Here is a 57,671-nt window from a genome sequence, read left to right on the forward strand (position 1 = left end):
GGTGGGATCTGAGCCGGCGAGATCGGCATAGAGATTGGTCTGGGCACGAATGGCACGAATGCCCAGCTCCCAGGTGCCGCCGGTGTGGCCGCAGATAATGGGTACATCGGGGAAACGTTTTGCCAGCGCGACGAGATCGTCCGGGCTCGATTCGCCGGGATAGTTGCCGTTGGTTTTGAACCAGGTGTGCTGGAAGATGACGGCTTTCAGTTCGGCGGCGCGGCGGATGATCGAATCGATGGCGGACACGCTGCATTTTTCCGCCACCCATAGCTTCACACCCACCATCGGACCATTGGCCACGCAGCGTTCCAGTTCGGCAAGACTTTCCGCCGGATATTTGGCGCTGATATAAACAAACCCAAACGCACGATCAGGGAACTTCGCGATGGCACGCAACACTTCATTGTTTTGCTGCACTAGATCGGCGGGGGAGGGGTCCTGTGACCACTTCAGGCCCATGTAAACACACAGCCGTTCGATGCCCATGCGGTCGGCATAAACGACGAGCGCCCTGAGGCGTTCCTCCGGTGTGAGGCCCGGAACCCCGGAAAGGTGACAGTGCAGATCCCAAATGCGCATGTGGAAGAATGAAGCGGAAGCACATCGCCACGGCAATGTTTTCTTTGCGGCCCCGCATAGGCGCTTCATTTTGCACTCATGCCCACCACCAAGCCCACTGATGTCCGTGTCACCGCCGCTGAAATTTTCTTTCTGCCCGTCACGATGCGTGTGCCATTGAAGTTTGGCCCGGAGACCGTGGCAAATGTGGTTTGCCTGCGGGTGCGGGTGACTGTGGAGGACCGGAATGGTAAATCCGCCCAAGGCTGGGGCGAGACACCACTCAGTGTGTCCTGGGTCTGGCCCAGTACTCTGAGTGTGGCGGTGCGTGCGCAACGCATGCAGGATTTTTCCACTCTGCTGGCAAAGCGTTTGGTGGAGAGTGGCTTCAGCGGCCACCCGATGGAGATCGGCCAGGATTTCATGCACGGCCCGCTGGCGGCGACCTTGAAGGAAGCCAATGCGGCTGCAGGTGGCGATGAAATGCCGTACCTCGGTTCGCTCGTAGCCTTCAGCGCCTTCGACATCGCCGTGCATGACGCCTATGGCGTGCTGCACAACCGCGACATCTACTCCACGTACAATGCGGAATTCATGAACCGCGATCTCTCCGCGTTCATCACGCCAGAAGCGGGCAGCGGCATCGATTTCAAGGGACGCTACCCGCAGGATTATCTGGTGATGGATGCGCCGAAGCAACTGCCGGTTTGGCATCTCGTGGGTGGTGTGGACGCGTTGGAGGCGTCGGATTTGAACGGCACCGAGCCGAAAGACGAGCACCCGCTGCTGCTGGCAGACTGGATCAAACGCGACGGCCTGACATGCCTCAAAGTGAAGCTGCGCGGCACGGATGCAGCGTGGGATTTTGAGCGCATGCAGCGCATTGGTCGCATCGGTTTTGCCGGTGGCGTCAAGTGGCTCAGCGCGGACTTTAACTGCACGGTCAAGGAGCCGGGTTATGTGAATGACATCCTCGACCGGTTGCTGCGCGACGAGCCGGAGATTTTTGCCCGTACCTTGTATGTGGAGCAGCCATTTCCGTATGATCTTGAGGCGCATCAAATCGACGTGCGCAGCGTCTCGGCGCGCAAGCCGTTGTTCCTCGACGAGAGCGCGCACGACTGGGAGTTTGTGCGCCTAGGGCGCCGCCTCGGCTGGTCCGGTGTGGCTTTGAAGACCTGCAAAACCCAGACCGGCGCGTTGCTGAGCCTGTGCTGGGCCAAAGCGCATGGCATGCCGCTCATGGTGCAGGATCTGACGAACCCGATGCTCGCGATGATCCCTCACGTCCGCCTCGCCGCGCATGCCGGGACGATCCAGGGTGTGGAGTGCAATGCGATGCAGTTCTATCCCGACGCTTCACTGCCCGAGCAGGAGATTCACCCAGGCTTGTTCCAGCGCCGCAACGGCATCGTGGACCTAAGCACGCTCAGTGGGCCGGGCTTTGGCTATCGCGCGGATGAGGTGAAGCGCAGCCTGTAGCCAAGCTCGCCAGAGCTTGGGAGTCGTTTCGCTACATGCCGGGCTTCCGCGTTCTGGCGAACGCAGCTACTCACGGCAGTTGCTCAATCGCGATCGTACAGCGATATGGGCTGTCGGCGTTGTCGAAAGTGAACGGGGAGCTGGCAGAGATGTGCCGCATGCAGTCCATACTCCAGCATGGCACGAAAGCCGATGTCTGGTGGGGCAATTCGGATGTTGAGATGTTTGGGCGCTGTGGCAGTCTCACGCATGATCGCCGAACAGATTCCTGCTTTGACGGGCCTGAACCTTCAAGAAAAGTGGCAGCTAGCTGTCGAGCTCTGGGATGAGGTGGATGCCCTGCAGGAGCAATTGCCGACGGACGACGCGTTGCTGAAGATCGTGGAGCAGCGGTTTGCCGACTATGAGCGTGATTCCAGCACGTCGATGACTCTGGATGAGTTTAAACTCAAATTCCGGTTGCCGTGAACCGACATGAAATCGTTTTGCTACAGGGCGCGCAGGGGGATTTGCTGAGCATTTACGGCGGATGGAGCGAACGCATTTATCATCGTGTTGACAATGCGCTGGGGATTATACGGGCCTTCCCCGAAGCGGGTCCGGTTCATCATCTGGGGCACATTCGACGGCTGGTGGTCACCAAAACGTGACTGGGCATTTTCTACACGATTATCGGCAGCCGAGTGATGGTGGGAGCGATTCTTGATCTGAGGCAGTCACAGAACATGATCTCCCGCAGGCTGCGTGAGCTTTGAGCCCACATTCACTCCAGTTCCTCAATCGTGATGGTGAAGCGGTGCGGACTGTCGGCGTTGCCGAAGATGATTTTGTTTTCGCCAGTTTTCAGCAGGCTGGTGATGCAGCCTGCGTCCACACTGACGTGCTCGCCATTTACCCATGAGCCGAGTTTGCTGCCGCGGTCACGCAGGACGAAATGACCGTGCTCGAAATCGATCTCGCAATGATTACGCGAGAGCTGATAAGGATGCGGCTCCTCGATGGAAAGATCGTTGCGGGCGAGAGATGACACTGCGGTGTCGAAGTAAGTGCGACCGACACGGAAGGGCAGCTTGGTGATCGTTTTCTCGACCGCTGGATGGTCGAAGCTGGTTTCCTCGTAGTTCGAACGAAGCTTCACCCGGAAGACGGGCTCCTTGTCCGGTTTGGGTTTGGTCACCAGCGGCACAGTGACATTGGTGGTCGTGGTCAGCAGCAGGTCGGTCTTGCGGATGCGCTCAAACAGCGTGGCGAGGTACACATGCAGGCGGTCGGAGCGCTGGATGATCTGCTGTTCAAACTCCGCTTCAGCAATGGTCTCCAGCGCGGTGTTCTCCAAGGCGGTGGCGGTGGCTGAGCGCGGGCGGTCCATGATCATGCCCATCTCTCCGAAAATTTCACCCGGCCCGATCTGGGCGAGTGACTGGACGCCATGGGAGGTGTTGATGGAAATCTCGACCAATCCGCTGACAATGAAGTAAGCCTCCTTGGACTTGTCGTTTTCACGGAATATGACCTGACCTCGTTGAAAATGCTCGGTTGCCATGAGTACGGAGGATATGGGGTGGCCCTGCAAGGTCAAGCCGCAGGTCGGATAGTTTAGAGGCGGCGGATCAGCACACCGCGTATGCGCGACTGCGTGGCAAAGCTGGCGAAGCCGAAGGGGAGGCATTTTTCAATGTCGCCGCTTCGCAGACCGAGCTTGTGACCTTTGATGCTGGTATTGACGAACAGCTTGTCATTGATCCAGGCGCGCAGGTCATCATCGCGCACTTCGACGCGCACCTTGTGCCAGCGGTTGTTTTCAAAGTAGGCGTTGCCACGGGTGTTATTCTCGCCGGCGTCCATGTCATCGATGCTCGAGATACCCACGAGGGTGCCGCCCCAGCCGCCGACGATGAGAGAGACATGGGATTCATTCACCGGGAACGTCACGGTGCCGAAGAAGTCGTTCCCTTCCACGCGCATGGCCTCGTATTCGATGGCATAGCGTGTGAGCGGCAGGGTGGCGGAATTCCATGCATCAAATCGTACGCCGGTCATTGGCTGGCCGGACTGCAAGGTGATCTCGCCGTCTTGGATCAACACTTTGCCTTCTTCGGGCATGCCGGAGGCTTTCCATGCAGGTGCAAACTCGTCTGAGAGCAGTTTCCACTCGCTACGAGGTGCTGGGCCGCAGTGTGTGAGCACAAAAAAGAGGCAGAGCCATGCGGCCCTGCCTCCGAGAGATTGAATACTACTGTTCATCAGTTCTTCACATCGTAGCAGGAGATGAACTCCTGGTCACGCAGGTAAAGCTTGCCGTTGCTGATGACCGGGTGCGTCCAGATCTTGCCCTTGGGATTGCGCTGGGAGGAGGTGGCTTCGAGTTTGAAACTGCTGACCATTTTCCAGCCACTTTTGGAAACTTCTACGAGGGCGATGGTGCCGTCATTTTCCGCCTGGCAGTAGAGCATGCCATCCGCGCTGGTCACGGCGCCTTTGCCGATGCCTTTGTCCTGCCAGACGATCTCGCCAGTTTTGAAGTCCTGGCAGGTCCAGCCGCCTTTGTCGGAGTGGCCGTAAAGTAGTCCGTCGATGAGGATCACGCCGCCGTGGTGATTGACCATGTTGGTGTTGGAATAAACTTCAGTGACGTTGCCACCTTCGATTTTCACCGACTTGCAACCGACACCATAACCGGCGGCCACATACACCTGACCGTCGCTGTAGATGGGCGTAGGAATCACAGCGGTCTTGCCTGGGAATTCGCTTTTCCAGAGCACCTTGCCCGTTTTGGAGACACCCAGGATGCTGTTCATGAGCAGTTGCACGTATTCGCGCTCACCCCCTTGAGTGATGGGGATGACGGAGGAGTATTGGGCATTCTCCGTCACGTCGCTGGTCTGCCATGCGACCTTGCCAGTCTTGGCATCGAGTGCGGCGACAGCGCCCTGGGCACCGCCAGGAGTCACGATGACGAGATCACCATCCACGAGCGGAGATTCGGTGTAGCCCCAGCTCTGAACTTTGCCGCCGAGATCCTTGGTGAGGCTCTTTTTCCAGACTTCCTTGCCCGTCTCAGCATCGGCACAGATGATTTCGCCAGTGCCGCCCGTGGCATAGACCTTGCCATTGGCGACGGTGGGGGTGGCACGAGGTCCATCACCCCAGCCGTTTTTCAAAATCGGGCCGACTGCGGTTTCCCACAGCTTTTTGCCGGTGGTGGTGTCGATGCAGATGAGCTTCTCCTCAGCATCGTACAATCCCATGGTGTAGAGCTTGCCGCCGACAACGGCGAAACCGGAATAGCCGAGCCCGGCATCTTCACTCACCCACACGCGCTTCGGACCGGCAGCGGGCCACTTTTTGAGCAGCCCCGTTTCTTTCGAGACATCGTTACGGTCGGGGCCGCGCCACTGCGGCCAGTCGCCGGGAGCGGCACCGCCTGCGCTGCTGCTGGAGGAGCCGCCGAGGAGAGCCTGATCCGCCTTGCTGAGGGAGGAGACTGCCAGGGTGAGCATGGCGCCGTTTTCACGCTTCAGGGTGACTTTGCCTCCTGCTACACTGACGAGTTCGGCTTTGATTTCGTGGGCACCTGAGGCGTCCTTCCAGATGCGGATTTCAGCGCTGGCCGCGAGGGTCAGGCAAAGTGAAAGCAAAACGGTGGTGGTGATCTTCATGGATTGGTGGGAATGGGCGGCTATCTTCAAACGTGCGATGGGCCTCGGGTTTTAGCACAGACTGCCACTTTAACTGCATTCTATCAGGCAGGGGCTTTTCATCCGCCGATGTCCTTGAGCAGGGACTCGGCGGCAATCCGGGAGGGTTGTGCTTTGAAGCGGTCGTCTTTCAGGGTCTCGCGCAGCAGCTTGCGTGCGGCATCGGCTTTTTCACTGCGGTGGAGCATTTCAGCCCGATACAGCTTCAAGCGAAGCAGCGAGGCCGCATCCTGCGTGGTGGATTCGGCGTGTTCGAGCAGATCGATGGCCTGTGGGAGCTTGGACTGAACGGCGGAGAGCAGAGCGGTGAGTTCGAGCAGGCGTGGGCGATGACGTTTCTCGGCGAATTCGGTGAGTGCGGTCTTGATGTGACTATCAGGCTCGCCCGCCACACGCAGCGCCAAGCCTTGATAGAGCGCATAGTCGCGGTCGGCACCTTCGCCGAGCTTTGCTCCGCTGCCTTTGCCAAACGGGCGGTACAATGGATCGCCCAGAACGACGTTCATCCATGACAGCGCTGGCGTGGCATTCCATGCAGCTTCGCCCACAGTGAAGCCTTCGAGGAGGCGCTTGTTGAAGATGTCGAAGTGCATTGTGAGCGCGAGGTAGGGCTCAAACACATTGCCAAAGGTGACGGCGGCTCCGTGCGAGAGAAGCGGGCCGACCCAGGCCTGCTCATGTGAACGGATGATGCTGGCGCTGAACGAATGCAGATGGCAGGCGATGGCACCACGCTTGAAACGAAACGTGGGTGAAGCCAGAGCTCCGATGATGTGATCGGTGTACCAGCCGAAGTAAAAAATCGTGTCAGGCAGCGGCCATTCATCACGCAGCACGTCTGCGGCGCGGTCGATGAACACGGGAATGCCAGCGCGGCGATAAGATTCGGCGCTGTTCTTGAGCCAGTCCTCTCCTTCCTGATAGGCGCCGGTTTTCTGAGCGAGATCAATGACGGCACGGCCCAGCAGTCCGTTTGACTCGGCATAAATCGCATCGTCGATCATGCGTTTCACCGTGGGGTCATCCGGTCCGTCGAGCCGACCCACGATCAGGAGTCCTGATGATTTTGGGGCATGGGAAAAACGAGTCTGCTGATCGAAGTAGGGATTGCGCAGGCCGCCTGGGATGGGTGGCTTGTCGAGGCCGAGCGCGGTCAGTTCGGAATCGACACTGGCCTCGTCTTCCTGCGATTGCTTTGGATTTTGTGCTGCACGGCGGATTTGGAAAGGGACGCCGCGCATGAGCACCAGTACGCGCACCTTGTGGGACGGGGTCGTGGGGGAGGGGATGCCGTCGCCGGTGAGCGGCTTGTCCGGCATGCGAGCTTCTGCGGTAAACCAATGACGGGCCTCAAAGAGCTGGAGCAGCGGTTTGCGCAGTTGCGTTTCGAATTCAATGCGTGAGATGGAATTTTCTTGCGAGCAGCGCAGTCCGATGACTCGCTCCTTGGGAATGTGGCGCTGTTCGGCGTAGTAGGCGGCGAGTTTCGCTGAGCCGGGGAAATCTGGATTGAAAATGACGGCGGTTTCCGCAGCGGCATCCCATTCGGCGATGAGCTGGGCACGTGCGGAGACCGTGAGAAGAAGGAGGATAAGGAAATGACGAATGAATGACAAATGAGTTATATGCAGGGCTGAGCGCACGGAAACAACGTGCTGCTCGTACTTCGTCATTGGGATTTTATTCGTCATTCCTGCGGATCAAAGTTGTTCAAGGCCACTCCAGTTTGAGGCCGTCGTAGGCGATGTTCACGCCAGGAGGCAGCTTGGGGTCTTCCACAGAGTGCATGATCTCGCACTGGATGTGGGTGAACCAGGTCTGGCGCGGCTGGAGCTCGCGCTGCACGGCCAGGCTTTCTTCAAAACTCATGTGCGTGGGGTGCGGTGTGTGGCGCAGGGCGTCGATGATGAGCGTATCGACTCCTCGAAGCGCTTCGAGAGACTGCGGCAGCAGCGTCTTGCAGTCGGGGATGTAGGCGCAGAGCTTTTTGCCACCGCGATCAAACAGATAGCCGATGGTGTCCACCTTGCCGTGCAGCACGGGCAGTGGGATGATCGTTGTTTCGCCAAGATGAAACGGGCCGTGAACCGGTTTCGGGAAGGGCTTCAAATAGCCGCGATAACGGTTCTCTCCATTGAAGGCGTAGATGAACATGCGCTCCAGCACGGTGAGGCATTCCGGTGTGCCGTAGATTGGCAGGAAGTGATCCGCCTCGGTGGTGAAACGACGCAGATCATCGAAGCCGGTGAGGTGGTCCATGTGCGGATGCGTGAAGATGGCGGAATCCAGGCTGCGGATGTTTTCACGCAGGCACTGCATGCGGAAATCCGGCCCGGTGTCCACCACCCACGCCGCCTCCGGCGTGTGGATGTAAACGGAACTACGCAGCCGCTTGTCCTTGGGGTCGGTGCTGCGGCACACCGCGCAGTCACAGCCAATCACCGGAATGCCGACGGAAGTGCCGGTGCCGAGGAATGTGAGTTGCATGGACATGGGTGGTTATTCGACCTCCTGCACCGGACGATCCACGGAGCCTTTGTTCCAGCGGCCATCAAGCGTGAACGAGAGATGCGGGGTGTAAAGCTGCGGTTCGAGGAGGAAGGAGTCGTGGCCTTTGTCGGAGTGCACGGTGATGTGCATGTTGGAGACCTCGGCTTTTTCGAGGTGGCTGACGAGTTCCGCCTGCTCCTCGGGATAGAAGCAGAAGTCGCTGTCGATGCTGAAGACGAGGTAGTGCTGCCCGGCGGCGGCGCTGCGGGCGAACAGTTCCGCATACGTTTCCACTCCGGCATCCCCGAGCGGGTCGTAGCGCAGCCACATGTCAGCAATGCGCAGGTAGGTGTTGGCATCGAAGCGTTTCACGAATTTTTTGCCCTGATGCAGCATGTAGCTCTCGACGTTGTGCTGGACGCGATACCAGGAAAGCGTGTCGCCGCCGTGCTTCACATCCTTCCGCGCACGGCGCTCGATGGCGTCGAGATGCACAAAGGTCTTGTGGCTGATCATGCGTGCGAGCGCGAGACCATACTCGGGTGCCTTGTCTTCATAAAAATCGCCGCCTTGAAAGTGCGGGTCGTTCTCGATGGCGAGCACCTGCTCGAACAGCGTGAGACGTGTGAGCACCGTGGTGCGGCAGCCGCTGGCGATGGGGACGACGAGTCTGACACGCTCTGGATGCAGGGTGGCGAGATTGATCGCCAGCAGGCCGCCGACGGAGGCACCCATGACGGCGTGGAGGGTTTTGATGCCGAGGCTGTCGAGCAGGGCGAGCTGGGACTTCACGACATCGCTCGTGCGCACTTCGGGAAAGGTGCTGCCGTAGGGTTTGCCGGTGGCGGGATTGATCGAAGCCGGCCCGCTGCTGCCGTAGCAGCCGCCGAGGTAGTTTGCGCAGATGATGAAGTAGCGCTTGGTGTCCAGCGCCTTGTCGGGGCCGATGAACAGATCCCACCAGCCGTTGTGGCAGTCCACCGTCCACCGTTCATCGGTGCCTGGCACCTCGGTGGTGACGCCTGCGGCATGCTGGCTGCCGGAAAGAGCGTGGAACAGCAGGATGGCATTTGATTTGGTGGCATTGAGCTTGCCGTAAGTTTCGTAGGCGACCGTGATTTCAGGTAGCTCGGCACCGGAGGCGAACTTGAAGGGTTCCTTGGCGCTACCGGTGTGGAAAAACTTGGTTTCTTCTGTTTTGACGGCCTTTGACATGAGTCGCGGAAGAAACAGGGTTTTGGGGAGGCGGCAAGGCGGATTGCTTGCTGGCAGTTGTTGGATGCCCGATTGCCGGATGGCTGGATCAATGGTTGGTTGGTGCCCGCCTTGAATGTGCATGGGTACCACCTTTATTGTTGGAAACCCGGCTGCCAGTCATCCCCTATGCTCGATCCGTTTGTCACTCTTGAAGAAGCAGGTTTCTCGCCGCTGCAGAGTGGCGGGGTGGACCGGCTGGCTGGGTGGTCGCCGGAGCTGATTGCGTGCCTGGACTGGGCGCGCATTTCAGAACTGGCACGTGCGCTTGCAGTGGAAGCAGGCTGCGAACTGGCTGGATCACGCATCATGCCGGACGGTGCGGTGCTGTTTGGCATGATTGAGGAGCCCAAGTCGGCGAAAGCGCGGAGGGCGCTTGTGAAAACCGCCTCGTGGAACGAATGGGGGGCGACGCCGGAGACGGTGCAGCGTTTTGCACAGGAGGTGCGCACCGCACGCGACACCCGTGGCATTTTGATTGCGCCTGCGGGTTTCAGCCCGGCTGCGCTCAGCACGGCGCGGGAACTGCGTATCGAAGCGGTGGATGCTGTCGCGCTGGATGCCGCCGTGCGGGGCCTGCCAAGTGCTAAAAGTGATTTTCTCTTCGTCGTCGCCGCCGCAGGAGATTTCGCCACCCCTTCCTGCCCGATCTGCATGAAAAAGCTGCAGCGTATCGAGCAGGAATCACCGGAGCTGCGTTCACGGACGATCGACACGGACGGACTCATCGCTGACTACGTGGTGTGTGACCGTCTCGAAGTGGCCGCAGGCTGTGAGGTGACGTTTTTGCAGGAGGTGAGGGCGCGTTCGATCACCGTCGCAGGCCATGCTTCGGGCGATTTCGTGTGTGAAGGGCCGGTGACCTTGGAAAGGGGCGGCACTCTGTCAGGCACGGTGGCTGCGCGTTCGCTGGAGGTGCGTGATGGTGGCGAACTGCTGGGGCAGTTCCGCATTTTGGAAGGAAAACTGGGCTCTTTTGTGAAGCCTGTGGTGCGCTGGCACTGGCGCTGTGCAGGCGCGGACGGGCAGAGCCAGTGCGCCGGGGTGATTTTCGAGCCACATCAGTGAGCCGCGAGATCGTTCTTGGCACGCAGGGGCTGGCTGTGGCATGTAACGCCCATGTCTCCCAACTCCTCCGGCCCCGGCGCGCTGCTTCGACTGGTGTTTTATGCCGCCGCCATCGTGATGGCGCTGCTGCATGTGTTTGTGACTTTTCGCGGACTGAGCAGTGCTGAAGGCATGAATCAGGCGCAGCTCGCGAGGCAGATCGCCCGGACGGGCTCGTATCAGACGCACGTGATCGAGCCTTACGCCTGGTCGCAGATGGAGTCGGCGCAGAAAGAGCCCACGCCTCTGGCGATGCCGGAGACCGTGCAGCCGCCGCTCCAGCCACTGCTGTGGTCGGTGGCGTTTCGCTTCATGAAGCCCTGGCAGGTTTATGATCCGGTTACTGGCGGGGCGATTTTTATGCTGGACCGCGTGATCGCGTGTTTTGGCGTGACGTGGTATCTGTTGACGATTTTCTTCACGCATGGCGCCGCCCGGAGGTTGTTTGACGAACAAGTCGCAGCCATCGCCGCCATCGCGCTGCTGGTATGCGAGCCGGCATGGGAGCTCATGGTCAGCGGTGCGCCGCGTGCGCTGCTGGTGCTGCTGTTTGCGCTGGCGTTTCGTCTGTATGCGTCGGCGGCGGGACGTGCGGTGGAAAATCGTGGCACGTTTGTGCCGCTTACGCTGCTGGGGATCGTTTGTTCGCTGATGGTGCTCACGCACTGGATGGCGCTGTGGATCGTGCTGGGGGTCATCATCGGCGTTGCGGTGTTTCTGCCACGAGGCAGGGCGGGTTCCTTTGTGTTGGCCTTGTTCCCGGTGCTGACACTGGCCGCATGGGGCTGGTGGAACCTTCAGCTCTGCGGTGATCCGCTCGGTGGCATCAAGGCCTTGTTCCAAGCGCAATCCTCCGCTGTGTCGCATGATCTACTGCTGCGTGACTTCACACCCAGCGTGCCGCTGCTGCAGGTGGATGACCTGCTACGGCGTCTCGGCCTCAGCTGGCAGGGCCAACTGGGGTTGCTCATGGCGCATCTGGGATATGTCGTGCCGGCGCTGCTCTTTTTTCTTGCCCTCATGCACCGCTTTCGCAAGGCTGATGCGGCCTCTGCACGGTGGACGCTGGCGGTTGTTTTCGCCTGTGTGGCCATCGGCATGGGGCTCATCGGTCTGCCCGACAAAGAGAAGGACGACAACGCCCTCTACATCGTGCTTATGCCCGCCATGTGCACCTTCGGTGCGGCGATGCTGGTGGTGATGTGGTCCCGCTTTCAAATGTCCGGCGACCTCATGGCGCGCTGGGGCGCGCCGCTGGTGGCACTGCTCATCACCGCGATGCCGATGGCGGTGAATCTGCCCGTGCTGATGAAGTTTGGTCTTACCATGGGCGGCAAAATTCCGCCTCACTGGCCGCCCTTCCTACCGGAACGCGTTTCCATTTTGCGCCAGCTCATGGAGAGGAATGAGTTCGTCATCTCCGATTCGCCCGCATTCATCTCCTGGTATGGCGATGTGCCCTGTGTGGATCTTTGCACCCAGCGCGGCGACTATGAAGTCATGAAATCAAAAGCCGACGCGCGCGGTGTGAAGCTGGCCGGTTTCGTCATGACGCCTGTCTCCGCCAAAGTCGAACGCATCACCGACATCTATACCGGCCCCTATGCCGAGTGGCGTGATCTCATCGTTCGTGGGCCCATGCTCGCCTTCGACCGCGATTTTTCCCCCAGCCCCGAGTTTCCTTTCAAGAACCTCATACCGCTCGTCGGCCAGACCGTGGGGGACAAGGAACACCTGAGCCTGCCGATGGTGTTTTACACGGACAAAGCGAGGTCGGTGAGGAAGTAGTCGTTAGACACCGAGACAAGCTTTGAAAAAAAGCAACGTGTCCGCAACGTGTGTATTCCAGTATTCCCACGTGTGTCCGCCGGGAAACTCCTCATACACGTGCGGGATGCCCGCAGCTTCCAGATCGCGATGCAGCTTGCGGTTGTGTTCGATCAGGATGTCCTCGGTGCCACAATCAAAGCGCAGATGAGGGAGTCGTGAACACAGTTTCGCACATTCAATCACCGCCAGCGGTTCTGTTTCCGTCAGATCAAACTCTGCCAGTGATTCTTCCACGAAGTCCCGCATCTGTGGCGGCACGTCCGTGATGCTGCTGTGAGCACTGATACCGGCAAATTTTTTCGGGTTTAGCAATCCAAGCCGCAGTGCGCCGTACCCACCCATCGAGAGACCGCCGATGAAACGAGGCGCATCCTTGCAGCGTGGATCAATCTCCGCAGCAGCGTCTGGAACTTCATCCACGATCCAGCTAGCGTAATCGGCATCGCGGTGCCTCACGTAGCCCGAGCCATCGCCCCACAGGCCATCTGAGGGCATCGCCAGCATCATCGGCGGTAGCTTCTCTTCTTTGATCAGCCGGTCCAGGACCTGATGTGCTCCGCCTTTGTACAGCCACGCCCAATGGCTGCCGTAAACGCCGTGCAACAGAATGACGAGCGGCAGTTTCTCCACGGTCACGTCTGGCGGCACGTAGAAGCTGATGTCAGCCCGACGGTGCAGTGCCACTGACTTCACAGTAACGTGATGAATGCCGTTGCCGATGGAAGCTGATTCAAAGGTGCGGAAGCTCATTTCACGCGAGAATGTCCTTGATCAGCTTCGCACCTTCCACGCCGCTGAGTCGTGCATCCAGGCCTTGGAACTTGAAGCTGAACGCATCGTGATTGATGCCGAGCTGATGCAGCATGGTGGCGTGCAGATCGTGAACGGTGGTGACTTTGTCGACGGCAGCATAGCCGAGATCGTCGGTGGCTCCATGGACCATGCCGCCCTGGATGCCTGCACCTGCCAGCCAAACGGACATGGCCTTGTTGTGGTGGTCGCGGCCGCTGCCGCCCTGCGACATCGGGGTGCGGCCAAACTCTCCGGCCCATACGATGAGGGTCTCTTCGAGCATGCCGCGTTGCTTGAGATCGGTGATGAGCGCCATGCACGCGCGGTCAACTTCCTGCGCCTTGAGCGCCACGCCTTCTTTGACGCCGCCATGATGGTCCCAGTCTTTGTGGTAGAGCTGGATGAAGCGCGTGCCGCGCTCGGCGAGGCGGCGTGCGAGCAGGCAGTTGGATGCGAAAGAGCCATCGCCCGGCTGGCAGCCGTATAGCTCCAGGGTTTTCGCGCCTTCTTTGGTCACATCCATCAAATCAGGCACGCTGGCCTGCATTTGGAAGGCCATCTCATATTGAGCGATGCGAGTGGCGATTTCGGGGTCATCCACGAGAGCGTCGTGCTGCTTGTTGATCGCGTTGACTGCCGCAACGTCGCGACCTTGCTGATCACGCGAGATGCCGTTTGGGCTGGTGAGATACAGCACCGGATCGCCCTGCGCACGCAGTTGCACTCCCTGATACTTCGATGGCAAAAAGCCGCTGCTCCACTGCCGTGCGGCGATGGGCTGGTTCTGCCCGCCCTTGCCGAGCGAAGTGAGCACCACGAAGCCCGGGAGATCCGCCGCCTCGGTGCCGAGGCCGTAGGTGATCCACGAGCCCATGCTGGGGCGACCCGCGATCTGTGAACCGGTGTTCATGAACATGTGTGCCGGGTCGTGGTTGATCGCGTCCGTCGTCATCGAGCGGATCAGGCAGATGTCGTCGATCACACTGCCGATCTGCGGAAACAGTGCGCAAATTTCCGTTTGGCTCTTCCCAAATTTAGCAAACGGATGCTGCGGCCCGAAACAGTTCAACGGCTTGCCTTGCAACTGCGCAAGCTGCTGCCCTTTCGTAAACGATTCGGGCATCGGCTTGCCATCCATTTCGGCAAGTTTCGGTTTGGGATCAAACGTCTCCAGATGAGACGGCCCGCCTGCCATGGTGAGCCAGATCACCCGCTTCGCCTTTTGCGGGAGGGGCAGAGTGCCGAGAATGCCACGCACCGGTGCGGCATGGGCTGGTCGCAGCAGAGATGCCAGCGCCACCGCTCCAAGGCCCTGCGAGGCTCTACCGAGAAAGGCGCGACGATGGAGTGGTGACGGCGTGTTCATGATCATTTGGTAACGGGTTTCTTCCCGAGGTTTTTCAATTCCTCTTCCGTCCACATCGCCATGCGTCCTTTGTTTTGCTCGCGCAGGGTGGTGACGGCTTTGATTTCGACAGGTGAGCCGGTGTGTTCCCACTCACGGCGGATGTAGGTCAGCACGCCGGCGATGTCCTCGTCGGTGAGCTGTGGCAGCGGAGGCATGGCGAGGTTGAAACTACGCCCGCTGACTTTCAGCGGACCAGCGAGTCCGTTGAGGACGATGCGGGTGAGGATCTCCGGCTTGCCGAGCACCCATTCGCTGTCCACCAGCGGCGGGGCGAGACCATCGAGGCCGAAGCCATGAGGCTGATGGCAGGCTGCGCAAAGGGTGGCATAGACGGTTTTGCCTTTTTCAAACAAGGCTGTCTGTGATTCGTTCAGGGGAACGATTTTGGGAGGTGCTGGAGCGCCTGGTTTGCCTGGCCATGCGAGACGTGCCGCGACACTTGCAAACAGCTTGGTTCCCGCCTTGTCGCTCATGGCTGACTTGAGCGTTTTCAATGAGGCAGGCTCGGCTTCGAGCCAGAGCAGCTTTGCGGGCGTTTTGGATTTGGGGTCGCCGCCGTTGCTGGCGAGTCCTTTGATCGCTGCGACCTGCATCGCTCCACCTTGGGGCTGAGCGGCGGCGAGTTCGAGCATCTCTTCAAACGGCCCGGCTTTGTTGGCCTGCGCCAGAAGCGAGCCCAAGGCCTCCATGACTGGCATGATCTGCACGCTGTTGTCTTTAGTGAGTTGTCCGGCCATGAGCTTGGCAAAGGCAGCTTCCCTGCCGCGCATGCCAGTCAAAGCGCCTTCGAGTATCAAAGTATTTTTGCCATTGCTCGCGAGCAGTTTGGCCACGGCGGTATCGGCATCCGGCAAATTGAAGGAGGTGAGCTTGATGGCGAGATGTGCGAGGACAAGCGCGTCTTTTTCTGCCGCCAGCGCGATCAAATCCAGGGCGAGGTCACGAGTGGAAATTCGCACGGCTGCTGCACGCACCTGAGCGTCTTTGTCGGTCAATGCGAGACGCAGCAGATCCGGTGTGACTGCAGCAAGGCCGTCGAGTGTCCACAAAGCATGAAGACGCGCGAGCGCAGACTTGTTGGTGATCATTTCCTTCAGCGCGGGTACTGTGGCAGCATCGCCAGATTCGACGATGAGACGCTGCGCGGTGTCACGCACCCAGCCGTTGGCATGCGTGAGCAGGTTTACGTCTTTGCTCACTTTCACCGGCTGCGGGCGCTCTTTCGAGTCTGGCACGATGCGCCAGATGCGGCCCTGATTGAACGGTGTCTCCAGTTTGCGAGCCTCGATGTTTGCAATGAGGTAGTGAGTGAGGAAGCTCTGGTGCTGGATGATGCCGCGGTACATGTCCACGAGGTAAAGCGCGCCATCAGGGCCGTTCGCGGCCTGTACTGGGCGGAAACGCTCATCGGTGGAGGTGAGAAATTCGGTGGTCTTCGCGGTGTTGGTTGCCTTCACGATGCCGTCCTTTTCGCTCATCGTGAAGCGCTTCACCAGATTTGCGCAGGGCTCGGGCACGAAGGCATTGCCACGATAGGCAGTGGGGAAAGCATCGCCGCGATAGATCAGAGCGCCGCAGGTGCCGGTCGGTCTGGCCAGGGTGCCGTCGGCACGCAGTGATTTCGGATCATACCCACGATTCACGCCGGGTGTGGGGTGTGAAGGATAGAGCGTTTGATCCGCTGCCAGCTTGGCATTGATGCTCGTCGCATTGCGCAGCAGGGGATTGCGAGTGAAGGCCTCCGTGGGCAGCAGATCAGCGCGCAGCATGTCGGAGTTGTAGTTGAAGTAGAGTCTGCCGAAGTCGTCCTGGCACAGGCCCCATTGGCCGCGACCGAGGCCGGTGTCCTTTTGCCACACGCCACTGCGCAATTTGAACCGTGTGGAGTAACCCGCGCTCCAGATGGCATTGTCCATCGCCCAGACGGGTGTGTTGGCCATGTGCTCCGGCTGTCCGCCTTGTGTGCCGAAGTCGGTCGCAACGACATCTTTCACGTCCGCTTTGCCGTCACCGTCGGTGTCTTTGCAGAAATACAAATTCGGAGGCACGGCGATCAAGGCCCCTCCATTCACAGCCAGTACGGCACGTGGCATGACCAGGTTGTCGAGAAACGGTGTCGCCTTGTCCATGCGGCCATCGCCATCCGTGTCTTCGAGCAGCGAGACGCGGCCCGTGGGTTCTTTTTCGCCAGCACCTTCGAGATCGTGCATGTAGCCGCGCATTTCGACGACATAGAGCCGTCCCTGATCATCAAAGCTCATGGCCACCGGCGACTCGATCATTGGCTCGCTCGCGACGAGTTCGATGTGGAAACCCTTTTCGACTTTGAAGGTCTTCATCGCCTCCTCCGGTGAAAGCGGCACCGGCGGTGGCAGATTGAACTTCAGTTCGACCTTCTCCGGGCCGGCGTTCTTTTGATGAACGGCTTGTGCGGACGGCAGGAATGACGACGCCAGAATGAACAGCGACGAACGCAGGACGTGGGAGTGAAACCTTGGGGGAGGCATGGAGGTGCGGTTTTTTGGTTTATGTGGAGGTGGCGTCACCAAACCATAATGCCGAGTGAAATCCTAGTCGCTCAATGACTAATCTTGATATTTCTGGCGTCGTTGTTACCACCTCATTTGGCCTTCTTCGGCTTTGGCTGCTCCGAGCCTTTGATCGTCAGTGTCGGCACGGGATCGCTCTTTCCTGCGAAGGTATTCCACGCTTGTTGAAATACCGCAGCATCGCGCACATCGCCTTCCGCAACGAGCCACTGGTAATGCAGCTTGAACGGAGCCTCAGCGGTGGCCTTGCCTTTCGGAAACATGCCGAAGCGACCGTAGTCGCGGTAGGCCGAGGTGGCGGTTTCTTTCGGATTGTCAGGATGATTGAGAATCACCACCGTGAAAGTCCTGCCTTCCACCGTGAAGACCTCGGCGGCCCATGGCAGGTCTTTGACTTTGTGTGCGTCGATATTCTCGCCGGGGAAGATGTAAGTCGTCGTTTTCGTGTCCACCAATTCTGATGGGCGGAACTGCGCGCCAGCATGCTCAGGATCACCACTGATCTCAGCCTCACCACTGGCTGGCTTGATGGCGCTCGTCATGTCGATACCCAGATAGAACGGTTTCGCAGGCGCGGTGAAGGTGAAGCGGCGCTCTTCAGTAAGAAAGGCTTCTTTGGTTTCTCCCTGCCAGTCGATGGCCGCCGTAAAACTGGAGTCGCCAGGCGTAACCTTCGTCACCACCTGATCGCCACCCTTCATATGCCAGCGGTCATAGGATTTGCCATTGTAGCTGATCTTGCTGAATCCGACAAAGATGCCGCGATGATGCGTGAAGTTAAAGCCCGGACCTTTCGTGAGACGTGTGGCTCCGGTCGCATCAAAAACATGCAGATAGGGCTTGTAGGTAGCGTGATGCTTTTCCGTTGTGCTGAGATCATTCGCCATCATCAGCCGGGCCACGACTTTGCCGTCGTTCGTCACATCGACGTGATTTTTGTCCATGACCTTGATGTCGAAGGCTGCAGCATTGAGTGCTAGGGCAAAAAGAAAGAGGGCGGTGGGTTTCATGCGAGAATTTGTTTGATGACTCTGGCTTTTTCGACGCCGCTGAGTTTGGCGTCAAGGCCTTGGAATTTGAAGGTGAAGGCATCATGCTGAATGCCGAGCTGGTGCAGCATCGTGGCGTGCAGGTCGTGCACGGTACAAGTGTTTTCCTGCGCCGCATAGCCAAGGTCATCGGTGCTGCCGAACGTGACACCACGCTGGATGCCCGCGCCGGCGAGCCACATGGACATGGCCTTGTTGTGATGATCGCGACCGATGGGGCCTTTGTTGCCCTGCGCCATGGGCGTGCGGCCGAATTCACCGCTGAAGACGATGAGTGTGTCATCAAACATGCCGCGCTGCTTGAGATCCTTGATCAACGCTGCGCAGGCCTGATCCACTTCTTTGGCACGCAGCGGCAGTTCTTCCTTGAGCAGGCTGTGGTGGTCCCAGTCTCGATGATAGAGCTGGATGAAGCGGGTGCCGCGCTCGGCGAGGCGGCGAGCGAGAAGACAGTTGGAGGCAAACGAACCGTCCCCTGGCTGGCAGCCGTAGAGTTCGAGGGTTTTGGTGCCTTCACCGCTGATGTCCATCAGTTCAGGTACGCTGGCTTGCATTTGAAACGCCATTTCATACTGGGCGATGCGGGTGGCGATTTCGGGATCATCGCAGAGCGCGGCGTGCTGCTTGTTGAGCGCATTGATGGCGGCGAAATCGCGGCCCTGCCGCTCACGCGTGACGCCGTTTGGACTTGTGAGGTACAGAACAGGATCTCCGAGCGAGCGCAGTTGGACGCCCTGATACTTCGACGGCAGGAATCCGCTGTTCCACTGCCGTGCGGCGATGGGTTGTGGTGTGCGCCCCTTACCCGTGGACATCATCACCACAAAGCCGGGCAAATCCTCCGCTTCGCTGCCAAGACCGTACGTGATCCATGATCCCATGCTCGGACGACCCGCGATTTGTGAGCCGGTGTTCATGAACATGTGCGCAGGGTCGTGATTGATCGCGTCCGTGGTCATCGAGCGCACGAGGCAGATGTCGTCCGCGACGCTGCCGGTATGCGGTAGCAGTTCTGAAAGCTCCATCTGGCACTCACCATATTTTTGAAAGCGGAACATCGGCCCTTTGCACACAAGCTTCTGACCCTGAAGCTGAGCGAGCTGCTGCCCCTTGGTGAACGATTCCGGCATCGGCTTGCCATCCATCTCTGCCAGCTTCGGTTTGGGGTCGAACAACTCCAGTTGTGACGGCCCACCGGCCATCGTGAGCCAGATGACGCGTTTGGCTTTTTGGGCGAAGGGTAGAGTGCCGAGGACGCCGCGAGATGCAGCGTGCAGCAGATTGGGCTGCAGAAGCGATGTCAGAGCCACGCTGCCGAGACCTTGCGTTGTACGACCGAGAAAGGCGCGGCGGGTTTGAGCGGAGATTGAATTCATGCTCAACTCCTCGTGATGGTTTCGTGCAGGTTCAGAAGAACGCGCGCTACGTGTGTCCACGCGGCGAGTTCGCTCGGGTTCAAATTCGCGGCGACAGGTGCGGTGCCGGTTTTAAGCAGTTCTGCCGCAGCGGCGGGTTCCTTTTGATAGTCGGCGAGCTGTTGGTCGAACAGGGCTGAAAGCGTCCTAAGTTCATCCGCGCTCGGTTTGCGTTGCAAGGCCTGCTGCACGGCCCAGGTGATACGCTGGCTGGCATCACCATTGGATTCGGTGAGGATGCGGGCGGCAAAGACGCGGGCGGCTTCGACATACGTTGGGTCATTCAGCAACACGAGTGCCTGCTGCGGGATGTTCGAGCGATTGCGCTCGGCCACGCACTCCTCACGACTTGGTGCGTCGAAGGCTAGCTGGGAAGGGTGTGTGAAGCTGCGCTGCCACCAAGTGTAGATGCCGCGGCGATACAAACCTGCGCTGCTGTCGTTCTGCCATTCGCGCGAGGGGAAGTTCAGATTCTCCCAGTACTTGGCAGGCTGATAGGGCTTCACGCTCGGGCCGCCGATTTTAGGAACGAGCAGGCCGGAGATGGTGAGCGCATTGTCGCGCACGAGTTCGGCATCGAGGCGGAAGGGGCTCTGGCGGGCGCTTTCGCGGTTGTAAGGATCAGCAGCAGTGAGTTCCTTCGTGGAGGTGGAGACTTGCTGGTAAGTCGTGCTGTTGACGATGAGGCGGATCATATGCTGCATGTCCCAGCCGCTGTCCATGAACTCACAGGCCAGCCAGTCAAGCAGCGCAGGGTTCACCGGCGGCTCGCCCTGCGCGCCGAGGTCGTCGAGCACTTTGCTCAAGCCGGTGCCGAAGAACTGTTTCCACAGGCGGTTCATCACCGTGCGTGCCGTTAGCGGATTGTCCTTGGAAATGAGCCACTGCGCGAGATCTAGGCGCGTGAGGTCGCGGCCTTCGATCTTCGGTTTCGGCAGGTAGCCGGGCAGTGCCGCCTTAACAACTTCGCCGCTTTCATCCATCCAGTCGCCACGCGGCAGGATGCGTACGGTGCGTTGGTTGGTGTCGCTGATGGAGACGATGCACTTGGGTGCACTGCTTTCGAAATCAGCCTTCTCCTTTTCAACTGTGGCAAGCTTGGTGCGGAGGTCGTTGAGTTCAGGGGCGATCTGCTTGTAGGCGGCCGTGAGCTTTTGTTTTTGTGTTGGGGTGCGCTTCTCTGGAGTTGCTTTGAGAATGTCGGCGATCTCGGTTGCGGGAAGCGATGTGCCGGGCGCACGGATGGGCTTGGGCGCGCTGGTACTGCTGAGGCGGAGATTGGCGATCTCATGATTTTCACCCCAGCCAAAGGTGAGTGTGATGGTCACTGCGGTGTTGGCTTCGGTGAGCGGTTCGGCGAGTTCCAGGTAGAGCGACTGATCGGCTCCGGTAGCACCCAGCACGCCCCAGCCATTTTCTTTCTTGTCCGCGATGCCGTCGATGCTGCTCGCAGCGGGAAAGGTCTTTTGCTCAAACGTGGCGCTGGCAAAAGCGATGGCGAGCTTGGTCTGCTTGTTCTTCCCACCTGTGGTGAGAGAGACTTCACTGAGCACGAAGTTGCCATTCGCTGCGAGGCCGATGCCGGGTAGTTTTTCTTTGAGTGCTTCAAGGCGGATGCCCGTGGTTCCCTGCGGAAGCTTGGTGGTTAGCATGTAGGTTTCAGTGCCGTCGTTCAGTTTTCGCTCGTTGCGTTTGGCATCAAGGGTGCCGCGCACCACGCCTTCCTTGTCGGCCTTGATTGCGATGTTCTTTTTCGCCGAAGCCGCAGCGACTTGCTTCAATGGCTGCCAAATGCCGCTGGCTGTCACGGCTTCCAGCGCCTGCTTTTCCCATGCCGCCTGTGCGGGTGCGAGTTCGGGGCGCGGTTTGGCAAATTCGGCCTGCAGGGAACCCAGCTGCTTCGCAATGTCTGCCTGCCGCTTCTGCGCCTGCGCATCGAGCACGAGCATGCCCGGTTCACGACGGCCGAGAATCGGCTCCTTGATGTCGGCAAAGAATGCCCCGAGCGAGTAGAAATCACGCTGTGTCCATGGATCGAATTTATGATCGTGGCACTGGCAGCAGCCGGTGGTTTGGCCGATCCAGGCATTGCCCACAGCACGGACGCGGTCGGTGAGCATGCGCTGTTCATAGTCCTTCGCCTGCGCGCCGCCTTCCTCAGTGGTGAGCAGCAGACGGTTGAAGGCGGAGCCGACTCGCGTCTCCTGATTCGCATCCGGCATGAGGTCTCCGGCGATTTGTTCGAGGGTGAAGCGGTCGAAGCGTTTGTTGCTGTTGAAGGACTGGATGACGTAGTCGCGGTAAGGCCACACGTTGTGCTGGTTGTCGCTATGGTAGCCGATGGTGTCGGCGAAGCGCACCACATCGAGCCAGCCGATGGCCATGCGCTCGCCGTAATGCGGATTTTTGAGCAGGCTCTCCACGAGCTTCGCATAGGCAGCGGGAGAAGCGTCTTTTTCAAAAGCGGCCACTTCCTCTGGCTTGGGCGGCATGCCGATCAGATCCAAGTATAGTCTGCGGATCAACGTGCGTGCGTCGGCCTGGGGCGAAGGCTTGAGGCCAACTTGAGCGAGGCGCTGCTGCACCAGCACGTCCACGCCGTTTTTTCCTGCTGGGATCGCCGCCTTCACCGGTTTCTCATAAGACCAGTGCTGCTGATAGGCCGCGCCCTGATCGATCCATTTTTTGAGAATTTCCTTCTGCCGCTGCGTGAGCTTCTTGTGCGAATCTGGCGGTGGCATGAGATCGTCCTCATCAGCGGTGAGAATGCGCGATACGAGTTCGCTCTTCGCGGCCTTGCCGGGAATAAACGCCTCCGCCTTCACGGCCTCGTCTCGAATGTCGAGCCGCAGATCAGCCTCCCGATGCTTGGGGTCGTTTCCGTGGCAGTAGAAGCAGTTGTCCGAGAGGATTGGCTGCACATCGCGATTAAACTCGATCTTGGCCGGAATCGGCGGCTCTGCGGCGTGGAGCCCGAGCGTGGCAAGCAGAAGAAAACAGGTGGGTTTGGTCATAACGGGGTATCTCAATAGAACGGAGCCAAAGCATGGGATATTCCCACTTCGAGCATGGGGAATCCGGTGTTGAAGGCCGGGATTTCAGCTGGCGGCCGCCACCACATCCGAGACCGGGTGCAAAATCGTCTGTGCTGAAAGGCGCGAGGGCAGGGAAGTGAGGATGACGCAGGTCGTATCGGTCGCTGGATCGGCCCAGGCGAGGGTGCCGGTCGATCCGCTGTGGCCAAAGCTCTGCTGCGAGCAGTTTTTGCCGAATCCTTCCGGGCCCAACGCGAAACCGATGCCGCGACGGGCGGCGAGGCCTGGTGTGTGGCTTTGTAGCATCAGGCGTGTTGTCTCTTTGCGCAGCACTTGGCCAGACGGGTGCATGAAGGAATCGAGAAAACATGCCACATCGGCGGCGGAGCCATGGGCTCCACCCCAAGGCGCTGCAAGGTTGCGCCAGTAGGGGCTGTTCCAGCCCCAGGATGTGGCTTGCGGATCACCGGCACCGGATTCAGGCGCGGCGTGTTCCGTCTGGCAGCGGATCGTGTCGGCCAGTTTGAAACTGCCGAGACCCAAGGCGCTGTGTTTCATGCCGAGCGGCGCAAACACCTCCTTCGCCAGAAAATCCGGCAGCGACGTCTTGGTGATCCGCTCCACAATCTCTGCCGCGAGCAGGATGCCCATGCTTTGATAGTGATACTTCGTTCCCGGATTGAACAGGAGAGGCGCGCGGATCGCGCCTTGCACAAATTCGGCAAGTGGCGCGTGTCGGGAACGCAGCTCGGTGTTGTTCTCCAGTTGATCTGGCAAGCCGGAGGTGTGGGTGAGCAGTTGCTCGATGGTGATTTGCTTCCTTTCGCCCTCATTGAATTCCGGGATGAATTTCACCACGGGATCGGCAAGTCGCAGCTCGCCGCGATCCGACAGCACCAACACGCCCGCAGCAGTCATCGTCTTCGTGATCGAGGCGAGCAGGAAAATGGCGTCTGTATTCCCAGCTGTGCCAAAGGCCTGCTGAAACGTGTCTTTGCCCTGCCGCACATGCAGCACGGCGGATGCGAGGATGCCAGCATCGATTTGCTGTTGGATGATTCGGGCGGCGGTTTGCATGCGGTCAGAGGTGGTGCTGTGGCCTTTCGTCGCCGCGAAGCATGCGAGCAGGGTCATCATGGAGCGGCGCTTCATCACTTGGCGTTTTTCTTCTCGGGTTCCCTGGCCTGAATGATGAAATCAAACAGCTGACCGTACTGCCTGCCATCCAGCGTGATGTCCATCGGCACCAGTTGTACCCCGGCGGGCAGTTGCGCAGTATCAGCGGTGAGTTTGACCTTGAAGCTCTGGCGTGATTTTGGACCGACAGTGCCAGTGAGGATAGCCGGATCTGCGCTGACACCGGGCGGGAGCTGAAGCTCCACGCGATGCTGCTGCAAGGTGTCGCGGAAATTGCGCACTGTGATGCTGACCTCCTGCGTGCGCTGCTGCTGAAAGTCCACGCGATACGGATAGGCGCTGACCCAGTAGGGATCGTAGAGGTATTCATAGTTCGCATCCGGCAGCAGCTCTTTGTATTCGCGGATGATACGAAGTGCCCACTCGTGATAGCGTTCGATGAAGGCCTTGGGCTCCGTCATGAGCACGCCGTGCGCGCCCATGATGATGTCCGGCTGGAGCTTTTGCAGATACTTCGCCGCGACGAGGTAGCCTTCTTCGATGATGGCGCTGTTGCGCGCGTTGACGCACTCGTGACCATTCTGCGCCGGGTCGGCAGGATCGCCGAAAAGATTGTCGCCGCTGAAGACGATCTTCTTGCCATCAAGCTCCAGCCAGAGCGCGTTGCCAAACTCCGTCTGCCCCGGCATCCAGTCGATGTGCAGCTTGTAGCCTTCCCACTCGATAACATCCCCCGCTTTGAGAATCCGGTCGATCTTCGCCTGCTCAAATCCGGCGTTGTAAGCGCCGATCATCGCCGGGTAGTCGTAGTATCGCGGGTTCTCGCATTTGTCGGCGATGCTGTCCATCGTCCAGAATTTCACCCCATGATCCTTGAGCGCGGGGAAGAGCGTGAAGTGATCGCCATGCGAGTGGGAGATCCAGCAGGCGTCGATTTGTTTCAGCCCCAGGAACTCCCGCATGTCACTGATGATGCGTTCGAGCACGAGCTTCGGAAACAGGCCGCAGTCCAGCAGCAATGCGTGTCCGCTGTCGGCAATGATGATGGCAAAATTCTTCCCCGCCATCTCCGGCCCGAACATGTAGAGATGCGGCGTCACCTGCACAATGTAGTGCGCCTTCGTCGGCTGGGTCGCGGGATGCGGCCCACGTTTGGAAAGCTTTTCAGTCGGATACCCACGCACATAATCCGGGCGGAACTGCGTCAGCCTTTCCTTGTACGTCTTGAACTGCGCCGTGGCATTCGCAATGACCGGGCCTTGCGATGGGAAGGATATCTCCGGCTCCAGCGCGATCAGCTTGTCCACCGTCGCGATGAGCGCATCGAGCCCCTTCGCGAAGCCGTAGTCCCACTCGGTGTCGAACCAGTTCGTCATCTTTGCGCCGTCGTGCATCACACCGCCCGTGAACGCCAGCGTGCGCTCGCCCTGCTTCAGCACGAAACTCATTCCGCCCGGCGAGTGCCCCGGCGTGCTCACGCAGGCAAGCGCGAAACCGTTCCAGTTGAAAACATCACCATCCGCGAGCGGTTTGTCGATCTTCACCGGCTGCGATGGCGGGCGCACATAGCTGGAGCCATGCACGGCAAATTTGTCGCTGAGCCGCGGGTTCCATTTCCGAAATTCATTCGGCGTTTCAAAGAAAGCCTGCTCATCCTTCGGCACGGCAATCTGGGTCACCGCACGATTCAGCTTCAGTACACCCTGGCACAACTCCCGATGATGATCGGTGAAAAGCACCCATTCCACCTGCTTCACCCCGATCTCCCCCAAATGCTCCAGCACACTGCCATCGCCTAGGTTAATGAGTAGCGCTCGGTCGCCGTGCTTCAGCACATACACGTTGCAGGTGTCCTGCCACAGATACACGCCGGGCAATGGCTCTTGAAAAGCAGCAAACGCAACGCTGTGCAGGGCAAGGAGTGCGGCGAGGAGGCGAATCATGCGACTATCAACGGCGCAAACAGGTGATTCGCTTCAATCTCGCTTGAGTTCGTTCATCACCGCGAGCGTCATCGCCTTGATTCCGAAGGTGATTGAGGGCGCTGGTTCGGGACGATAAAACGGCGAGTGCAGACTGGGCAGGATTTCGCCGCTCGCATTCGCCTGCTTAATTTTTTCGGGTGAGACGGTGCCGATCCATGCGAGGAAGACGGGGATGTTTTCAGGTGTCATCGTGTAACGGGAAAAATCCTCGCCTGCCATCGTGGGCTTGCGTTCGAGGATATTGGCCTTGCCAAAGGCATCCGCCCAGACCTGCGTCACGCGCGTGGTGAGCGCTGGATCATTGTGCAAAGAGGGAGTTCCGGCACCGGACAGCGTGATTTCTGGGAGCAGATTCTCTGGCAATCCGGCGGCGATGCCAAGACCCCGGCAGATACGTTTGATCGCGTCCAATACCTGTTTGCGTGTCTCGGGGCTGGTGGTGCGTACGGTCAGGCCGAGTTCGACCTTGTCGGGGATAATATTGCTCTTGGTGCCGCCGATGAACTTGCCCACCGTCACCACGACCGGCTCCACCGGATGCAATTCACGGCTGTCGATCGTTTGCAACGCCAGCACGATCTGCGAGGCGAGCACGATGGGGTCTTTGGTCATGTTCGGCATCGCGCCGTGACCGCCGATGCCTTTCACCACGATGTCCACGGTGTCGGTGTTCGAAGTGGCCGGGCCGCTGCTGAACCCGGCGGTGCCGGTGGCAAGACCTGAATCGCAATGCAGCGCCAGGCAGACATCGGGTTTAGGAAAGCGTTGGAACAGGCCGTCTTCGATCATCGCCAGCGCACCCGCTCCGCGCTCCTCCGCCGGTTGTGCGATGAAGACGAGCGTGCCTTGCCATTGATTTTTTGAGGCCACGAGCGCCCGCGCCGCACCGACCCAGCATGTCATGTGGATGTCATGTCCGCAGGCGTGCATGACGGAGACATCGTTGCCCGCGTCATCCTTGGTTTTCGTCTTGCTGGCATAAGGCACGGAGCCGATTTCGCGCACTGGCAGTCCGTCTAGATCCGTGCGCACAAGCACTGTTCGCCCGGGCCCGTTTTTCAACACCGCCACCACGCCAAACCCGCCCACCTTTTCAGTGACCTCAAAGCCCGCCTTGCGCATTTCCTCTGCCATGCGCGCGCTTGTTTTCTCCTCATGAAACGAAAGCTCGGGATGTGCATGCAGATGCTCATAGAGCTGGATCAAAGAGGGGCGTTGTTCCTCAATGAAGGTGTCGAGGGTGTCCGCCGCTTGCAGGCTGACGGTGAGGAGAAAGACAAAGACGAATGGATTCATGCGGAATGGTGGTATGAAAAAAATCAGGGCTACAGTTCCTTGATGAAGATGCGGCGGAATTCCACGGCGTCTTTGTGGTTCTGCAGGGTGATAGGCCCTTCGGCGGGTAGGTCCTTCACACGCGCACCTTGGATCACATGCTTGCCGTTGAGCGATACATCCACGCGGTTTCCGCGCAGTGTGATGATGAAACTGTTCCACTCGCCCGGCCCTTTGTCGGCGTGGGTGCTGGGCATTGTCTTCATCCGTTCTTCTTTCGTCGCCGTCGTATCCTTGAACTTCGTGCCCACCTCGCCACTGCCGCAGGGCTGGCACCAGATGTTGATCTGCGCCGCACTCACGCCGCGCAGAAACACACCGCTGTCGCCCCAGGTCAGGTTGTCCTTCATGATCACTTTGCCTGCGGCATCGGTATGAAACTGGCCGTCATCCGTGAGCCACTGGTGCGGCTTCACATAGGGTTTGCCGGTGAGCCGCCAGTCGATCATCAGCGTGAAGTCTTTGAACTTCCGTGTGGTGGAGAGGTTGTAAATTTTACCGCGTACGCGTGGCGGTTCGTCGGTGCGCAAACGGATGCTGCCATCTGCGATCTCCCACACACCATTCAGATGTTTGTCATGCTGCCAGTTCGCCCATGTCTGACCATCAAACAGCGCGGTGAAGCCTTCTGGGGCCGGCTCATGCTGCGCCGCATGACTGCTGCAGCACTGCACCACCCCGATCAAGGCACCGAAGGCCGAAGTCTTGATGAAATCACGTCGGGAGGCTTGCGAATAAATCAGTGTGTTCATGGGGCATTCCAAAAAGGTTCAGCACTTAAATCGCACGCAGTTCTTCACTCCTTGAAAAAAGGTGCGTAGCGTTCACTCCGGCTTCACGGAAAAATCGCTGTCATCCAGCGAGCGCAGAACGAGTTCACGAGGTACACAAAAGTCATCCATCTCAAGGCAGCTCACGATGCCGTGGGCGATGTGTTCGGGCTTGAGAAACAGTTGCTTGGGAGCCTGCCGCTGCGAGGCATCATCCCAAAACGCCGTATCGACTCCGCCGGGCAGAATTGCGGTGACGCGGATGCGATGCGCGGCTGCTTCTTCAGCCAGCCCCTGCGTGAATCCCCGCACGCCCCACTTCGCCGCACAGTACACGGTCTCGCTCGGGATGCCGCGCAGGCTGGCCGTGGAGATGACGTTGATGATGTGACCGTGCTTGTGCGGCATCATTGCCTTCAAGGCTGCCTGCGAACCGAGGATGGTGCCCTTGAGGTTCACCGCCAGCATCAGGTCGATCTCGGCTTCAGTGTAATCAGGGATCCAGCGGTGGCGTGCTAGGCCGGCGTTGTTTACCCACACAGCGATGGAGCCGAGTTGCTCGGTGATCTGATCCACGGCTGATTGCACATCGGCAGCGCGGGTCACATCACAGCGAATCGACATCGCGTGCGGATTGTCTAGAGCAATATTTTCGAGATCGAGCAGCGCGACACGCGCACCACGTGCGAGCAGGGCTTGAGCGGTGGCGAGGCCGATGCCTTTGGCACCACCGGTGATGGCGCAGACTTGGTTCGTGAGGTTCATATCGAACGAGAATGCGTGGCAATGGGTCTTTGCCAAGCGATGAATCCGGCGCAACGAAGGGCCGCGTGACGCATTCCCGTCTTGGCAAACTGCTGGCACCAGTCGCGGTCATAGGGCTTGGTGTCGTAGTAGTAAACGGTGGACATGATGAGATCATGACGAGGTGTTCAGACAATGCTGGTCTGGGATGGCTGGACCAGGCCTGCGATGTGTTTTTGAAGACAACCGTGATTCACAGGGGAAACAGCCATGGCACCACGAGTACGCTTAGCAGCAGGACGAGGAGCGTGAAGGGTACGCCGATTTTGACAAAATCGAGGAATCGGTAGTTGCCCGGGCCCACCACTAAGGTGTTTACCGGAGAAGAGACCGGTGTCATGAACGCCGCAGAGCAGGCGATGGCTACGATCATGGCAAATGGCAGGGTTAAAGCCTTCAAATGGGCCGCCACGCTCAGGGCGACGGGTGCCATTAGCACGGCGGTGGCGGTGTTGGAGATGAAGAGGCCGGTCAATGCTGTGAGCACGAACAGGCTGCCCAGCAGCAGACGCGGCCCGGCATCGTGCATGATCTGCAGCAGTCCCTCTGCGGCTAGATCGATGCCGCCGGTGCTTTGCAGCGCGTGTGCAAAGGGGATCATCCCTGCGATCAGGATCAGACTTTGCCAGTGGATAGCCTTGTACGCACCCGTCATGTCCACACAGCGAAAGAGTCCCATTAGCAGGCATGCGATAAGCGCTGCGACGGCGTTAGGCACCCAGCCGCCCACCATCAGTACGATCATCAGCGCGAGGATGCACAGTGCATGCGGCAGCCGCTCCATCGCGGGTGCCACCTCCTCCGCCTCGGGTGGCAGGCTCAGTACCACAAAGTCACGACCCCGGCTCTGGAGGCTGCGGATGGATTTCCACGGGCCGGCCACCAGCAGGACGTCCCCCATGCGCCACTTTTCTTCGAGAAATTTGCCTTCAAAAGCCCCGCCCTTACGCCGAAGGCCCATCACATTCAGATGATGCCGGGTGCGGAATGCCTGTTCGATCACGCTCCTGCCGATGAACGAGGATTCAGGCGGGTCAGCACCTCTGCCATGCCCACATCCTGCGAGTGATCGTTGAAGTAGGCATCCTTTAGAGACAGCGGTGTCAGCCCCATCCTCTGCGCAAACGCGGCGATGTTCGTGTCCTGGAAAAAGTGAACCAGCAGTACATCACCTGCATGCAACTCGAGGCGTGCGCTGGGATGCAGCATCTCCTGATGAAATCTTCCAGCCCGCTCCACGGCCAGCACATTGGCCCCGTGCTCGCGCCGCAGCCGCAGGTCTTCCAGGTTCTTGTTTCGCAAGGGAGACTCTGGATCGACCCGCAGGCGGAAGCCATGGCGCTGCAAATGATACTCGGTGACATAGTGCGCCAGTCCGCGCCGCTCCGATGCGGTGGCGACTTCCGCCTGCCTACCTGCGGCGAGCCAGCGACGTGTCACCAGCATGTAGGCGATGCCGCAGCCGAGGATCAGCAGCCCCATCGGCGCGAAACTGAAAAAGGAAAATCCTCCCAGCCCCATGTCGCGCAGGGCGCTGTCCACCACCATGTTTGGCGGCGTGGCCACCAAGGTCATCATGCCGCTGATCAGGCCCGCGAAGCTTAGCGGCATCATGAAGCGCCCCGGGTCGATCCGCAGCCGCCGCGTGATGCTCATCACCACCGGGATGAACACACCCACGACCCCCGTGGAGCTCATCACTGAACCCAGTCCCGCCACTACCAGCATGAGCAGCACCAGCAGTCGCGTCTCATCCTGCCCGGATTGGCGGATCAGCCAGTTCCCGACCTGATGAGTGACTCCGGTGCGCACCAGCGCTTCGCCGATCACAAACAGGGCCGCAATGAGGATCACGTTTGGATCGCTGAATCCCGCGAGTGCCTGCGGCAGGGTGAGTACACCGGTCATGGGCAGCAGCACGATCACCAGCAGTGCCACCACGTCCATGCGCGGTTTGTTGATGACAAACAGCACCATGCATGTGCCCAGCAGGGCCAGAACTTTGAGCAGATCCAGATTCATATACAAATGCACCGATCACTCCACCGCTCACAAAAAACCGGCTCAATGATCATTCCACCGGCACGACCTTGTCGTGATGACGGCCAAAGCGGATCCACTTTTCGAGTTCTACAAGGAAGAAGGACAGGAGTGCAACGCAGACGATGCGCAGCCAAGCATCTGCATCGAGCGGTGCGGTGTGGAAGAGATGGTTCATGAAGGGCGCGTAGGTGAAGAGAAGCTGTGCTCCGATCATGGCGGCGGCACCGATCAGGGCGAGGGGATTGCTAAAGAAGCCAACGCGGAGCAGCGAGTGGTTCAGCGAGCGGCAACTCATGAGGTAGAGGGTCTCCACCATGACGATGACGTTAATGACCGCTGTGCGGGCAGTCGCGATGCTCTCTCCAGCGCCGGTTTCGTAAAAGTAGAGCCAGTACCCGCCGATGATCATGATGAGTGAAATGAGGCCTGTGCGCATGAAGAGAGGCAGCGTGAGCAGCGGTAGCTTGGGGTCTCGCGGCGGGCGACCCATGAGATCGTGCTCCCTCGGCTCAAAGACGAGCATGAGGCCGAGGAAGATGGAAGTGGCCATGTTCACCCACAGGAGTTGCACAGGGACTACCGGCAGCACCACGCCGAGCAGCATGGCGACGAGGATGATGGAGCCTTCACCGACATTGGTGGGAAGCGTCCAGACGATGAACTTGCGCAGATTGTCGAAGACGCCGCGCCCTTCCTCGACGGCGGCTTGGATGGTGGCAAAGTTGTCGTCGATGAGGACCATGTCTGCGGCACCTTTGGCCACATCGGTGCCGGCGATGCCCATGGCGATGCCGATGTCGCTTTGCTTGAGCGCTGGCGCGTCGTTCACGCCGTCGCCGGTCATGGCGACGATGTGGCCGTGGGTCTGAAGAGCACGTACGAGGCGCAGTTTTTGCTCGGGGGCGACTCGGGCAAAGACCTCGACGCGGTGTGCTACTCCGGGCAGTTCGGCATCGCTGATTTTTTCGAGGTCGCGCCCGGTCATGACCTGCACGCCGTCGCTGTCAGCGATACCGAGTTTTTCGGCGATAGCACGGGCCGTGATTGCGTGATCGCCGGTGATCATTTTCACGCGAATGCCAGCACTCCGGCAACTGGCGATAGCCTGGATGACCTCAGTGCGCGGTGGGTCGATCATGCCCTGCAAGCCGAGAAAGGTGAGCCCCCTGCGGACATGGTCATGAGTGAGGTCATCACACTCATGGGTGGCGTGGAGGCGTGCGAAACCGAGCACGCGCATGCCCTGCGCTGCGAGTTTTTCCACAGCAATGCGAACGTCGTCCTTGTCGAGCGGGGTGAGTGTCCCATCGGCGGCGAGCATGTCCACGCAGCGTTCGAGCAGGCGCTCCACGGCACCGACCTTGTAAATGGTACGCTGCCCGTTCATCGAGTGCAGCGTGGCGCGGAACATGTGCTCGGATTCAAAGGGGATCATACCGAGGCGCGGTGACTGGTCGGTCATCTCCGCGTGAATGAGGCCTGCCTTGGCTCCGACGACGAGCATGGCTGCCTCGGTGGGATCTCCCTGCACGGCTAGGCGGCCCTCGTCGTCCGTTACGATCTGTGAATCATTGCACAGCACACCCGCGCGGAGGCACTCCAGCAGCGCGGGATGCTGCGCGGGGACAATTCCCCGCCCATCAAGCTGTAGTTCGCCGCGCGTCTCGTAACCGCCGCCTGTGATTTCGTAATCGCGGCCTCCCGCGAGCACTCGCTGCACGGTCATCTGGTTTTCGGTGAGGGTGCCCGTTTTGTCTGAGCAGATGACGGTGGTGCTGCCGAGTGTCTCCACTGCGGGTAGCTTGCGGATGATGGCATGACGTTTTGCCATGCGATTGACACCAATGGCGAGTACGATGGTGACGGCGGCGGGCAGCCCCTCGGGGATCGCGCCTACGGCGAGCGCCACGGCTGCCATGAACATTTCCACAGGTGGTTCTCCACGCGACACACCGGCGATGAAGGCCACTACCGAGAGGCCCAAGATGGCCCAGAGGAGGATTTGGCTGAATGCGGCGATCTTTTTTGTGAGTGGCGTGGAGAGCTCCACCGCCTCTGCGATGAGCCAGGCGATACGACCCGTCTCCGTACGATCACCGGTGGCCCACACAAGGCCCTCTGCGGTGCCGTAGGTGATGCAGGTTCCCGCGAATGCCTGGTTCTTGCGATCTGCGAGCACCACGTCATGCGCTAGAGGATCGGCGTGTTTTTGCACGGGCACGGACTCGCCGGTGAGCGGGGATTCATCCACCTGGAGGCTGTTCACCTGGAAAAGACGCAGGTCCGCAGGCACGCGGTCACCACTTTGCAAGGCCACGACATCCCCTGGCACGAGCTGCGCGGAAGGAATGCGCTGTCGGCGACCCTCACGCCGAACGGTGGTTTCGGTGACCACCATCTTGCTCAGCGCCTCGACGGCCTTCTCCGCCTTTGACTCCTGAATGAAACCGATAACGGCATTAGCCAGCACGACGCCGAAAATCACCCCGCAGTCCACCCACTCATGCAAAAAGGCTGTAATCACCACTGCGGCGAGGAGCAGATACACGAGCGGCTGATGAAACTGGAGCATAAGGCGCTTCCACGCCGGTATGCCGCCGCGTGCGCTGACGACATTCAGACCATATTCCTTCTGGCGTCGTGCCACCTCCGCTGCGTCGAGTCCGCGCTGACAATCGGACTTCAGCAACTGCACGACTTCGGACATTTCGAGCTGGTGCCAGCGGGAGGCGGATTGAGGAGGTGTCATGGTTTTCATCAAGCGCACGTCGGCATTTATCAATCACATACGGCCCCATGAAATACCACGCAACCCGTAATGCCCCTCGCCCTTAGTGCCACGAACCAGTTTTCCCAAAATGCGGGCACTCATGGGCAGGATACGCTCCTGCTGTGCCTCAGTTTTATGTCATCAAAGTGGACGCCGTCACAACCACCACCACGCCAGTCCGAAGGAGAACAGCAGCGTGAAGATGTCCGTCATCGCCAGCGTGATTGGACCTGCGGCGATTTTCGGATCAAGGCGCAGAGCGTGAAGTAGTGCAGGAACACTCAGGCCGGTGACGCAGGCCGTGACCAGCGTCAGTGCGATGCTGGAGCCAATGCTGATGGCGACGAGTGCCTCGCCACGCCAGATCCACACGATCAGCATCACGATCAAGCCTCAACCCGCTCCAAGCAGCAGGGCTGTGAGCGGTGGCAAGGCCGATGCCTTTGGCACCACCGGTGATGGAGCAGACTTGGTTCGTGAGGTTCGTGAGGTTCATGGTTCGGTGTTCTCGTGTTTTCGTTTTTCAAGCGGCTGCGTCATTGCCTGGAGGGCGGTTTCTTTGCCGTATGCGGTGAGCACATCGCCTGCCTGGATCAAATCGTCGCGGCAGGGGATGCCCGGAATCGTTTCGCTGTCGCGCTTGATCGCGAGGATGACGACGCCTCGATCCCATGGCCGTGATTCGCGCAGCGAGCGGCCGGCGAGAAAAGTGTCTGGCAGCACCTCGATCTCGGAGACGACATAGCCGTGCTGGATGCGCAGCAGCAGTTCGTAATCAAGCGCACGCACCATGCCGGTGCGCTCCAGAGTATGCCGAATAACGTGGTCGAGCACTTTTTGAAACCAAGCAAGGCGGGAGATAAACAGCATCACGATCAGTCCGCCAATGAGCCCGCCAAGCATCAGCACGGTGTTGCCGCCGGAGCCGCTTTGCAGCAGGGTGACGATAAGCGTGGCCAGCGCGGAGGTAAGACCGACATTCCCAGCCAGAATGAGGTCACGGATGATGCGGCGTCGCACGGGATGGTTCACCACCAGTTCTGCCTCTTTGGTGGTAAAACCCACGCCAAAAAACGCAGAATAGGCCTGAAAGCTGGCCGTGTCCCAACTGATGCCCGTCATCATCAGCGCCGTCGATCCCACGCGCACCGCCAGCAGCGAGACGAGGGCTATCACGAGCAATGCAATGACAGGAGCTACCATGATTCAATGTTCAATGTTCAATGTTCACAAGTGCTTCTCGCTGATGGATTTGTCATGGTCGTAAATCTGCTCCTTCGTCTGCTTACCTTTCATGTTCCAGTAGCGGTTCAGACCGTGGCGCTGGCCGTGGTCAAAGTTGGTTTCAGCGGACTGCTGGCCGTTCTCCCACCACTCCTTCATCACCCCCTGCATCTTGCCGTTTTGATACGGATACTCGCCCGCCACCTTGCCGTTCGAGTGCTTGTTACGGATGAGGCCCGTGTACGGCTTGCCCTGGTAGTTCGCCTCTTTGAAGTCATTCAGCATCTCGACGTCCTTATCCGCGAAATCGACTTCGGCAGGCTGCTTTTCTCCACAGGAGGTTATACAGAGGGCGCAGAGCAGGAAGGTGAGGAACTGTTTCATCCACACACGTTGGAGATGGAGCGCAGGTTTTCAACCCACAGCACGCCTCACTTCACCGCCAGCGCCTTCTTCCACTCCGCCGGTGCTCCAGGCAGCGTTTCGGCAAGGATGCGGCGGATGTGCCCGCGCTCAGTTTCACTAAGGTAGCCGTATTCGCCGGTGGTGTCCTTGCCTTCAAGAACCGTCCAGAGTCGCGTGAAAACGGTTTGCTTCAGTGGGGCGGCAAGGTGCTGGAAGGTGAGGGAATAGACCATGTAGCTGCAGCGGTACTTGAAGATGCGGCGTAGAAGCTGGAAGTCCTTCAGGCTGCGTCCATCGCTGCTTTGCGGGGCGCGTTTGGTGAAGGCATTCTGGAAGGCGGGATCTCCCTCAATGCCGCCGTCAGGCAGTTCGGCTTCGTCTTTGAAGAGCAGGGCTTCGACGACGTCCTCCGCGCAGTGGTCGATGATGCGGCGCGCGGTGCCAACGGGTTCGCTCTGGACGGTTTCGCCAAGTTCACGCTGGAGGCTTGTCTGCATGTGCATGGCTCGCAGGGAGGACTGATTCGCCTTGGTGAGGACATTCTGCAACGAGGTCTGATGCTCCAGCACCATGAGGGCGACGATGTCGCTCTGCTGGCGCGGGAAGGGGGAGACATCGAAAAATTTGGCGAGATTGGTGACGTTTGCACCGGCGTTGAAGTCGATGTCGATGCTCTGATCGTTTTTCTCGGTGGCGGTCACGTTGCCACGGTGCAGGACATTGCCGTGTTTGCCGGTGACGTACCACCCGCCCCAGCGGTCGCTGAACGGCGTCGTGGTATCGACGACCGTGCTGCCCTGGCTCGTGATGGGGTGGCCCTCGGGGCCGGGATAGACCGAGCGCACGATGACGCCGGGCACTTCGGGGGTGAACGGGCCGCCATGGCAGCTCAGGCAACTGTTGTCGCGCTGGAAGTGCAGGGGCTTGGCGGGTTCCTCATAGGGGTCGAGCAGGTAAAAGATGGGCCCGAGTTTCGGATCGATGGTGGCAACCTCGATCGAGCCGCCGAGGCAGTAGCCGACGTAAGCGTTGTCACCGAAATAGACCACACGTGGAGTCTGCGGGTTGATGAGGTCATTCTGCTTGCTGGTCTTGGAGAAGACCATGACTTGCGACTCCTGCGGGATGTCGAGCTGCTTCATCACATCCCTCAACACGGTCCAGGCATCCGTGCGGTCGATTTTCACCTTCCCGGCGGCCAGGAGGCGTTCGAGACGCTGGGTGGCATCGTTGGGTTCGGTGTCAGAGTAGTGGATGGGAGCGTTTTCGTAGGCGTCCTCGGCATAAAGTGGGAGGAGGAAGCATGCCGAAATCAAACTGAGGAATGCCGAATGAATGACCAAGCACAGAAGGGAGATCGCAGAGTGCGGCGTTGATGAGTTCAAATGTGGAGAGTCCATGACTGGAAAATTCGTCATTCGGGTTTCGTCATGGCTGCTTCAGCAGCCGCTGCTTCATCGCTGTCCCTTCGTTACCGGCCACAAGGTCGCGCAGCGTCTGGCGGTCGAGGGTTTCGTAAAAAGCGTTCACAGCCTGCGCGAGCGCACCTTTGAGGCGGCAGGAACCATTGATGGGGCAGGTGTTGTGCTGTGCGTCGAAGCACTCGACTATGAAGGGCGTGTCCTCCGTGCGCCTCACCACCATGCCGATGCGGATGTCCTCCGGCTTCATCCCCAGCACGATGCCGCCACCCCGGCCACGGCGGGTTTCGAGGTACCCGAGCTTGGCCAGGTAGTTCACCACCTTCACCAGATGGTGCCTCGAGATGTCGTAGGCGGCAGCGACTTCGCTGAGCGAAAACATTTCCGCTTTCAGCGCAGCAAACATGAGCACGCGCAGGGAGTAATCGGTGAAGAGGCTGAGTCGCATGCCTCATTTTACGGGAATAGGGGGTTAAACTTGCATTTTCCGTGCATGTTTAAACAGGTTGCGCCAAGAGCGGCACAATGGCGGACAAAATCGGCGCAGAGCAGGCATAAAAAAGCCCGGAGACGCGTCTCCAGGCTTCGATATTGTCAGAGCAGCAAGAATTAATGCTTGGTCTTGCAGGCAGCGGCGCCGGGTTTGGCGCAGCAGGCACCGGCGGCGGGTTTATCGCAGCAGGCACCGGCGGCGGGTTTGGCGCAGCAGGCAGAATCCTTTTTCTTGCCGAAGATGCACTGGCCGTTGGAGGCGCAGTTGCTCAGCAGGAGGCTGGTGGAGACGAGGGCAAGAGTGAGAATCAATTTCATGATGAGGTTGTATTGGTGTCTGGAGGTCGGCAGAGGTCGGATGCCCCATGCACAACAGTCAGAGTAGGATTAAAGCGTTTTATTTCAGAGAATCTCAAGAAAAAATGCGGCTGCGTGAGGTTTGCGGGCTTTGAAACTGGCATAAAAAAGCCCAGAGGGATGGCCTCCGGGCTTCTGGGTGAATTCATTTCACCGGGAAAAATCAGCCTTCCTTGAGGGACTCAACCTTCTTGTGGGAGCTGACGGCGGTCACTTTCTTGCCAACGAGCTTGTCAGCACCGGTGACGGCAGCAGTGAGGGTGAGCTTGACGTCTTTGCCGCCAGCGTCGATCACGATTGACTTGGAGTCAGCGTCAACGGACTTGAGCTTGCCGCTGGTGGTTTCAGTTTTGCCGCAACCTGCAAAGGCGGACACGGAGAGGCCGAGGACGGCGAGGGTGGTGAGGATGGATTTCATATTGAGTTTGATGTGGTTAGCTTTCCGTTTGGAAGTGACCGAGCGGACTTGCGCCTATTCAAAACGAGCCCAGCCCCCCCTGACAATCAAAAAATGTGGGGTTTTTGAAAAAAGCTCGTCACAGGCACATGGCCTGTGCCACGCTGGTTGGATGAAGTTCAACTCCTCAAGCCTCTCCCTGTTCGCGCTTCTTGCGCTCGTTTTGCCCAGCATGGCGCATCCTTTGCCGGATGTGGCAGTGCGGGCCAATTTCGAGCAAAACGGCGACTGGATGCTTCAGGTGGAGATCGACCCTCGCAGCTTTGAGCCGGATCCCAATGTGGCACCCTACCTCACCAATGCCGATTTCGGGGTCACGCCAGCGGAACAGCAGGAAAAACTCAAGACCATGGCCCGTGAGTATGTGCAGCGGGTGGTCGCGGTCGTCCTCGATCCCGTGGCGGAGGTGAAGCCTGAACTTACCTGGGAGTTTACGGCCGCGGAAAATGCCCCGCTGAAACTGCCGGAGGACCCGGTCATGCTCACTGGCACTTGGCGCACGAAACTCCCTGCCGGCAGCACGGGTTACTCGATCAAGGCGCTGCCGACTGGAACCCTGAGCGTGCTGTATCACAATACCGCCCTCGGCAAAAAAGTTGAGCGCTATCAGATCCTCTTTCCCGGTGAAACGAGCTACGTGCTGGATTTGAAAACTTTCACTCCCCGCTCCAAGGCGCCGCCGCCCATCACGGCGGAATCCCTGCAGGCCGCTGATGCGGCTATTGGCGGCCCTGATGACATGTGCGCATTGTGCGGAACCTCTTCAGGCGGGGGGTACATGCTGCCAACAATAATTGCCGTGGCGGGCATTGTGGTGCTCGTCACATGGTTGCGCAGGAAGCGGGCGGCCTGAGCAGTCGTGGCAACTTCCGTTTGCGCCGCCAGCGTGTCCGCGTAAATGCCGCGCGTGAAACAGGCATTTGTATTGGGCGCAGGCATTGGCGAGAGACTTAAACCGTTGACGGAGCAGCTTCCGAAGCCGCTGGTGCCGGTGTTTCACCGGCCGTTGATCACGTACGCTTTTGATCATTTGATGGCGGCGGGGGTATCGCGGCTGGTGGTGAACACGCACCACATCCCGGAGGCGTATGCCAAGGCCTTTCCGGATCAATGCTACCACGGCACGCCGATCCAGTTCCGCAATGAAAGCCCGGTGCGGCTCGAAACCGCTGGCGGCATCGCCAATGTGCACGATCTGCTCGGAAACGAACCTTTCATCGTCTATAACGGCGACATTCTCACCGACCTGCCTTTGCAGCCGTTGCTTACCGAGCATCGTGAAAACGGCAATCTCATCACCCTGGTCCTGCGCAGTCATGGTCCGTCCCTGCACATCGCTTTTGATCCCCAGCGCGGTCTCGTCACCGATATCCGCAACAAACTCGGCACCGGGGACGAAGGGAAATACCTCTTCACCGGCATCTACGCCTGCGATCCGGCGATTCACGACTGGATAACCCCCGGCAAGGTCGAGTCCGTCATCCCCATCTTTCTTAACATGATCCGCGCCGGGGCAAAGCTTGGCGCGGTCGTGATTGACGAGGGCAGTTGGTGGGATCTCGGCAGCCGCACGGCCTATTTATCAGCGCATTCAGCTCTGAACGGCATGTATGCTCCAGCGATTGATCCAGCGGCGCAAATCGAAGGAGGGGCCGTCTTGCGCGGCATCAATGTCGTCGGTGCCGGGGCATTGATTGAAGCTGGAGCGCAACTGGAGGACAGCATCGTCTGGCCGGGTGGAAAGGTGGCCAGGGGTTCGATTTTGAAGCGCTGCATCGTCCGCAGCGGCATGACGGCTTCGGGGACTGCCGAGGACGTCGATTTTTAGCAATCCGGGCTTTGCATTGGACATTCGTCATTCGTCATTGACCCCTTTCCCTACCATGCTCCCCGAACACGAGGCTTTGCTCATTTTCACCCGCAAACAGTTTCCAGAACTGAGCGGCACGCCGTGCGATGTGGAAGTGATCTTGAAGGGGGCCTCAGACCGCCATTTTTACCGCCTCAACTGGCAGGTGGATCGTAAGCCGATGATCCTCATGGTTTACACGCTGGCGCGGCGTGACAATCCGAAATTCGTGCCTGCCACCCTCCGCCTGAAGAAAATCGGGGCGAATGTGCCGGAGGTGTATGCCTTCGACGAACAGAGCCTGTGCGTCTGGCTGGAGGATCTAGGTCGCATTGACCTGCAGTCCTTCAATGGCCATTCCTGGGAGCGGCGTTTGCCGCTGTATCAGGCGACCCTGCGTGAGGCGGCCAAGTTTCATGGCGTCGGCGAAAATGCCCTGACGCCGTTGGATATCGACGAACTCGAACCCGGCTTTGACGAGGCGCTCTACGAATGGGAGCAGGGCTACTTCCTGGAACATTATGTGCGTGGTCACCTAGGGCGTGAGTTTTCCAATGCCGAGTTCAATGCCGCGCATGAAACGCTCAGGCAACTCCGCCGCCGCCTAGTCCGACTTCAGCGCTGTCTGGTGCATCGTGACTTCCAAAGTCAGAACGTGCTCATTCGCGGTGAGGAAGCGTGGCTGGTCGATTATCAGGGCCTGCGCCTCGGCCTCGCCGAATACGACCTCGCCTCGCTGCTTTATGACCCCTACGTGAACCTCACGAGGACGGAGCGCTCATGTTTGCTGCGCTACTATGCGGATCATCGCGGCTTGGATTTTAATGACGTGAGGGAAGTGTTTTATCTCTGCGCGGCCCAGCGGCTCATGCAGGCGCTCGGCGCGTATGCCAATCTTAGCCGCAATCTCGGCAAACCGCACTACGAGCAGCACATCCCGGCTGCGGTGTCGAATCTGGCCGAAGTCTGCGCTGAAGGGCAGGGGCTGGACGAACTGCGCATGTTCTTCGCCGGCGGGCTGTGATTCACGGCTCAAGTAGTAGACGATGTGCGCGGGATTGGCGGTTTTGAACCGGTCAAAGCGCATGCCAAATTTGGCTGAATAGCCGGTTTGGATGACGTGGGCAGCCCTCAGAAGTGCAATTAACGGGGCATGAAGGAAAGCCAAATGCGAAATCGCATTGCTCTCGCCTGCTGGATAGGCTCTAAATGGCGCACCCCCAACCCTCCACATGTCCGAAACCGCCGCAGCCACGCCTACCACCGCGCCCAGCAAGCGTAGAGTTTTCGCGTCCCGTTTGTTCAGCACCCTGCTGCTATGGTCACTGCTTGCGGTGGCTTTTCTGGAATGGCAGAACAACTGGCTGATCATCTCCATCACCGGTTTCTTTGGCGTTGCGGGTGCCGTTGAGTATTTCCGGCTGCTGCGCAATGACCCGCAGGCACGCTCCTTTAGCACGCTCGGCTTTGTCATTTGCATCACTTACTGGGTCGCGGTGCTCTGGTACACCACCACCCACCATAAGGCACCGCCGATGGAGTTCGATCTCGCCGCGCTCACCGCCAGCGTTCACGGCTCCTTCATCCTCTGCTACCGTCATCAACTCGAAGGCGCGTCCACCCTGCAGCGCATTTTCAACACCGTCTTTGGCACCGTTTACACCGTCATTTTCTTCGGGTTCATGATACGGCTGATGTATTTCCATGCCGATGGCAAGGGCATCACCGACATCTTTCTCGTGCTCTTCCTGATCATGGTCACGAAGTTCAGCGACATGGGGGCCTACATCGTCGGAGTGATTTTTGGGAAGCACAAAATGATCCCGCACATCAGCCCCGCTAAATCGTGGGAGGGCTTTGTGGGTGCCTTCATCGGTTCGTTCGGTGCCGCCGCCGTTCTGCTGGCCACCATCCCTGAAAAACTCGCCCCCCTCACCTGGATGCACGGCATGATCCTAGCCCCGGTGCTCTGCGCGACCGCTGTCACGGGGGATTTGGCTGAATCTGTGCTCAAACGCTGCTTCGCCATCAAGGACAGCGGAGCCACGCTCCCCGGCATCGGCGGCATCCTCGACCTCACCGACAGCCTGCTCTTCACTGCGCCGGTGTTTTATTTTTACTTGTCCGCCATCGCTCGATAAGCCAAAGCAAGCATTCGTGATGCGCAAAGTTCTCCTCCTCGGCTCCACCGGTTCCATCGGCACCAGTGCCCTCAAAGTTGCCCGCGACATTCCCGAGCGCATGCAGATCGTCGGCTTGGCCGCGAACTGCAGTGTCGAAGCCCTCGTGGAGCAAGTCCGCGTAACCGGCGTGAAGCAGGTGGCCCTGACCGATGCCGCTGCTGCGGCAAAAGCACGCGCGCTCCTGCCTGCGGATGTCGTGTTGCATACAGGAACCCAGGGCCTCGTCGATCTCGTGAACGAATCTGACGCCGACATGGTGCTCGTTGCCATCGTCGGCACCGCCGGCCTCGCGCCAGCACTCGCAGCCATCGAGCGCGGCATGCATCTCGCCGTCGCCAGCAAGGAAATTCTCGTCATGGCCGGCGAAGCCGTCACCGAAGCCGCCAAGCGCAAAGGCGTCAACATCCTGCCCGTGGACAGCGAGCACAACGCCATCTTCCAGTGCCTCGAAGGCCACCGGCACAGCGCCGTTCAGCGCATCCTGCTCACTGCCAGCGGCGGCCCCTTCCGCACGCTGCCCGCCGATCAACTGCCTGCCGTCACCGTCGCTCAGGCCCTCAAGCATCCTACCTGGACCATGGGCCGCAAGATTACCATCGACAGCGCAACTCTATTCAACAAGGGCCTCGAAATGATCGAGGCCAAGTGGCTCTTCGATGTGCCGATGGAGAAAATCGAGGTCGTCGTGCATCCGCAAAGCATCGTCCACAGCATGGTCGAGTTCGCCGACCACAGCATCATCGCCCAGCTGAGCCACAGCGATATGTGCTTCCCGATCCAATACGCCGTCACTTGGCCCGACCGCGTCCCGAACAATCTCAAACCGCTCGACTTCGCTAAAGTCGGCTCGCTTCAATTCGAAGCCCCCCGTGTGGACGATTTCCCCGCCATCAATCTCGCCCGTCACGCTGGAACTGTGGGCGGCACATTGCCCGCCGTTCTGAACGCCGCCAATGAGGTTGCCGTCGATGCCTTCCTCAATGGCAAGATCTCATTCCCCGGCATCTGGCAGACCGTGGAGCGTGTGATGACGGCGCATCAGGTGGTCCAGCATCCTGATCTCGGTACACTCATCGAAGCTGATGCTTGGGCACGACGCAAAGCTGCCTAGTTGATCTGAATCGAGTCTTTTTGGAGTGTCCAAAAACTCTCCAAAAATATCCTCGCCCCTGCGGGCGGCGTGCTACTCTCAGGGCGAACCCACTGTTCGCTATGAAAACTACTTTCAGCTTCGCGCTGCTGCCAGCCATGACGCTGGCGTTTGTTGCCGCCTCTGTCATCTCCAACGGAGCCCCGCCCAAAGGCCGAGCTGATGTGAAAACGCCGCCTCCTCAGGAACTGCACGCGGACATAACCATCAATCCTGAGGAGCTGGCTCCGGAATCCACCATCGAAGTCGTGTTTCCGACGCCGATGGTCGCTAAAGAACAGATTGGCAAGAGCGCGGACACTTCGCCACTGGTCGTCATACCGGAACTGACCGGCACCTTTGAATGGACGAGTACACGCAGCGGCCACTTTCACCTCACGCAGGCACCGAAGTTCGCCGCCAGCTACGAGTTCACACTGCGCACTGGTTTGACCGACCTCGCAGGTAAACCGCTCTCCACCGAAAAGCTCGACTCCGTGGAAAGCGCCCGCTTTCGCATCATCGATCAGCACCCGCGTTGGTTCGACGACGATGCCCAGAATCGTGCTCCGCGTTTTCTCTTCGAGTTCAATGACAGCGTGACGCCAACGGAGGTCGTCAAGCACATCAAGTTCGTCTCTGAATCATCACCACAGCCAGTCGCTGCCAAGATCCGCCACGCTACGGGCAAGGACTTCACCCGCATGAGCGCCGAACCTCAGGCAACTTGGGCGGAAGAAATCTCCAAGGTGAAACCCTCCGTGGGGGATGATGCGGCACGTCTCAGCGCCATCATCGTCGAGCCTGAAACACAGCTCTCCATTGGCAAATGGCGTCTCGCCATTGCTGAAACACTCAGCAACACTTCCGGCATCAATCAAATCGTCACGGGTGACGACATCCAACTCGGCGAGATCAAGCCGTTCGAAGTACGTGAGGTCGAGGCGCATACGCCGTTCGACAGCGACTACTACATCGATGTCGATTTCAACAAGCGTCTCCTGCCGCCGACCACTGATGAAATGACGAAGGAGATGACGGAGGCTTTCGCTCAAAAGCTCGCTCCTTTCGTCACCATACGCCGCAGTTCACTCGGTCAGAAACTGGCCTCCGTAGTGAACAAGGATGAAGGCCCGATGACAGGTCTCAAAGTGGAAATTCTTGGCCGCACGCTACGCTTCAACGGGCCTTTTGAAGTGAACAAGAAGTACACGGTCACGGTCGATATGGCGATGACCTCGGGGGACAATCTGCCGTTGCAGGCGAATTACAAAAACGAGGTCACGTTCACTCCAAATCCGCCCTATCTGGCCGCGCCGAGTTTCATCAACGCTCAACTGGCCAAAGGCGCTGCGAACTATGAATTCAGCGCCGCAAACGTGAGCCAGGTCCGCGTGCGTGCGAAGCGCCTCAACGGCCCCGAATTGCTCAAGGCCCTTGATGATTACCGTGCCTACCGCTCGGCCTACTACGGCAATGATAAACAAAAGGCGGCCTACAAGATGCAGTCCATCGATGCCTACCCTGGCACCCAGGTGTTTGACCGCAGCTTTCCGGTGACGAAGCCGCTCGACCACAGCGAAATCCTGAAGCTGAACTGGCGTGAAGTGCTTGGTGATTTTCCCGCTGCACCGCTGTTCATCGAACTCGAAGGAACTGCCGCCGCTGGACTCACGCAGAAAGGTGTCGTCACCCAGACGCTTGTGCAGTTCACCGACTTGGGCATCATGCAGAAAAGCAATGGCCGCGAGTCGATGGTCTTTGTGACTTCGCTGGAGACAGGCAAGGCTGTGCCTGGCGTGCGCCTCACCTTTGTTGATACGGATTTAAAACTCATCGGCTATGGCGACACCGACGCCAGCGGCATCGCCACCGCACCGGGAGCCACTCCTGCTTTTGTGCTCGCTGAAAAGAATGGCGACTGTGCTGTCATTGAATGCAACGACAGCAGCATCAGCATCCCCTATGATATTTCGCAGGCTTATGAAAACGTCTGGAAGCCGCAGCGTCGCACGTTTGTTTTCTCAGACCGCCCACTCTACAAGCCCGGTGACACAGCGCATTTCAAGGCGCACACCCGCCTGCTTGTCGGTGATGATTTGAGCATGGATCAAGCGCCCGCGCAGGGCCGTATGGTGATTCGCGATCCGCGTTACCGCATCGTTATCGACAAACCGGTCACGTTCACCGCGAATGGTGCCTGGGCGGATGATGTGGTGCTGCCGACCGGCCCTGCGGGCTGGTATGATCTTTCGATCAATCTCAAGGCGGCCAATCCGAACAGTCAGAGTGATGATGGTGGCAGCATGACCTTCCGCATCGACGACTACAAGCCGAACACTTTTGAGGTGAAGCTCGACACGAAGGTGATTAAGTTCCAGCCCGACCGCATCCACCTGCCGCTCAGTGCGAACTACTACATGGGCAAGGCTCTCTCCGTTGCCAAGGTGCAGTGGAGTGCGAACTCGCAGCGCGACTACGAAGCGCCCGAGGCTTATAAACGCTATCATTTTGGTGAAGCGGATGCATGGGCCCACTACGCCCAGGATCGCGATGCCGATGGCGACTACGCCGGCCATGGCAATGATGAGGTGGAAAACGAGTGGTTCGTGAATGGTAATCTCTTCCTGGCAGAAGACGGCACGGCCACGCTCGAAATGCCGCAGCCACCGCCAGACCGTGCCGCGCTGCCGCAGCGCGTGCGGGTGAATGCCGAAGTCACGGACATCAACGAACAGACCATCACTTCCTCGGCTGAGTTTGAAGTGCCCGGCGCTGATTTCCTGCTGGGACTCAAAGGCCCCGATTATTTCGGCACTGCCGGCAAAGCGCTGCAGCTTGAAGTCGTCGCGATTGATTCCAAAGGCGCTCCCGCCGCAGGCATGGTGCATGTCGATCTCAAAGTTGAGCGCCAGGAATACCACACCCTTAAAATAGCCACGGCTGGCGGTGGATCGACGACCAAGGATCAGGTCATCCTGCGTGAGGAATTGAAGCAGAGTTTCGATTTGAAAGCCGCCACCGCAGGCTCGGCTCCTTCAGTCACCGTTCCTTTCACTCCAGCCAGTGGCGGTGTGTATTTCGTCACTGCAGAGTCCGTGGATGCCAAGGGCACCAAAGTGCTCTCGCGCATGCCGTTCTATGCCGTCGGTGGCAACGAATTCCCATGGGCGATGGAGGACGGCAATCGCATGAATCTCCAGCCGGAGAAGACCAAGCTCAAGCCCGGCGAAGATGCCGTCATCGTGGTCAAAACACCCATCGCTGGCACCGCGCTCGTCACGGTGGAGCGTAACAAACTCCACCGCCAGTTCGTCACCGAACTCACCCTCGAAAATCCCATCATCCGCGTGCCGCTCGGTGAAGACGAATTTCCCAATGTCTTCGTCTCCGTCATCGTCATCCGTGGTTCCGCCGCCAGCACCAAACAGCACAAGATGCCGGAGTATCGCATCGGTTATTGCGCTCTGACGGTTGAATCAGATGCGAAGGAGCTGAAACTCGCGGTGAAGCCGGATCACGATGAAGTGCGTCCTGCGGAAGAGGTGAAAATCACCACGACAATCACCGATGCCAAAGGCACCGCAGTCTCGGGTGCAGATGTGACGCTCTACGCCGTCGATGAAGGGGTGCTCAGTCTCATGAAGCATGAGACGCCTGACCCCTCCGCGTATTTCCACGCCGAACTTCCGCTCGCCATCGACAGCTTCACCTCCTTCGACAGACTGCTGTCTGAAGAGGCTGCCGCACGCAACCGCGGCAACAAAGGCTTTGTCGTTGGTGATGCGCAGAAGGGGGGCGACGGCGGCACGGCACCTGTCAATATCCGCAAAAACTTCATCGCTACACCCCTGTGGCTCGCCTCCGGCACCACGGATGCCCAGGGCCGTCTGACCGCCAGTGTCACCGCGCCTGACAATCTCACGCGCTATAGCATCATGGCCGTCGCCGCGCATGGTGTGGATCGTTTTGGTAGCGGTGAATCCGCCTTCAAGATCAACAAGCCGCTCATGATCGAGCCCGCCGTGCCGCGCTTCGCCCGCCTTGGCGATGAGTTTCTCGTGAAGGCCGTCGTTCACAACACCACGCCCAATGCCGGTGCGGTGGAGGTCACGCTCGAACTCGATGCCACGGCGGACTTCATCCAGGAAAAGCGCGATTTCGTTCCCGCCTCTCTCAAAGCCGACATGGGTGGTAGCGCCAAGCAACAGAAGGTTGTTCTGCAAATCAAAGCTGGTGAAACCGCAGCCACCGCCTTCCCGGTGCAGTTCGTGCAACTCGGCACTGCTAAATGGAAATGGACCGCGCGCGGCGTGGACTGGCCGGTGGCAGCCAGTGATGGCACGGAATCGACCTTTGAAGTGAATCATCCCGTGCCCGAGTTGCGGTATGTGAGGTACACACGTCTCAAAGCGGATGAACCCAACGAGAACCTCATCAAGGATGTGAACCCCGCACTGCTCGAAGGCGAAGGCTCGCTTTCACTGGGCATTAGCAACAGCCGCCTCTTTGAGGCCCGCGATGCGCTGGATTACCTGCTGCACTATCCCTATGGCTGCGCTGAGCAGACGACGTCTGCCACGATGCCCTGGCTCGCCCTCGGCAAATACGAGCCGCTATTCCCCGATCAGCTCGGTGGTGGCAAAGCCAAGCAAGTGGTGCAGTCCGGCGTGGACAAACTCCTGCAAATGACCACGGATGAAGGCGGCCTCGCCTATTGGCCCGGCGGCACCGAGTCAAGCGTCTGGGCCAGCGCCTATGGCGGCATGATGCTGCTGCGCGCGCGCGATCAGGGGGCTTCCGTTCCTGCGGACGCCATCAACAAGCTCGTGGAGTTCCTCTCGAAAAAACTGCGCGGTCTGGAAGAGGAAAAAGATCTCTACAACATCACCGACTCCGCTCTGGCGCTCTACACACTCGCGAAGGCAGGCAAGCCCGAGCCTGCTTATCAGAATCTGCTATTCGGCCGACGCGAACACCTGCCTGAAATCGCCCGACTCTACCTCGCACTCTCCATGTGTCTGAGCAACGCCCCTGAGCAGCAGATCAAGGACACCCTCGGCTGGAAACCCATCGAGCATGCAGCCCCTGCGAAGAGCGACAGCAAAACCAAGGGAGCCAAGTCCAAAACCGCATCCAAATCCAAAACGGAAACGAAAGCCAAGGCGACACCCGCTCCGCGTCCTGTCGTCTGGAGCCACTGGGCTGGTAATGGCGCGAACAAGGCTCTGCGTTTGATCTGCTACACGCATCTCGGTCTGACTGAGGACGCGGAAAATCTCGCCGTGTCGATCCTGCAATCCCGCAACGGTCGTGGTGAATGGGGCAATACTTTCACCAATGCCTGGACTCTGACCGCCCTCGCCGCCTACGAGCGCAGTTTGAAGAAAGTCGGCGAACCGCTCGTTGCGACGGGGCATTGGGACACGCAGGATGTGCCGCTCAATCTGGCTGCGGGGTTCTCCAGCGCCCATGTGAACTTTGCGCTCAATGATGCACTCAGTGCGAAGCCGCTCAGCGTCGAACTCCCCGCAGGCCGCGAGATCTACGGTCGCATCGAGGCAAGCAGCTTCCCACCTCAGCGTGCTTTCGCCGGCGAAAACAAAGGCTACGCCATCGAGCGCAGCTACGAAGAGCTGAACATGGACGGCTCCACCTCCGGCACCGATGACCTCCGCGTCGGCGACATGGTCGTCGTCACACTCAAGATTGAAATCGGCGGCGGTGATCGCTACCTCGCCATCGACGACGCCCTCCCTGCCGTCTTTGAAGCCATCAATCCCGAATTCGGCACCCAGAGCGAACGCGAAGGTGACCAACTCCCAGACGGCACCCAGCCCTGGTTCTGCGACCATCGCGAAATCCGCACCGACCGCGCCCTGTTCTTCACCGACTTCGCACCCGCCAAAGGCAAGTTCAGCCTCCAATACCTCGCCCGAGTCATCGCTGAAGGCGACACCACCGCCCCGCCTGCCCGCATCGAAGCCATGTACCAACCCGACAAATACGGCCTCAGCCCGACTCAGCGCGTACGCACCCTGCCTTCCGCTGGTGCAAAGGTGGCGGAAGTGAAGTGAGACAGATGCATTTGTCCTTCGTAATCGTTTCCAATGTCAGTATCTGCCGCTGAATCAATCTCCCAAATCCGCGCTTCCTTTCCCGCACAGGGCTTCTTTGCAGAAAAGGAATGGGTCTTGTCGCCAGAGGCATTCGCATTGGATGGAGCAACGGTCACATTGATCCGCAATCTTGGGCCCGCACTCCGCGCCTTTCAGCGCGCATGCAACCGCCTGTACTTTGATGAATCCCACCCCTGGGTGGCGAAGCTGCTGGATCAGGGCAAGCCACAGCGCGTGCTCGATCTGGGGCGGAATCCGCGCTGGCATGAAGACCTGCCACGCGTGCTGCGGCCGGACTTGGTGCTGACGGAAACCGGGGTGACCATCTCGGAGCTGGATTCACTGCCCGGTGGTATTGGTTTAACAGCGTGGCTGAATGAGACGTACGCTGCGCTGAATCAAGACGTGATCGGTGGAGCTTCTGGAATGATCGAGGCGTTTGCCGCAGCGTTTCCGAGTGAAGACATCCTGATCTCGCGTGAATCCGCTGACTACCTGCCAGAGATGAGCTGGCTGGCGGATCGACTGGGCCGTCGTGTGTTGAGGCCATGGGAGGTGCAGCCGTACGAACTCAACGGGGCGGCGATTTACCGCTTCTTCGAACTGTTTGATCTCGCGAACGTTGAGAATGCCGATGTGATGCTGCACATGGCGGAGCGCGGTGAACTGAGCTTTACTCCGCCGATCAAAGCCTTCCTCGAAGAGAAGCTCTGGCTCGCGCTGTTTTGGTCTCCCGCTTTGGCAGATTTTTGGCAGTCGGCGCTGAGTGCTGAACACCTGGTGCTTTTGCAGCAATGCATCCCGATGGGCTGGGTGGTCGATCCGGTGCCGCTGCCACCGTTCGCGGTATGGCCGAAGCTCGACATTCAGAGCTGGCATGAGATGAAAGCCTTCGGTGGCAAGCCGCGGCAGCTTGTGTTGAAGATCAGCGGCTTTTCCGAGCGTGGCTGGGGATCGCGTGGGGTGTTCATCGGCCACGATTTATCGCAGGAGCAGTGGGGCACGGCGATTGATGAGGCACTGGCAAGTTTTCCCACGAATCCCTTCGTGCTCCAGGAGTTTCATCGCGCCAGAGTGGTCACGCATCCGGCTTGGGACGAAGACAAGCAGGCCACGCGCGCCATGCAGAGCCGGGTGCGCTTGTGCCCTTACTATTTCGCTACCTCGGAGGAGGACGCTGATCCGGCGCTGGGCGGGGTGCTGGCCACGGTCTGCCCAGCGGACAAAAAAATCCTCCATGGCATGCGGGATGCGATGATGCTGCCTTGCGTTGCGCGGTGATTTCCGCTCCATTAGCGGCACCATGAAGCTCCTTCCCGCTCTTCTGTTTGTCTCGTCGTCCCTTTTTGCTGCCGAACCGATCGTTGTTAAACTCTGGCCTGGAGGCGCGCCGGAACAGCCCGGGGTTAAGATCGAGGCCGAGAAGGAGATCCCGAAGAAGTCAGCAGATGATGTGCAGCGCATCACGAACGTGACTGACCCCATGATCACGGTCTTCAAACCGGAGAAACCCAATGGCACGGCGGTGATGGTGTGCCCCGGCGGCGGCTATGGCATCCTGGCCTATGAGCATGAAGGCTCGCAGGTCTGTGATTTTCTGGTCAAACATGGGGTGACGGGCATCCTGCTCAAATACCGTGTGCCGAAGCGTGATCCCAAGGACCCTGGCCGTGAAGCCCTGCAGGACGCTCAGCGTGCCATGGGCATCATTCGTCATCACGCTGCCGAGTGGGGTCTCAAGCCGGATCGCATCGGCATCCTCGGCTTCTCTGCGGGGGGACATCTGACCGTGATGACGGCGCTGCATGCGAACACCCGGACCTACACGACTGATCCTGCGTTGGATGTCGAGGACGCGACGCCGAATTTCGCCATTCCGGTTTACCCGGCCTACTTGGTCAGCAAGGAGGACATCACGCATCTGCTGCCGGGTTTTGAAGTGACCGCCAAATCCCCCCCGATGTGCCTGGTACATGCGGGCGATGATTCGTGGCCAGCCAGCGCGAGCGCCCTGCTATATCTTGAATACAAGAAGCTCAACATCCCCTGCGAACTGCACATCTACGCCAAAGGCGGCCACGGTTTCGGTATGCGCAAAAGTGGCGGGCCGGTGAACGACTGGCCAAACCGCGTGGCGGAGTGGATGAAGTCGATGGGGTACATTCCTTGATCCTGCATCTATGAGGTGGCTTGTGCTTCCCGCTGGGTTATCGTGAAGCTGTGCCTGCATGAAGACACGCAAAACTCAAACTACTGCATCGCATGCGCTGTTGACATCAGATCCTCATCGCACGGTGGTGGAGGATCTGACAGAGACGATCTGCCGCTTTCTTCCAGATGGCACCTTTACCTATGCGAACGAGGCGTACTGTCGCTTCTTTTGCATAAGGCGTGAGGAATTGATCGGGCTGCCCTGGCATCCCTTGGTGGTGGAGGCGGATAGGCCGTTGGTTGAGACCAGACTACGGATGCTCACGCCGAAAAATCCGGTGGTGGTGATCGAGAACCGGGTGTGCGACGGCAGAGGACAGGTGCGGTGGATGCAGTTCATCAATCGCGGTTTCTTTGATGCGCAGGGTGTGTTGTTGGAGATGCAGGCCGTTGGCCGGGATATCACGGAGCGTGTGCTGGCGGAGCAGCGCCTGCAGGAGGGCGAACAACGCTGGAAGTTTGCTCTGGAGAGCTCAGGATTTGGAGTGTGGGACTGGGATATCACGCGTAATACGGTCTTCCGATCCAGCCAGTTCAAACTGATGCTCGGTTATGGTGCCGATGAGCCAGTCGAAGGTGCGACGCTTGGCTGGCAGGCTATGATGCATCCCGAAGATTTGCCGGGAACCGAACAGGCGGTGAATGATCATCTAATGCAGCGGGCGGACGGCTTTGCCCGGGAGTTTCGCCTGCGCTGCAAGGATGGTTCGTGGAAATGGGTGATGGGTCGAGGCAAAGTCATCCGTCGTGATGATCAGCAGCGCGCCATGCGTATGACGGGAACGCTGGAAGACATCTCCAGGCGCAACGCTGCCGAGGAACGCGAAGCGCATAATCTAAAGTTGATCGTGGAGGGGGCACCGTGCGCCGCCGTGCTGGAGGCCATCGTGCGCAGCGTGGAGGCGGGGCATCCCGGCATGCGCTGCAGTGTGATGCTGGCTGATGAAACTGGCACACGGCTGCGTTTACAGGCGGCACCCAGTCTGCCCGAATATGTGAAAAAGGCGCTGGATGGGATGCCCATAGCTCCAGGCATTGGCCTGTGCGGTGTGGCCACCTTCAGTGGCAAACGAGTGATTTGTCCGGATACACTGGCGGACCCGCGTCTGGAGCCATTTCACAAACTGGCGGAGAAGGCCAGGCTACTTGCCTGCTGGTCGGAGCCGGTGGTGAATGGTGACGGAAATGTGCTGGGAGCGTTTGCATGCTATCGGCGTGAAATCCATGCGCCGGATGTGCTGGAGATTCAAGCGATCACCGTCGCCGCACGGCTTGCAGCGCTGACCATCGAACGTGAAGAACGCAAGCAGGCTTTGCATGTCAGTGAGGAGCGTTATGAACGTGCCATGCGCGCCACCACGGACGGCTTGTGGGAATGGAATATTGTGACGGGTCAAACCTACCTCTCTCCACGCTGGAAACAGATGCTGGGTTTTGCAGAGGGCGATCAACTTGGCAAGGATCAGGAGTCGTTTATGTCCCGTCTGCACCCGGACGACTGGCCGAGGGTTCAAGCCGAACGAAAGGCGCATTTCGAACGTCGCTTACCCTATCAGGTGGAGTTGCGGTTGTGCACCAAGAACGGCGAGTATCGCTGGTTTCTCACTCGGGGCGAAGCCGATTGGAATGAGAGGGGAGAGGCAGTGCGCATGACCGGCACTATCTCGGACATTACGGAGCGCAAACAGGCGGAACTCAATTATCGTCGTGAACTGGTCTACAATCAGGCACTGGTGGGACATACCTCCGCATTCATCGTGGTGCTGGATCTGGCAGGACGTTTCGTGCATGCCAATGCGTCTTTCAGCGCCACCATGGGTTACAACGAGGAGCAGGTGATCGGTAAAACACCTTGGGAGATTGGTCTCATGGATGCTGCGGAGACGGTGCGCTCCAAGGAACGCTTTGCGCGTCTGCTGCGCGGGGAGAAAAATCCGTCCGCCGATACGCGCCTGAAGACGAAGGATGGGGAATGGCGCAGCGTCGAACTGCGCAGCATTGGCACCTGCAAACCCGATGGCAGCCTGGATCGAATCGTGGTCACAGGAACGGACATGACCGAACGGAACCGTCTGCAGCAGGAGGTTCTGCGCGTGGTGGAGCAGGAGCAGGCGCGCGTTGGGCATGACCTGCACGATGGCGTGGGCCAAACCATGACCGGCATTGTCTCACTGCTGGAGGCATTGGAGGCAGATTTACAGGGCGAGCCCCGGCAGCAGGCGCAGCGCATTCATGAACTGCTGCGTCAATCCGTCTCCGAAGTGCGACGTATGTCCCACGGTCTCTCTCCCACCAGCGTGAAGTATCGCGGTCTCGTCGGCGCGCTGCAACTGCTGGCCGAAACCGTGCGCACCAACTTCCGCACACCTTGCCTGTGTGAGGTGGATGCCGGCATCTCGATTCAAAACAACGACATTGAGGCTCATCTTTTTCGCATCGCGCAGGAGGCGGTCAACAATGCGCTGCGGCACGGCAAGCCCTCAGAAGTGAAGCTGTCCCTGCAGCATGTGAGCCAAACCGAATGCGAACTGCGAATCGAGGACGATGGTGCCGGTTTGAAAAAGACCAAAGGAGGCAAATCCAGTGGGATCGGGGTACGGGTGATGGACTACCGGGCCAACCTCATCGGCGCGCGACTGACCGTCAAAGCCAAGCCCCGGCGCGGAGTCGTCGTGTCCTGCCGCTTTCCATACGAGCCCGATAAGAAGAAGCGCTGACACTTTTTCGCGATGAAGCTGGTACACAAAAGCAGGCACACGGTCTGAAAACCGCGTGCCTGCTTCGTGTTGCGCCTGAGAGCTTGCGTGGATTAATGCTTCAACAACCACTCGGTCGAGCGTGGATTGAAATCGCCCAGTTGTTCCCAGTGGAAGGCGTGGCCGGCATTGTCGTAGAGGTGTAGTTCGGCGCCGGGGATGGCGGCGGCGACTTCCTTGCCCATCCACTGGGGGGTGAAGGTGTCGTCCTTGCCACCGATGACGAGCGTGGGGCACTTCACGTTTTTGAGTTCGTTGAGGGTGTTGTGCGTCATGGCGGCGGCGCTTTGCGCTTCGGTGGCATGCAGGGGCTGTGGCGCAGGATTGGTGGCGGCGTCTTTGAGTCCCTGCTGCATGTTGTTCCAGCAGTCATCGTTGTCGAACCAGGGCTTGGTGAAAATGAGCATCTGAATCCACTGCATGAAGTCTTCAGGCCGCATGTTCGCTTTTGCCTTCATGAGATGCTGCCAGGTGTAAAGGCCGAAGCGGTCCTGTCTGGCCCAGGTGCACATGAGGATCATGCTCTTCACCTTCTCTGGATGACGCAGGGCGAGTTGCTGGGCAATGACGGAGCCCAGCGAGCAGCCCACGACGCGGGCCTGCTTGATGCCGAGCTTGTCCATAAGGCCGGCGTAGTCGTCGGCCATCATGGCGGTGGTGTAGGGGCCGGCGGGCTTGTCAGTTTCGCCCACGCCACGATTGTCGCCGAGGATGCAGCGGAAGTGCTTTTCCCAGGACTGGGCATGCGCGTCCCACACGCCGCCAGGAGCGGTGACGCCCATGATGCAGACGAGCGGTTCGCCGCTGCCGCGTTCTTGGTAAAACATCTTGATTCCGTTGGTTTCGACGTGGGGCATAAAAGTGAAGTTGTCGGTTGGGTGGTTCTCTGTTCGCAGTTCAGGCCGCGAAGAGCAGATTGTGAACAGAGATCGGTGAAAGCAACAAGCAAAAATCACCTGCCGCCACACGAACTTCGCGCATAGTGGACGCACGCCATGCCTGACGCACCAACCGAAACACCACATACCGCCGCTCCGCCTTGGGAAACAAAAGTCCCGATCACGCGGCGCAGTCTGTCCCGCAAGCTGGCGTTTTGGTCCTTGGTGGTCATACTTTTGCTGGTGATAGTTTATGCCTTGCAGCCGAGGGCTGTGGAAGTTGAGACCGGAGTCGTTAATCAAGGGCCGTTGACGGTGTATGTCTCCGAGGAAGGAAAAACGCGCATCCGCAATCGCCATATCGTCGCCGCGCCGGTGGCGGGCAGCATGCAGCGCGTGGTCTTAAAGCCTGGAGATGTGGTGAAGGCCGGTGCAACGGTGCTCACGCGCATCGAGCCGACGCTGTCGCCACTGCTGGATGCCCGGGCGCGTTCGCAGGCTCAGGCACGTGTCGATGGGGCGATTGCCACTCGCAGCCGGGCCAACGAAGACATCGAGATGTCACGCACGGGTCTGAAGTATGCGCAGGCGAACTGGGACCGCGTCAAGAACAACACGGACAAAGGCACCATCAGCGCCACCGACCGCGATACGTTTGAGCGTGAGGCTGAAATGAAAACGCGTGAAGTGCGCTCGGCGGAATTCGCCCTCCAGGTGGCCGATTTTGAATTGGAACAGGCCAGGGCTGCGTTGCAGCAGATCGACAAGCCGAGCACAGGCGGTGCATTCATTGAGGTGCGTGCTCCGGTTAGTGGAGTCGTGCTGCGCGTGCAGCAGGAGAGTGCGACGATCGTGGCGCCGGGGGCTCCGATTTTGGAAATTGGTGATCCTACAGATTTGGAAATTGAGGCGGAGATTCTATCGCGTGATGCGGTGACGATCAAACCGGGGGCGCTGGTCACGGTGGAGCAGTGGGGGGGCGATGAGCCAGCGAAGGCCCGCGTGCGACGTGTGGAGCCTGCGGCTTTCACCAAGGTGTCCGCGCTGGGCGTCGAAGAGCAGCGTGTGCTGGTCCTGAGTGATTTTACGGAGCAGACGCCCACATTGAAGGCGTTGGGAGACCGTTACCGCGTGGAAGTGCGTGTGGCGGTGTGGCACAGCGATGACACGCTGCTGGTGCCGGCAGGGGCCCTGTTTCGTGAAGGCAGCGAGTGGAAGACGTTTCTTTTTGATGCCGGGAAAGCCCGAGCTGTGGTGGTGAAGGCTGGACGCACGGACGGCAAATTCACGCAGGTGCTGGAAGGCCTCAAGAAGGGTGATGAAGTACTGATGCACCCCCCGGACACGGTGAGGGACGGTACGAGTGTGGTGAAGCGTGAGGAAGTGAAATAAAAAAGGCGGCCTCCTTCGAGGCCGCCATAGAAGCACCTGCGGGCAGATTCTTAGACTTTCCAGTCTGCGCGGTATTCGCGGGTGAGCCACTTGGCGTCGCCACCGCTGATGTATTCGTGCTTTTCAGGATTCCATTTCATGGAGCCGCCGTGGTAGTAAGCCTGGCTCATGAGGTGGCAGGAGATGGCGGTGCTGGCACCGATGGCGACATCGCAAATGGGCTTCTCCCGGGTCTTGATCGAGTTGAGCCAGTCTTCATGATGGTTCTTCGAGTTGTAGAGCTTCACCTTGGCGTCGGTCAGGTATTCGCGCTCGGTGAGGATGACTTCACGGTCGAGGGAAGTGCCCTTGTCGGTCTCTTTGTCCCAGAACTTGTGAATGGTTTTGCCGCCGAGGACGAGTTCGAACTTGCCACGGTTGACGTGCACTTCACCGTTCGCACCATAGAAGGAGACACCTCTGCCCTTGCCATTGTGCAGGAGAGGAATGCCGCTGGCATAAATGAGCTTGGCGCCGTCGTTGGCGTCCGCGTAGTTTGCCGGGGCGATGATTTCGACCGGGCCATGCTCGTCTTCACCAAGGCCCCATTGGGCGATGTCGATGTGATGGGCACCCCAGTCGGTGATCATGCCGCCGCCAAATTCACGGGTATTGCGCCAAGCAGGGAAGTGATTGTGAACACCCCGTGGGCTGAGCACGCTGCTGTAAGGCACGAGCGGGCCTGGACCGCACCACATGTCCCAGTCGAGGCCGGGCTCCATGGGCTCTTCAGGATTGGCGTTGGGCTTGGCAGGGGTGCCAAACTGAGTTTCGACGTGGTCGATCTTGCCGATGATGCCGTTGCGCACGAGTTCGGCGGCCACGCGGAATTCTTTGCTGGAACGCTGCTGAGACCCGGTCTGCAGGATGCGCTTGTTGCTGCGCACGGAGTCGATGAGAGTAATCGCCTCGTGGATGTTGTGCGTGAGCGGCTTTTCACAATAGACGTCCTTGCCGGCGTTCAATGCGGCGATGGCGATGAAGGCGTGCCAATGGTCAGGGGTGGCGATGACGACGGCGTCGATGTCCTTGCGCTCCAGCAGTTTGCGGAAATCCGCATACGCTTCGCAGCCTTTGAATCCGGTGTCCTTGTCCTTGCCGTAGCGCTCTTCGACGGTCTTTTTAGCGTTTTCGCGGCGGTTGGTATCGACATCGCAGACAGCCACGACCTGTACTTCCTTGCGGCCCAGGAAGCTGTTGAGATGGCCGCTGTTCATTTTACCCACGCCGATGAAGCCGAGCGTG

Annotated in this window: 43 protein-coding genes and 1 pseudogene (1 of these 44 running past the window's edge); 14 read left to right on the plus strand and 30 right to left on the minus strand. The window is 59.2% G+C overall.

Features of this window, described 5'->3' with window-relative positions:
* On the minus strand, positions 1 to 582 hold a 582-nt coding region (locus PSV43_RS02955; protein WP_300193613.1), incomplete at its 3' end, for an amidohydrolase family protein.
* Positions 583 to 660: 78 nt separating this feature from the next.
* Here PSV43_RS02955 and PSV43_RS02960 point away from each other — a divergent pair.
* Together PSV43_RS02960 and PSV43_RS02965 are read left to right on the plus strand one after the other, a co-directional pair.
* A complete protein-coding gene (locus PSV43_RS02960) occupies positions 661 to 2,043 on the plus strand; it encodes a mandelate racemase/muconate lactonizing enzyme family protein (protein WP_300193616.1) in 1,383 nt (460 codons plus the stop codon).
* Between the two features lie 249 nt (positions 2,044 to 2,292).
* On the plus strand, positions 2,293 to 2,511 hold the full coding sequence (locus tag PSV43_RS02965; protein WP_300193618.1) for an addiction module protein: 219 nt from the start codon (positions 2,293 to 2,295) through the stop codon (positions 2,509 to 2,511).
* A gap of 295 nt (positions 2,512 to 2,806) precedes the next feature.
* Here the strand turns inward: PSV43_RS02965 and PSV43_RS02970 are convergent, their stop codons facing one another.
* From PSV43_RS02970 to PSV43_RS02995, 6 genes are all read right to left on the minus strand, one after another.
* Complete coding sequence (locus tag PSV43_RS02970) at positions 2,807 to 3,586, minus strand: cyclic nucleotide-binding domain-containing protein (protein ID WP_300193620.1); 780 nt, start codon at positions 3,584 to 3,586, stop codon at positions 2,807 to 2,809.
* Positions 3,587 to 3,639: 53 nt separating this feature from the next.
* Entirely contained in the window at positions 3,640 to 4,287 is a 648-nt protein-coding gene (locus PSV43_RS02975; protein WP_300193622.1) for a family 16 glycoside hydrolase, read from the minus strand.
* On the minus strand, positions 4,287 to 5,702 hold the full coding sequence (locus PSV43_RS02980) for a PQQ-binding-like beta-propeller repeat protein (RefSeq protein ID WP_300193624.1): 1,416 nt from the start codon (positions 5,700 to 5,702) through the stop codon (positions 4,287 to 4,289). The genes PSV43_RS02975 and PSV43_RS02980 overlap by 1 nt, the downstream gene beginning before the upstream one ends.
* Before the next feature lie 98 nt (positions 5,703 to 5,800).
* Positions 5,801 to 7,432 carry a TIGR03790 family protein gene (locus tag PSV43_RS02985; RefSeq protein ID WP_300193626.1) on the minus strand — a complete coding sequence of 544 codons (1,632 nt, stop codon included), beginning with the start codon at positions 7,430 to 7,432 and terminating at the stop codon, positions 5,801 to 5,803.
* Between the two features lie 19 nt (positions 7,433 to 7,451).
* Positions 7,452 to 8,234 carry an MBL fold metallo-hydrolase gene (locus PSV43_RS02990; RefSeq protein WP_300193628.1) on the minus strand — a complete coding sequence of 261 codons (783 nt, stop codon included), beginning with the start codon at positions 8,232 to 8,234 and terminating at the stop codon, positions 7,452 to 7,454.
* Between the two features lie 6 nt (positions 8,235 to 8,240).
* Positions 8,241 to 9,446: a homoserine O-acetyltransferase gene (locus tag PSV43_RS02995; RefSeq protein WP_300193630.1), complete on the minus strand. Its 1,206-nt coding sequence runs from the start codon at positions 9,444 to 9,446 to the stop codon at positions 8,241 to 8,243.
* Between the two features lie 168 nt (positions 9,447 to 9,614).
* Between PSV43_RS02995 and PSV43_RS03000 the strand changes: the two genes are divergently transcribed.
* Both PSV43_RS03000 and PSV43_RS03005 read left to right on the plus strand, forming a co-directional pair.
* Entirely contained in the window at positions 9,615 to 10,553 is a 939-nt protein-coding gene (locus PSV43_RS03000; RefSeq protein ID WP_300193632.1) for a polymer-forming cytoskeletal protein, read from the plus strand.
* A gap of 51 nt (positions 10,554 to 10,604) precedes the next feature.
* Positions 10,605 to 12,380: a hypothetical protein gene (locus PSV43_RS03005; protein ID WP_300193634.1), complete on the plus strand. Its 1,776-nt coding sequence runs from the start codon at positions 10,605 to 10,607 to the stop codon at positions 12,378 to 12,380.
* Between the two features lie 3 nt (positions 12,381 to 12,383).
* Here the strand turns inward: PSV43_RS03005 and PSV43_RS03010 are convergent, their stop codons facing one another.
* From PSV43_RS03010 to PSV43_RS03115, 21 genes and pseudogenes are all read right to left on the minus strand, one after another.
* On the minus strand, positions 12,384 to 13,172 hold the full coding sequence (locus tag PSV43_RS03010; RefSeq protein ID WP_300193636.1) for an alpha/beta hydrolase-fold protein: 789 nt from the start codon (positions 13,170 to 13,172) through the stop codon (positions 12,384 to 12,386).
* A 1-nt stretch (position 13,173) separates the two neighbouring features.
* Positions 13,174 to 14,580, minus strand: a complete 1,407-nt coding sequence (locus tag PSV43_RS03015) for a DUF1501 domain-containing protein (protein ID WP_300193639.1) — start codon at positions 14,578 to 14,580, stop codon at positions 13,174 to 13,176.
* 2 nt (positions 14,581 to 14,582) lie between these two features.
* The gene (locus tag PSV43_RS03020; protein WP_300193641.1) at positions 14,583 to 17,129 is read right to left on the minus strand and encodes a c-type cytochrome; all 2,547 of its coding nucleotides are present in this window, start codon (positions 17,127 to 17,129) and stop codon (positions 14,583 to 14,585) included.
* A gap of 113 nt (positions 17,130 to 17,242) precedes the next feature.
* A complete protein-coding gene (locus PSV43_RS03025) occupies positions 17,243 to 18,181 on the minus strand; it encodes a DUF6807 family protein (protein ID WP_300193643.1) in 939 nt (312 codons plus the stop codon).
* Positions 18,178 to 19,596, minus strand: a complete 1,419-nt coding sequence (locus tag PSV43_RS03030; protein WP_300193645.1) for a DUF1501 domain-containing protein — start codon at positions 19,594 to 19,596, stop codon at positions 18,178 to 18,180. Before PSV43_RS03030 ends, PSV43_RS03025 begins: the two co-directional genes overlap by 4 nt.
* Positions 19,597 to 19,598: 2 nt before the next feature.
* The gene (locus PSV43_RS03035; protein WP_300193647.1) at positions 19,599 to 22,649 is read right to left on the minus strand and encodes a PSD1 and planctomycete cytochrome C domain-containing protein; all 3,051 of its coding nucleotides are present in this window, start codon (positions 22,647 to 22,649) and stop codon (positions 19,599 to 19,601) included.
* A gap of 84 nt (positions 22,650 to 22,733) precedes the next feature.
* Complete coding sequence (locus PSV43_RS03040) at positions 22,734 to 23,822, minus strand: serine hydrolase domain-containing protein (RefSeq protein ID WP_300193649.1); 1,089 nt, start codon at positions 23,820 to 23,822, stop codon at positions 22,734 to 22,736.
* Positions 23,822 to 25,750 carry an MBL fold metallo-hydrolase gene (locus tag PSV43_RS03045; protein WP_300193651.1) on the minus strand — a complete coding sequence of 643 codons (1,929 nt, stop codon included), beginning with the start codon at positions 25,748 to 25,750 and terminating at the stop codon, positions 23,822 to 23,824. Before PSV43_RS03045 ends, PSV43_RS03040 begins: the two co-directional genes overlap by 1 nt.
* A gap of 33 nt (positions 25,751 to 25,783) precedes the next feature.
* Positions 25,784 to 27,088, minus strand: coding sequence for an amidohydrolase (locus PSV43_RS03050; protein ID WP_300193653.1), 1,305 nt, complete (start codon positions 27,086 to 27,088; stop codon positions 25,784 to 25,786).
* Positions 27,089 to 27,117: 29 nt separating this feature from the next.
* Entirely contained in the window at positions 27,118 to 27,879 is a 762-nt protein-coding gene (locus tag PSV43_RS03055) for a DUF1080 domain-containing protein (RefSeq protein ID WP_300193655.1), read from the minus strand.
* Positions 27,880 to 27,951: 72 nt separating this feature from the next.
* Positions 27,952 to 28,662: an SDR family oxidoreductase gene (locus PSV43_RS03060; protein WP_300193657.1), complete on the minus strand. Its 711-nt coding sequence runs from the start codon at positions 28,660 to 28,662 to the stop codon at positions 27,952 to 27,954.
* Entirely contained in the window at positions 28,659 to 28,808 is a 150-nt protein-coding gene (locus tag PSV43_RS03065) for a hypothetical protein (protein ID WP_300193659.1), read from the minus strand. Before PSV43_RS03065 ends, PSV43_RS03060 begins: the two co-directional genes overlap by 4 nt.
* 86 nt (positions 28,809 to 28,894) lie before the next feature.
* A pseudogene (locus PSV43_RS26115) lies at positions 28,895 to 30,723 on the minus strand (SLC13 family permease).
* 49 nt (positions 30,724 to 30,772) lie between these two features.
* Entirely contained in the window at positions 30,773 to 33,493 is a 2,721-nt protein-coding gene (locus PSV43_RS03080) for a cation-transporting P-type ATPase (RefSeq protein ID WP_300193665.1), read from the minus strand.
* Between the two features lie 177 nt (positions 33,494 to 33,670).
* On the minus strand, positions 33,671 to 33,895 hold the full coding sequence (locus PSV43_RS03085; protein ID WP_300193731.1) for a magnesium transporter: 225 nt from the start codon (positions 33,893 to 33,895) through the stop codon (positions 33,671 to 33,673).
* Positions 33,896 to 34,006: 111 nt separating this feature from the next.
* Entirely contained in the window at positions 34,007 to 34,717 is a 711-nt protein-coding gene (locus PSV43_RS03090) for a TrkA C-terminal domain-containing protein (RefSeq protein WP_300193668.1), read from the minus strand.
* 24 nt (positions 34,718 to 34,741) lie between these two features.
* Complete coding sequence (locus PSV43_RS03095; RefSeq protein WP_300193670.1) at positions 34,742 to 35,122, minus strand: hypothetical protein; 381 nt, start codon at positions 35,120 to 35,122, stop codon at positions 34,742 to 34,744.
* Between the two features lie 47 nt (positions 35,123 to 35,169).
* Positions 35,170 to 36,543, minus strand: a complete 1,374-nt coding sequence (locus PSV43_RS03100; RefSeq protein ID WP_300193673.1) for a hypothetical protein — start codon at positions 36,541 to 36,543, stop codon at positions 35,170 to 35,172.
* 28 nt (positions 36,544 to 36,571) lie between these two features.
* On the minus strand, positions 36,572 to 37,012 hold the full coding sequence (locus PSV43_RS03105; protein ID WP_300193675.1) for an Rrf2 family transcriptional regulator: 441 nt from the start codon (positions 37,010 to 37,012) through the stop codon (positions 36,572 to 36,574).
* A gap of 161 nt (positions 37,013 to 37,173) precedes the next feature.
* A complete protein-coding gene (locus PSV43_RS03110; protein WP_300193678.1) occupies positions 37,174 to 37,374 on the minus strand; it encodes a hypothetical protein in 201 nt (66 codons plus the stop codon).
* Between the two features lie 202 nt (positions 37,375 to 37,576).
* A complete protein-coding gene (locus PSV43_RS03115; protein WP_300193680.1) occupies positions 37,577 to 37,831 on the minus strand; it encodes a hypothetical protein in 255 nt (84 codons plus the stop codon).
* Between the two features lie 211 nt (positions 37,832 to 38,042).
* On the opposite strand from PSV43_RS03115, the gene PSV43_RS03120 reads away from it, so the two are divergent.
* The 9 genes from PSV43_RS03120 to PSV43_RS03160 all read left to right on the plus strand — a co-directional run bounded on the left by PSV43_RS03120 (position 38,043) and on the right by PSV43_RS03160 (position 54,078).
* On the plus strand, positions 38,043 to 38,723 hold the full coding sequence (locus tag PSV43_RS03120) for a hypothetical protein (protein WP_300193682.1): 681 nt from the start codon (positions 38,043 to 38,045) through the stop codon (positions 38,721 to 38,723).
* Positions 38,724 to 38,777: 54 nt separating this feature from the next.
* The gene (locus tag PSV43_RS03125) at positions 38,778 to 39,698 is read left to right on the plus strand and encodes a sugar phosphate nucleotidyltransferase (protein WP_300193683.1); all 921 of its coding nucleotides are present in this window, start codon (positions 38,778 to 38,780) and stop codon (positions 39,696 to 39,698) included.
* 55 nt (positions 39,699 to 39,753) lie between these two features.
* Positions 39,754 to 40,743 (plus strand): phosphotransferase, encoded by a 990-nt coding sequence (locus PSV43_RS03130; RefSeq protein WP_300193685.1) that lies wholly within the window; start codon positions 39,754 to 39,756, stop codon positions 40,741 to 40,743.
* A 208-nt stretch (positions 40,744 to 40,951) separates the two neighbouring features.
* The gene (locus PSV43_RS03135) at positions 40,952 to 41,860 is read left to right on the plus strand and encodes a phosphatidate cytidylyltransferase (protein WP_300193687.1); all 909 of its coding nucleotides are present in this window, start codon (positions 40,952 to 40,954) and stop codon (positions 41,858 to 41,860) included.
* Between the two features lie 19 nt (positions 41,861 to 41,879).
* Positions 41,880 to 43,013 (plus strand): 1-deoxy-D-xylulose-5-phosphate reductoisomerase, encoded by a 1,134-nt coding sequence (locus tag PSV43_RS03140; protein ID WP_300193689.1) that lies wholly within the window; start codon positions 41,880 to 41,882, stop codon positions 43,011 to 43,013.
* Positions 43,014 to 43,114: 101 nt separating this feature from the next.
* Positions 43,115 to 49,108 (plus strand): alpha-2-macroglobulin family protein, encoded by a 5,994-nt coding sequence (locus PSV43_RS03145; RefSeq protein ID WP_300193691.1) that lies wholly within the window; start codon positions 43,115 to 43,117, stop codon positions 49,106 to 49,108.
* A gap of 159 nt (positions 49,109 to 49,267) precedes the next feature.
* Positions 49,268 to 50,431 carry a hypothetical protein gene (locus PSV43_RS03150; RefSeq protein WP_300193693.1) on the plus strand — a complete coding sequence of 388 codons (1,164 nt, stop codon included), beginning with the start codon at positions 49,268 to 49,270 and terminating at the stop codon, positions 50,429 to 50,431.
* Between the two features lie 22 nt (positions 50,432 to 50,453).
* Positions 50,454 to 51,320: an alpha/beta hydrolase gene (locus tag PSV43_RS03155; RefSeq protein ID WP_300193695.1), complete on the plus strand. Its 867-nt coding sequence runs from the start codon at positions 50,454 to 50,456 to the stop codon at positions 51,318 to 51,320.
* Positions 51,321 to 51,378: 58 nt separating this feature from the next.
* Positions 51,379 to 54,078 carry a PAS domain S-box protein gene (locus PSV43_RS03160; RefSeq protein ID WP_300193697.1) on the plus strand — a complete coding sequence of 900 codons (2,700 nt, stop codon included), beginning with the start codon at positions 51,379 to 51,381 and terminating at the stop codon, positions 54,076 to 54,078.
* Between the two features lie 92 nt (positions 54,079 to 54,170).
* Here the strand turns inward: PSV43_RS03160 and PSV43_RS03165 are convergent, their stop codons facing one another.
* Positions 54,171 to 54,974, minus strand: a complete 804-nt coding sequence (locus tag PSV43_RS03165) for an alpha/beta hydrolase (protein WP_300193698.1) — start codon at positions 54,972 to 54,974, stop codon at positions 54,171 to 54,173.
* Between the two features lie 138 nt (positions 54,975 to 55,112).
* On the opposite strand from PSV43_RS03165, the gene PSV43_RS03170 reads away from it, so the two are divergent.
* Positions 55,113 to 56,387, plus strand: coding sequence for an HlyD family efflux transporter periplasmic adaptor subunit (locus PSV43_RS03170; RefSeq protein WP_300193700.1), 1,275 nt, complete (start codon positions 55,113 to 55,115; stop codon positions 56,385 to 56,387).
* Positions 56,388 to 56,437: 50 nt separating this feature from the next.
* On the opposite strand, the gene PSV43_RS03175 is transcribed toward PSV43_RS03170, so the two are convergent.
* A protein-coding gene (locus PSV43_RS03175; RefSeq protein ID WP_300193702.1) for a Gfo/Idh/MocA family oxidoreductase crosses the window boundary here: on the minus strand, positions 56,438 to 57,671 show its 3' portion. 116 nt of this gene lie beyond the right edge of the window; 1,234 of the gene's 1,350 nt are visible here — the last part of the coding sequence; its start codon lies beyond the right edge, outside the window; it ends in the stop codon at positions 56,438 to 56,440.

This window comes from Prosthecobacter sp., assembly GCF_029946185.1.
GTDB lineage: Bacteria > Verrucomicrobiota > Verrucomicrobiia > Verrucomicrobiales > Verrucomicrobiaceae > Prosthecobacter.

Bases quoted from the DNA above. Each gene is read 5' to 3' on its own strand.
- PSV43_RS03100 (WP_300193673.1), bottom strand. From the start codon at position 36,543: ATGGACTCTCCACATTTGAACTCATCAACGCCGCACTCTGCGATCTCC.
- PSV43_RS02960 (WP_300193616.1), top strand. From the start codon at position 661: ATGCCCACCACCAAGCCCACTGATGTCCGTGTCACCGCCGCTGAAATT.
- PSV43_RS03025 (WP_300193643.1), bottom strand. From the start codon at position 18,181: ATGAAACCCACCGCCCTCTTTCTTTTTGCCCTAGCACTCAATGCTGCA.
- PSV43_RS03035 (WP_300193647.1), bottom strand. From the start codon at position 22,649: ATGACCAAACCCACCTGTTTTCTTCTGCTTGCCACGCTCGGGCTCCAC.
- PSV43_RS03015 (WP_300193639.1), bottom strand. From the start codon at position 14,580: ATGAACACGCCGTCACCACTCCATCGTCGCGCCTTTCTCGGTAGAGCC.
- PSV43_RS02995 (WP_300193630.1), bottom strand. From the start codon at position 9,446: ATGTCAAAGGCCGTCAAAACAGAAGAAACCAAGTTTTTCCACACCGGT.
- PSV43_RS03170 (WP_300193700.1), top strand. From the start codon at position 55,113: ATGCCTGACGCACCAACCGAAACACCACATACCGCCGCTCCGCCTTGG.
- PSV43_RS03030 (WP_300193645.1), bottom strand. From the start codon at position 19,596: ATGAATTCAATCTCCGCTCAAACCCGCCGCGCCTTTCTCGGTCGTACA.
- PSV43_RS03050 (WP_300193653.1), bottom strand. From the start codon at position 27,088: ATGAATCCATTCGTCTTTGTCTTTCTCCTCACCGTCAGCCTGCAAGCG.
- PSV43_RS03155 (WP_300193695.1), top strand. From the start codon at position 50,454: ATGAAGCTCCTTCCCGCTCTTCTGTTTGTCTCGTCGTCCCTTTTTGCT.
- PSV43_RS02975 (WP_300193622.1), bottom strand. From the start codon at position 4,287: ATGAACAGTAGTATTCAATCTCTCGGAGGCAGGGCCGCATGGCTCTGC.
- PSV43_RS03090 (WP_300193668.1), bottom strand. From the start codon at position 34,717: ATGGTAGCTCCTGTCATTGCATTGCTCGTGATAGCCCTCGTCTCGCTG.
- PSV43_RS03005 (WP_300193634.1), top strand. From the start codon at position 10,605: ATGTCTCCCAACTCCTCCGGCCCCGGCGCGCTGCTTCGACTGGTGTTT.
- PSV43_RS03140 (WP_300193689.1), top strand. From the start codon at position 41,880: ATGCGCAAAGTTCTCCTCCTCGGCTCCACCGGTTCCATCGGCACCAGT.
- PSV43_RS03085 (WP_300193731.1), bottom strand. From the start codon at position 33,895: ATGCTGATCGTGTGGATCTGGCGTGGCGAGGCACTCGTCGCCATCAGC.
- PSV43_RS03055 (WP_300193655.1), bottom strand. From the start codon at position 27,879: ATGAACACACTGATTTATTCGCAAGCCTCCCGACGTGATTTCATCAAG.
- PSV43_RS03080 (WP_300193665.1), bottom strand. From the start codon at position 33,493: ATGACACCTCCTCAATCCGCCTCCCGCTGGCACCAGCTCGAAATGTCC.
- PSV43_RS03110 (WP_300193678.1), bottom strand. From the start codon at position 37,374: ATGAAATTGATTCTCACTCTTGCCCTCGTCTCCACCAGCCTCCTGCTG.
- PSV43_RS03165 (WP_300193698.1), bottom strand. From the start codon at position 54,974: ATGCCCCACGTCGAAACCAACGGAATCAAGATGTTTTACCAAGAACGC.
- PSV43_RS03135 (WP_300193687.1), top strand. From the start codon at position 40,952: ATGTCCGAAACCGCCGCAGCCACGCCTACCACCGCGCCCAGCAAGCGT.
- PSV43_RS03120 (WP_300193682.1), top strand. From the start codon at position 38,043: ATGGCGCATCCTTTGCCGGATGTGGCAGTGCGGGCCAATTTCGAGCAA.
- PSV43_RS03045 (WP_300193651.1), bottom strand. From the start codon at position 25,750: ATGATTCGCCTCCTCGCCGCACTCCTTGCCCTGCACAGCGTTGCGTTT.
- PSV43_RS03130 (WP_300193685.1), top strand. From the start codon at position 39,754: ATGCTCCCCGAACACGAGGCTTTGCTCATTTTCACCCGCAAACAGTTT.
- PSV43_RS03060 (WP_300193657.1), bottom strand. From the start codon at position 28,662: ATGAACCTCACGAACCAAGTCTGCGCCATCACCGGTGGTGCCAAAGGC.
- PSV43_RS02985 (WP_300193626.1), bottom strand. From the start codon at position 7,432: ATGACGAATAAAATCCCAATGACGAAGTACGAGCAGCACGTTGTTTCC.
- PSV43_RS02980 (WP_300193624.1), bottom strand. From the start codon at position 5,702: ATGAAGATCACCACCACCGTTTTGCTTTCACTTTGCCTGACCCTCGCG.
- PSV43_RS03115 (WP_300193680.1), bottom strand. From the start codon at position 37,831: ATGAAATCCATCCTCACCACCCTCGCCGTCCTCGGCCTCTCCGTGTCC.
- PSV43_RS03065 (WP_300193659.1), bottom strand. From the start codon at position 28,808: ATGTCCACCGTTTACTACTACGACACCAAGCCCTATGACCGCGACTGG.
- PSV43_RS02970 (WP_300193620.1), bottom strand. From the start codon at position 3,586: ATGGCAACCGAGCATTTTCAACGAGGTCAGGTCATATTCCGTGAAAAC.
- PSV43_RS03105 (WP_300193675.1), bottom strand. From the start codon at position 37,012: ATGCGACTCAGCCTCTTCACCGATTACTCCCTGCGCGTGCTCATGTTT.
- PSV43_RS03040 (WP_300193649.1), bottom strand. From the start codon at position 23,822: ATGAAGCGCCGCTCCATGATGACCCTGCTCGCATGCTTCGCGGCGACG.
- PSV43_RS02965 (WP_300193618.1), top strand. From the start codon at position 2,293: ATGATCGCCGAACAGATTCCTGCTTTGACGGGCCTGAACCTTCAAGAA.
- PSV43_RS03010 (WP_300193636.1), bottom strand. From the start codon at position 13,172: ATGAGCTTCCGCACCTTTGAATCAGCTTCCATCGGCAACGGCATTCAT.
- PSV43_RS03020 (WP_300193641.1), bottom strand. From the start codon at position 17,129: ATGCCTCCCCCAAGGTTTCACTCCCACGTCCTGCGTTCGTCGCTGTTC.
- PSV43_RS03160 (WP_300193697.1), top strand. From the start codon at position 51,379: ATGAAGACACGCAAAACTCAAACTACTGCATCGCATGCGCTGTTGACA.
- PSV43_RS03145 (WP_300193691.1), top strand. From the start codon at position 43,115: ATGAAAACTACTTTCAGCTTCGCGCTGCTGCCAGCCATGACGCTGGCG.
- PSV43_RS03000 (WP_300193632.1), top strand. From the start codon at position 9,615: ATGCTCGATCCGTTTGTCACTCTTGAAGAAGCAGGTTTCTCGCCGCTG.
- PSV43_RS03095 (WP_300193670.1), bottom strand. From the start codon at position 35,122: ATGAAACAGTTCCTCACCTTCCTGCTCTGCGCCCTCTGTATAACCTCC.
- PSV43_RS02990 (WP_300193628.1), bottom strand. From the start codon at position 8,234: ATGTCCATGCAACTCACATTCCTCGGCACCGGCACTTCCGTCGGCATT.